Here is a 56,737-nt window from a genome sequence, read left to right on the forward strand (position 1 = left end):
ACTCGGGCGCTGCTGGAACAGGCCCAGCGAGTCGTGATCGTTGGCGTCGCCGAGGTGGCCCAGGTTCTCCAGCTTCGACTCCTGCAGGCTGGTGGCGATCGAGATCACCGCGGCCCGCTCCGGGAGACCAGCCTTCTTGGTGGCGGCGATGATCGCCTTCACGTTGCCGGTCTGCTCGTCGTTCAGGGTGATCTTCGACTGGGCGCCCTGCACACCGTGCGGGATCAGCTTGCCCATGTCCGGCTTGTCGGCCTGGACCGCGGCGACCGGCTTTCCGGCAGCGGCGGTCGGGGCGTCGGCGTGAGCGGCGATCGGACCGGCGAACACACCACCGGTGAAAGCCAGACCAGCAACACCAAGAACCGTCTTACGCAGCATCGTGTTCATGACGAAAGCTCCATTCGGGGGTCGGCGCACCCACAGCCCATGGGGGTGGGCAGGGCACGCAAGCACCGTCAGGCGCTCAAAGCAAAAGGGGGAAAGTCTCCGAACCGGCAAGCTCGCGGGGCGAGAAAGGGGGTCGCCTCTTCGCGGCGCCGGGACCATATCCAACGACCGACAGCCCATCAACATTCCGGGGGCCAGCCACCCCGGCTCACCCGGGGCGCCTCGATCGCGTGGTTCATGTGCAACGACCGGCGGCCCGCGGGCCGGCCACCTCGGCTCACCGGGGCGCCTCGATCGTGTGGCACATGTGCAACGACCGGCGGCCCACCATCATTCCGCGCCCGCGCCGGCACCTCAGATTCCGGGCGCCGACCCCGGCAACCCCCGCCTCACGGGGGCTTCCTCGGCCGTGCACCCGGGTTCAACGACCCCCGGCCGCCCGCCATTCCGGCCCTAGGATGCCGCCGGTCACACCCACAAACCGGACATCACCCACCACAACGCGCCGGCGGGCGACTAGCAGACCCGGGTGATCCACTCCAGGTCGCGGAAACGGCGATATCCGGCAGTCGCGGACACCGCCACATCCCGTACCTGGAGTCGATCAAGGGATCGGCTGGCACGCAAAGGGCGACATACTCCACGAACGAGGCCCCCGGCCCGCCGGAAGACCACACCTCCCCAAAGCGCCACCGAGCAGGCGCCCCACCAAGGCCGTGGGGCAAGTACCACCCCGTATACGACCGGCGAACCACGCAGGCCGGACATCCGGGCGGCGATCGCCCACGACGGGGTGTGGCCCGCCGTGACCGGCGCAGGGACCAAGCTTGACCCGCCTGGAGGCGGACATGGCGGGCCACACCCGAAAACATCGACCAGGCAGGGCGGCACCGGCGGTCAGGCGGTGAGGACCGCGGAGAAGCAGCTCCCATGCTCGTCGACGTGCCGCTCGGCGGGGGTCAGGCGGTGAGGAGGTCGTCGGCTGCGGCGGAGAGCAGCTCCCATGCCTCGTCGACGTGCCGCTCGGCGGTCAGCGGCGAGCCGACCGCCAGGCGCAGCGCGTACCGTCCCTCGATCCGGGTGTGCGTGAGGTGCACCCGCCCGGTGCCGTTGACCCGGCGCAGCAGCTCCGCGCTCGCCTCGTCGCCAGCCCGCAACCGGAAGCAGACCAGCGAGAACGGGTGCGGCGCGGCCAGCTCGAACCGGTCGTCGGCCGCCACCCGCGCGGCGAAGCGGTCGGCGAGTGCCACCCCGGCGCGGATGTGCGCCCGCAGCCCCTCGACGCCGTACCAGCGAAGCACGAACCAGAGCTTGAGCGCGCGGAACCGGCGGCCCAGCGGGACCTGCCAGTCCCGGTAGTCGATCACGGCACCGGACTCGGTCGCCGCGTTGCGCAGGAACTCCGGCATCACCGTCAGCGCCTCGATCAGCTCGCCCCGGTCGGCCACCCAGAAGGCGTCGCAGTCGAAGCCGGTGAGCAGCCACTTGTGCGGGTCGAAGCAGTACGAATCGGCGTGCTCGACCCCGGCGTGCGACCAGCGCAGCTCGGGGCAGACCGCCGCCGCCCCGGCGTACGCGGCGTCGACGTGCAGCCAGACGCTGTGCTCGGCGCAGATCGCGCCGATCTCCGGCAGCGGGTCGACCGCGGTGGTGGACGTGGTGCCGATGGTGGCCACCACGATCGCCGGCACCACCCCGGCGGCCAGGTCCGCCTCGATGGCCGTCCGCAGCGCCTCCGGGCGCATCGCCTGCGTGGCCGGGTCCACCTCGATCGTCCGTACGCCGTCGGCGCCCAGCCCGGCGATCCGGGCCGCCTTCTCGATCGAGGAGTGCCCCTGCGTGGAGGTGTACGCGCGGTAGCGGCGGTCGACACCGTCGATCCGCCAGCGGCCCTTGCTGGCCCGGTGCAGCGCGCCCAGCGTGGCGACCAGCGTCGCCGACGAGGCGGAGTCCTGGATCACGCCGCCGCCCCGGCCGGTCGAGCGGAACCCCTCCGGCAGGTCGAGCAGGTCGGCGAGCCAGTCCAGCAGCACCGTCTCCAGCTCGGTGCAGGCCGGGCTGGTCGCCCAGAGCATCCCCTGCACGCCGAGCCCGGAGCTGACCAGGTCACCGAGCACGCTGGGGCCGGAGGTGTTGGCCGGGAAGTAGCCGAAGAAGCCCGGGTGCTGCCAGTGGGTCAGCCGGGGCGTGACGATCCGGTCCAGGTCGGCCAGGACGGCCTCGAGCGGCTCGCCCCGCTCGGTCGGCCCGGCGGGCAGCGCGGCGGCCACCGCGCCCGGCGGGTCCTGTGAGGTCACCGGCCGCTGGCCGAGCGTCGTCCAGTAGTCGGCGATCCAGTCCACCACGGCGTGCCCGGCGCGGCGGAATTCCTCCGGGTCCATGTGCTCAGCCATGGTGTGGAGTCGATCAGGTGGGCCGGCCCGGGGGCAAGAGCCGGGCGGGCCGACGAAATGGCACCGGGTCGCCAGGCCGCGGAACCCGCAGCGCTGGCGACCCGGTGCACCACACCGCGGCACTCCCGACCCGTCCCGACCGGGAGTGCCGTACCACCACCGGTCATCAACCTACGGGTGCCGCGCGACGGAGGGGTGACGTGGCTATGAAGAGCGTGTTTCAGGCATCCCGACGCAGGCCGCCGGCCACCTGCTCGGCGATCAGCTCGAACGAACGGACCCGGTCCGCCACGTCGTACACCATCGTGGTCAGCATCAGCTCGTCCGCGCCGGTGCGCTCCAGCAGCGCGCCGAGCTGCCGGGCCACCGTCTCCGGCGAGCCGGTCGCCTGGCCCTCCCGGCGCTGGGCCACGAACTCCCGCTCCAGCTCGGTGTACGGGTAGGCCGCCGCCTCCTCCGGCGTCGCCAGGGGCTCCGGCCGTCCCGAGCGCAGCTTCAGAAAGGACAGCCCGGCCGGACCGGCCAGCCACTCCGCCCGCTCGTCGGTCTCCGCGCAGACCGCGTTCACCGCGACCATCACGTACGGCTGCTCAAGCCACTGCGACGGCCGGAAGCTCTGCCGATAGAGCTGCAGCGCGGGCAGCGTGTTCTGCGCGCTGAAGTGGTGCGCGAACGAGAACGGCAGCCCGAGCAGCCCGGCGAGCTGGGCGCTGAACCCGCTCGACCCGAGCAGCCAGATCGCCGGCGACTGGCCCCGGCCCGGGGTGGCGGTGATCGGCCCCGGCTCCGCGCCGCTGAAGTAGTTCATCAGGTCGGCCAGTTCCCGCGGGAAGTGCTCGGCCGACAACCCCTCCATGCTTCGGCGCAGCGCCAGCGCGGTCACCTGGTCGGTGCCCGGCGCCCGGCCGATGCCCAGGTCGATCCGGCCCGGGTGCAGCGCCTCCAGCGTGCCGAACTGCTCCGCCACCACCAGCGGCGCGTGGTTGGGCAGCATCACCCCGCCCGAGCCGAGCCGGATCGTCGACGTGTGCGCCGCCAGGTGGGCGAGCAGCACCGCCGGGGCCGAACTGGCGATCGAGGGCATGTTGTGGTGCTCGGCCACCCAGAACCGCCGGTAGCCCAGCTCCTCAGTACGCCGGGCCAACTCGGTGGTGTGCCGCAGCGCCTCCCCGGCGCTGCCGCGAGCGGCCACCGGAGCAAGATCAAGAACAGACAAGGGTACGTTGATCACGCCCTGGATCAACCGGCCGCGCACGGCACTTGTTCCGCAAGGTGCCCTAACCCATACCGCGCGCCTGCTCGAAGATCAGGCTGGTCTGGGTGTGCTGCACCGCCGGATCCACCGCCAGATGGTCCAGCACGAAGTCCCGCAGCGCGTCCCCGGACGCCGCCCGCACGTGCAGCACGTAGTCCTCCGCGCCGGCCACGTGGAACACCGACACCACCCCCGGCAGCCGCACCGACCGGGCCCGGAACGCGTCCACCGCCGCCCGCTCGTGCGCGGCCAGCCGCACCGACACCAGCGCCTGCAACGGCAACCCCACCGCCGCCGGGTCCACCTCCGCGTGGAAGCCGCGGATCGCTCCGCACTCGCGCAGCGCCCGGGTACGCGTCAGGCACGTCGACGGGGCCACCCCGACCCGCTCGGCGAGGGCGTTGTTCGGCAGCCGGCCGTCGGCGGCCAGCTCGGACAGGATCGCGCGGTCGACGTCGTCCAGCGCGGCGAACGGTCGTACATCATTCGGTGCGACGGGCATGCGGGCATCATCCACCGAATCGCCGGATGACGGAAGCGCAATTTGCAGAATCTTGTTCGATCCTATTGCCCGATCTCGGCCTCATGTTCGACGCTTCCGCCATGACCGCCGTGGACACCAGAGCCGTGCACGCCGGGCGCGACGACCTCGCCGGTCTCGGCGTCCACGTACCGCCCATCGACCTCTCCACCACCAACCCGCTGCCGTCGGTCGCCGACGGCGGCGACGCGTACGAGACCCTCGCCACCGGCGGCACCCTCCCGCCCGGCGGCAGCGCCGTCTACCAGCGGCTCTGGAACCCCACCGTGGCCCGCTTCGAGACCGCCCTCGCCGAACTCGAAGGCACCGCCGAAGCCGTCGCCTTCGCCAGCGGCATGGCCGCCCTCACCGCCACCCTGCTCGCCGCCACCCGCGACGGGCACCGCCACGTCGTCGCCGTCCGCCCCCTCTACGGCGGCACCGACCACGTGCTCGCCACCGGCCTGCTCGGCACCGAGGTCACCTGGGCGCAGCCCCACCAGGTCGCCGCCGCGATCCGCCCCGACACCGCCCTGGTCGTCGTCGAGACCCCGGCCAACCCCACCCTCGACCTCGTCGACATCGCCGCCCTCGCCACCGCCGCCGGCGACGTCCCACTGCTCGTCGACAACACCGTCGCCACCCCCGTGCTCCAGCAGCCCGCCCGGCACGGCGCCGCCCTCGTGCTGCACAGCGCCACCAAGAGCATCGGCGGCCACGGCGACGTCCTCGCCGGCGTCGTCGCCTGCGACCCCGACTGGGCCGCCCGGCTGCGCCAGGTCCGCGCCGTCACCGGCGCCATCCTGCACCCGCTCGGCGCCTACCTGCTGCACCGCGGCCTGCAGACCCTGCCGCTGCGGGTCCGCGCCCAGCAGGCCGGCGCCGAGAAGCTCGCCGGCTGGCTCGCCGGCCACCCCGCCGTCACGCGCGTGCACCACCCCGCACTCCACGACCCGGCCGGGCTGGTCGGCCGGCAGATGTCCGGCACCGGCAGCCTGCTCGCCTTCGAGGTACGCGGCGGCGCGCCCGCCGCGGCCACCGTCGCCGGCGCCTGCCGCCTGATCACCCACGCCGTGTCGCTCGGCGGCGTCGACACCCTCATCCAGCACCCCGCCTCGCTCACCCACCGGCCGGTCGAGGGCGACGCCAAGCCGTGCGGCGGGCTGCTGCGGCTCTCCGTCGGACTGGAGGACCCGGAGGACCTGCGGGCGGACCTGGAGCGGGCGCTGGCGGCGATCTGACATCTGGCCGTCGTCGCGTCCGTGGTGCTGCTTGGTCTCAGGACTTCGGGCCGACGTGGCGGTCCAGGGCGGCGACCGCGTCCCGCCGGGCGACGGAGAGCGACCACGGCAGGTTCATCCGCCAGGCGATGCCGAGCAGGTCGAGGGCCCACTGACAGAGTTCCATGATGTCGGGCGATCGGTTGGAGAACATGTAGCGCGGATAGACGTACTCCCTGCCGCGGACGGTGACCCGGTTGGCGAAACGGGTTCCGTCGGAGTGGAACAGACCGCGCAGGAAGTGGCCCGCGTGTGGCGTCAGGATGTCCCACTGCCAGGGGGTGAGGACGATGGGGCGTTCGTGCTTCTTGCCCGGCCCGTGTTGTGGAATGAGGCAGGGCCAGTGCCGGGCGGTGCTCTGCACGGCGACGCAGCCGCGTTTCTGGATCCGCTGGACCTTGTTGGCCAGCACGGCGCGCATGGCGGTGTCGCAGGCGTCAATCAGATTGGGCCAGGCGTCGGCGCAGTAGATGCGGAGCACCGGCACCCGGTCGGTCGTGACGAGATGCCCGTCTCCGAGATATAGGCCCAACAGGTAGGCGTAGGCCGCAGGATCGGGCGGATCTTCCTGATCGGGGCGGCAGCGGAAGCAGCGGACGGCGCTGCCGAGCATGGCCGGTTCCGGCCGGTCGACGCACCAGTGCCAGACGGTGGTGTAGGGCAGGGAGAGGGTGCGGGCCACCGAGCGGATGTTGTGGCCTCGAGCCCTCAGAGCCCGGGCACGTGCTCGCATTTCGGGAGGATGCACATCGGCATCATCGAACAGGTGTATGACAAAAGTGCCGGGAGCGGGACTTGAACCCGCACGCCCTTTCGGGCAGATGCTTTTGAGGCATCCGAGTCTGCCGATTCCTCCATCCCGGCGTCACCCCTGCGGAGGGTGTGGCTCACTGTACCCGACTAGGCTCATGCGGGAGCATGGGTGGTGACCGTGCCGAGATGGATGGTGGGAGAGGCTCGTGGCCGAGACGCAGACGGATGGGGAGCGCAGGCGGGTACTGATCGCCGAGGACGAGGCGCTCATCCGGCTGGACCTGGCCGAGATGCTGGTCGAAGAGGGCTACGAGGTGGTCGGCGAGGCCGGTGACGGCGAGACCGCCGTGAAGCTCGCCGAGGAGTTGAAGCCGGATCTGGTCATCCTCGACATCAAGATGCCGATCATGGACGGGCTGGCCGCCGCCGAGCGGATCGCCGGCGCCCGGATCGCCCCGGTGATCATCCTCACCGCGTTCAGCCAGCGCGACCTGGTGGAGCGGGCCCGGGCCGCCGGCGCGATGGCGTACCTGGTCAAGCCGTTCCAGAAGAGCGATCTGGTGCCGGCGGTGGAGATCGCGCTGTCCCGCTACTCGGAGATCGCCGCGCTGGAGGCGGAGGTGGCCGGCCTCACCGACCGGCTGGAGATCCGCAAGACCGTGGAGCGGGCCAAGGGCGCGCTCATGACCACGTACGGGATGACCGAGCCGCAGGCGTTCAAGTGGATCCAGCGCACGGCGATGGACCACCGGATGACCATGAAGGAGGTCGCCGAGCGGATCCTCGCCGAGACCGCCGGCGGTGAGGTGGCCCAGCCGGCCTCCTGACGGCGCCGGTCGGGCGGTGCGCGGCAGCGGCGGCGATCGATAGAATCCGGCCGTGGCGACGCGGCGGCTGGTGGCGGTGCTCGGCGTCGTCGCCGTGCTGCTCGCCGGCTGCGTGCGGGCGAGGGCGCACGTCGAGCCCGGACCGCTCGACCCGCGGTGGCAGCCGCTGACGCTGCCGGTGCCGCGGGGCACGCCGGGCCGGTTGGTGCTGCGCGACGTGGTGGCCTGCGCCGGGCGCTGGTTCGTAGTGGGCGGGGTGGCCGACCCGGCGGGGGAGACCCGTCCGGCGGCGTGGGCGAGCGCGGACGGTCTCTCCTGGTCGTCGGTGCCGATCGCGTCGGCGAGCTTCTACGGCGCGCGGCACGTGCTTTACGCGGCGGCCTGTCGGCAGGGTCGGTTGGGGGCGCTGGGCGCGCGGAACGGGGGCGTGCACGGCAATCCGCGCACCGGTACCTGGGTCCAGGATCCCGATGGCGCGCTGCGGGAGGTGGTGGCCCCGTTCGAGTTGTACGGGGGGCCGCGGGCGGTGAGTGTCTCCCGGCTGGTGGCGGGGTCGGGCGGGTGGCTGGTGGTCGGGTCCCGGGCCGACGGGGCGGCGGTGTGGACGTCGCCGGACGGGGAGCGGTTCACGCTGCGCGAGGGTGTCCCGGAGTTGGCCGGCGACGGTCGGGGCCGGACGGTCGGGTTGGACGCGGTGGCCGTACCGGCGGGCTGGCTGGTGGTGGGTGCGGTGCTGCCGCCGCATGCGACCACGGCGTCGCCGCTCGCTTGGACGTCGGTGGACGGTCGGGTCTGGCGGCGGGTGGGGCTGCCGGCGTCGGACGGGCGGAGCCAGGCGCAGCGGGTCGCTCTGGTGCGCGGTGCGGTGGTGGCGGTCGGTCCGGTGCGGGACGGGTTCGGGGTGTGGCGGGCGGCGTCACCCGACGCCGCGGCGTGGCGGAGGGTCGGTGGTTTCGGTGCGGCGGGCCCGGGCGTGTCGGCGGTGCGCGGGTTGGTGTCCGCGCCGGGCGGGGGGCTGCTGGCGGTGACCGGCGACGGGAGTGGTCACGGTCTGTGGTTCTCGGTCGATTCGGGTGGTTCATGGCGGCCGATGGCGTTGCCGGTCGTGGTGCCCGACGGCGGGGACAGTGCGGTGGCGGCGGCGTTCGGTGAAGATCGACTGATGTTGGTCGCCGATGACGGTGTGAGGTCTCGTGCCTGGTGGGCGTCGGTGCCGGTCGCCGACCGGTAGCGGGTGGGACGGCATTGGCCGCTTACCGACGAAACAAAGGCGAGGAACTCTCGTGACCGACGGTTCTTACAGCGATCGCTTCCGATCCGCCACGGCGTGTAACGGTTCGGTCAACCCGCTCTCCTGGGACTTACGCCACAGCGCCACGTGGGATAACGTCCCGGCCCAGACCGGCGACGACGGTCTGGTTCGTTCGCCCCCCGCAAGGGCCAATTGGCAGCGGGTGGTTGGGGCCATGCGACGGAGGAGGGTTCGGGCCTTGAGGCAGAAGCTCGCGCGCGTGATCGGTGGAGCCGCCATGCTGGCGCTCGTCGCCGGCGGCGCCGCCTGCAGCAGCAGCGGCGGTGACGACAGTGCGTCCGGTGGTGACAAGTGTGGCAACAAGATCGCGTTCTTCGGTGCGCTGACGGGTAGCTCGGCGGCGCTCGGCATCAACGAGAACAACGGCGTCAAGCTGGCCGTCGACAAGTACAACAAGGAGAACGCCGACTGCAAGGTCGAGCTCGTCCCGCTCGACTCGCAGGGCAGCCCCGACCAGGCCCCGAGCCTGGCGCAGAAGGCCATCGACGACCCGAAGATCCTCGGCCTCGTCGGCCCGGCCTACTCCGGTGAGTCGGAGGCCGCCGACCCGCTGTTCGCCGAGGCGGGCCTGGTGCACATCACCGCGTCCGCGACCCGGCCCAGCCTGGCGCAGCAGGGCTGGAAGACCTTCTTCCGCGCGGTGGGTAACGACCTCAGCCAGGGCCCCGCGGCCGGTCAGTACATCAAGGACGTGATGAAGGCCGACCGGGTCTACGTGATCGACGACCAGTCGGCGTACGGCGCGGGCTTGGCCGACGAGGTCAAGAAGGTGCTCGGCGCGGCCGTGATCGGCTCGGACAAGGTCCAGGGCGAGGGCAAGCAGACCGAGTTCTCCGGTGTGGTCACCAAGGTCAAGACCGCCAACGTCAAGGCGATCTTCTACGGTGGCTACTACCAGGAGGCCGGCCTGATCCGCAAGCAGCTCACCGCTGCCGGGGTCACCGCTCCGCTGGTCGCCGGCGACGGCGTCAACGACCCGGCCTACATCGCCTCCGCGGGCGCGGCGGCGGCCGAGGGCACCATCCTCACCTGCCCGTGCCAGCCCGCCAGCGAGGCGCGCGGCACCTTCAAGGAGGAGTACAAGGCGCTCAACGGCACCGACCCGGGCACCTACAGCGACACCGCGTACGACGCGGCGAACATCCTGCTGGCCGGCATCAAGGCGGGCAAGACCACCCGCGCGGACCTGCTGGACTTCGTGAAGAACTACAGCGGCGAGGGCGTGGCGGCCAACTACAAGTTCGTCGAGGGTGGCGAGCTGGACCCGGCGCAGGTGAAGGTCTGGGCCTTCAAGGTCCAGGGTGGTCAGGTCGTCCCCGACCAGGAGATCAAGAAGTCCTGACGACGGTCGCTGCTAGAGCGATTGAGTCGTGATCGCGGGTGCGGCCGGGAGCTCGCTCCCGGCCGCACCCCGCTTTTTTCGCCACACCTGATGGAGCGTCCCTCCCTTGAACTTCGACGGACTGTTCTCCAACTTCGGAGAACTCACCACGACCGGCCTGACGCAGGGCGCCATCTACGCCCTGGTCGCGCTCGGCTACACGCTGGTCTACGGCGTGCTGAGACTCATCAACTTCGCCCACTCCGAGGTCTTCATCGCCGGTGCGTTCGCCGCGATCTGGACGTGGAACGGCTTCGGCCTCGACCAGAACTCCCAGGTCAGCGGAGTCGGCTCGATCATGTTCTACCTGCTCGCGGCGGTGATTGTCGCGGCCATCGCCTCGGCGGGCACGGCGACCGTGATCGAGCGGGTGGCGTACCGGCCGCTGCGTAAGCGGAACGCCCCGCCGCTGGCCTTCCTCATCACGGCCATCGGCGCCTCGATCGCGATCTCGGAGGCGTTCGGCGTCTACACCCGTCGGCTTCCGGAGGGCGCGCCCAACCTGGTCAGCACCAAGCCGCTGTTCGAGATCGCCGGTGTGCCGATCGACTCGGTGCAGCTGCTCACCGTCGGCGCCGCGCTGGTGATGATGATCGCGCTGGACCTGTTCATCAACCGCAGCCGGCTCGGCCGCGGCGTCCGGGCGGTGGCCCAGGACGCCAACACCGCCGCGCTGATGGGCGTGAACAAGGACCGCATCATCATGCTGGTCTTCATCGCCGGCGGCACGATGGCCGGCGTGGCCGGTCTGCTCTACGACGTGAAGATCGGCACGCTGACCTACAGCGTCGGCTTCCTGCTGGGCCTCAAGGCGTTCACCGCCGCGGTGCTCGGTGGCATCGGCAACCTGCGCGGCGCGCTGCTCGGCGGCCTGCTGCTGGGTGTGGTGGAGAACTACGCCTCGGGGCTGTTCGGCTCCCAGTGGAAGGACTTCGCGGCGTTCGCCGTGCTGGTGGTGCTGCTGATGTTCCGGCCGACCGGTCTGCTGGGCGAATCGCTGGGGAGGGCACGGGCATGACAACGACCGTTAACCCGCCGAACCCGGAGCAACGGGAAGCGGCGATGGACCGGCTGCGCCACGGCCGCGAGGCGATCGCGGAGCGGTGGCGTAACGCCCCACGCTGGGTGCGCTGGGTGCTGCTCGCCGCGGTCATCGTGTTCTTCTACGCGCTGCCGAACAAGGAGTTCTACCAGTACCTCGGGCCGATCCCGACCCCGGGCGCGAACTTCACCCAGGTGATGTTCACCGTCTCGATCTACGTGCTGATGGCCGTCGGGCTGAACATCGTGGTCGGCTTCGCCGGCCTGCTGGACCTCGGCTACTTCGGCTTCTTCGCCGTCGGCGCGTACACCGTGGCGGTGCTGACCTCGCCGAGCAGCGACATCAAGACGCTCTGGCCGTGGCTGCTGGTGGTGCCGGTGGCGATCGCGCTGACCATGGTTTCGGGCGTCATGCTCGGCACGCCGACGTTGCGGCTGCGCGGTGACTACCTGGCGCTGGTGACCCTCGGCTTCGCCGAGATGATCCGGATCTCGGCGGTCAGCCTTCCGTTCCTCAAGGGACAGCGGGGCTTCAACCAGATCCCGCACCCGCCGGGCAAGTACGCCGACGGCAAGCCGATCTTCGGCATCCTCGACGCCCGGCCGTACTACTGGCTGGTGCTCACGCTGATCATCCTGGTGGTGATCGGGGTGCGGAACCTCACCCACAGCCGGGTGGGGCGGGCGTGGATCTCCATCCGGGAGGACGAGGACGCGGCCCAGCTGATGGGCGTGCCGACGTTCAAGTTCAAGCTCTGGGCGTTCGCCTCGGGCGCGGCGATCGCCGGCCTGGCCGGCGCGCTCTTCGCGGGCAAGCAGAACTTCGTCAACTCGCAGAACTTCGAGCTGCTGAACTCGATCATCATCCTGGCCGCGGTCATCTTCGGCGGCTCCGGCAACATCGTCGGCGCCATCGTCGGTGGCGGCCTGGTGGCGTACATGATCGAGCGGTTCCGCGGCATCGAGCTGTTCGGCCTGGAGCTCTACGAGTACCGGTTCCTGTTCTTCGGGCTGGTGCTCGTGGTGATGATGATCTTCCGGCCGCAGGGGCTCATCCCGAACCGACGACGGGCGGCGGAGTTCAAGGACCGCCGCAAGGAGGTGATCGTCGGTGAGTGACGTCGAGCAGACGCCGGCCGTCCCGGCGCAGGCCACCGCGCCCGCGGTGGAGGCGGTGCCCGCGCGGGAACCGCTGCTGGAGGTCGACAACGTCACGCTGCGCTTCGGCGGTGTGGTCGCGCTGAACCAGGTGGACTTCACCCTCTACAAGGGCGAGATTCTCGGTCTGATCGGCCCGAACGGCGCCGGCAAGACCACCTGCTTCAACGCGATGACCGGCATCTACCAGCCCACCGAGGGCGAGATCCGGTTCCGCGGCGAGAAGATCAGCGGCAAGAAGCGGCACCGGATCACCAAGATGGGCATGGCGCGGACGTTCCAGAACATCCGCCTCTTCCCCGAGATGACCGCGCTGGAGAACGTCCAGGTCGGTGCCGACGCGCATCACAAGACCAGCGTGGTCTCCGCGCTGCTCCGGCTGCCCCGGCACTGGCGGGAGGAGCGGGAGGGCCGCGAGAAGGCCGAGCGCCTGCTGGAGTTCGTCGGCATCCGCAAGCGGATGCACGAGTTCGCCCGCAACCTCTCCTACGGCGAGCAGCGGCGGCTGGAGATCGCCCGCGCGCTGGCCACCGATCCGGTGCTGCTCTGCCTGGACGAGCCGGCCGCCGGCTTCAACCCGGCGGAGAAGGAGGAACTGCTCCAGCTCATCCGGCAGATCCGCGACACCGGCGTGACCGTGCTGCTGATCGAGCACGACATGCGCCTGGTGATGGGGGTCACCGACCGGATCGTGGTGCTGGAGTTCGGAAAGAAGATCGCCGAGGGCCTGCCCGCCGAGGTGCGGGACGACCCGAAGGTGATCGCGGCGTACCTGGGGGTGCCGGACGATGCTGCTTGAGATCGACGATGTGAGCCTGCTGTACGGGCGGATCCAGGCGCTGCACGGCATCAGCCTCACCGTGGACGAGGGCGAGATCGTGGCCCTGATCGGCGCCAACGGGGCCGGTAAGTCGACCACGATGCGGGCGATCTCCGGGATCCGGCCGGTGGCCTCCGGGCGGATCCGGTTCAACGGGGAGGACGTCACCAAGCTCCGGGCGGACCTGCGGGTGCGGCGCGGGCTGTGCCAGGCCCCGGAGGGGCGTGGCATCTTCCCGGGCATGACCGTGCTGGAGAACCTGGACATGGGGGCGTACACCCGGCGGGACCGGGCGGGCGTCGCGCAGGACCTGAACCGGGTGATGGAGCTCTTCCCTCGGCTGGCGGAGCGGCGCAAGCAGGCCGGGGGTACCCTTTCCGGCGGCGAGCAGCAGATGCTGGCGGTGGGCCGGGCCCTGATGAGCCGGCCGAAGCTGCTGCTGCTCGACGAGCCCTCGATGGGTCTCGCGCCGATGTTGATCCAGCAGATCTTCAACATCATCACCGAGATCAACGAGCAGGGCACGACGATCCTGCTGGTGGAGCAGAACGCGCAGCAGGCGTTGGCCCGGGCGCACCGCGCGTACGTGTTGGAGACCGGACGGATCGTCAAGAGCGGCACCGGCGCCGAGCTGCTGCACGACCCGTCGGTCAAAGAGGCATACCTCGGCGTGGCCTGACCGGCCGTCACCCCTATCGCAAGGAGCAGGACATGTTCAACATCAGTGGTGGCCGCCGGGCGGTCGTCGGGGCCACCGGCGCCGCGCTGCTGGCCCTGTCGGTCGCCGGGTGCGGCGAGAAGGAAGCCACCGACCAGCCCGGTGGCGGCCCGTCCGTGACCGCCGCGGCGGACTCGGCGCTGGCCGCGAAGGTGCCGGACGCGATCAAGGCGGACGGCAAGATCGTGGTCGGCAGCGACACGTCCTACGCCCCGGCCGAGTTCCTCGACACCGACGGCAAGACGGCCATCGGGTTCGACATCGAGCTGTTCACCGCGGTCGCCGCGAAGCTGGGGCTGAAGGCGGAGTTCGTCTCCGCTGACTTCGGCGCCATCATCACCGGCGTGTCCTCGGGCAAGTACGAGGTCGGCGTCTCGTCGTTCACCATCAACGACGAGCGCAAGGCCCAGGCCAACATGGTCAGCTACTACCAGGTCGGCACCCAGTGGGTGACCAAGAAGGGCAACCCGGCCGGCGTCTCGATCGACAACGCCTGCGGCAAGAAGATCGCCGTGCAGAAGGACACCGTCCAGGTCGAGGACATCCAGAAGCGGTCGAAGGCGTGCACCGACGCCGGCAAGCCGGCGATCACCGTCGAGCAGTTCCCGGGCCAGGACGCGGCGACCGCCGCCGTGGCGTCCGGCAAGGACGACGCGATGCTCGCCGACTACCCGGTCGGGGTGTACGCGGTGACCCAGTCGGAGGGCGCGCTGGACCTGCTCGACAAGATGTACGAGGCGGCGCCCTACGGCTACGTGGTGGCCAAGGACCAGACGGCGTTCGCCGAGGCCGTCCGGGACGCGACGAAGGCGCTGATCGCGGACGGGACGTACAAGAGCATCCTGGACAAGTGGAAGGTCGGGGACGGCGCGATCACGGACCCCGCGATCAACCCGTAACGCGATGACAACCGACGAAACGACGACCGCACGGGCGCGGCCTGAGCCGATCAAGGCCGTGCCCGTACGGCACCCCGGCCGCTGGGCCGCCATCGCAGTGCTGGCGGTCCTGGCGGCGATGTTCGTGCATCTGCTGGTCACGAACGACAAGTTCAAGTGGTCGTTCATGGTCGACAACATGTTCCGGCCACCGATCATCGAGGGACTGCTGCGCGGCACGGTGGTGATGACCATCTGTGCGATGCTGCTCGGGGTGTCCCTAGGTGTCGTGGTGGCGATCATGCGGCTCTCGACCAACCCGATCCTGCGGGTGGTCGCCTGGCTCTACACCTGGGTGTTCCGGGCGGTGCCCCGGCTGGTGCTGCTGGCCGTCTTCGGCAACCTCGGCATCCTGTGGAGCCGGATCGAGTTCGGCGTGCCCTTCGACACCCAGATCGGCCAACTCTTCGGGATCGACAACCTGCAGCTGCGGGTCTTCGGGTTCACCTCCCGGGACGTGCTGACCGGCTTCGTGGCCGGCCTGCTCGGGCTGGCGCTCTCCGAGGCGGGCTACATGGCGGAGATCGTGCGAGCGGGCATCCAGTCGGTGGACGAGGGGCAGAGCGAGGCGGCCTCGGCGCTGGGCATGAGCCGCGGCCAGATCCTGCGCCGGATCGTGCTGCCGCAGGCGATGCGCGTGATCATCCCGCCGACCGGCAACGAGACCATCGCGATGCTGAAGGACACCTCGCTGCTGCTGGCCGTGCCTTACAGCGTCGAGCTGTTCTTCCAACTCGACGCGGTGGGCAAGCGGACCTTCCAGATCTTCCCGATGTACGTCGCGGCCGTTTTCTGGTACCTCTTCCTGACCAGCATCCTGCTGGTCGGCCAGTACTTCCTGGAGCGGCACTTCGCCAAGGGATACGGCCGGACCGAGCGGGCGCGGATCCGGCTCCGCACGATCGCCGCCGAAACCGGTGGCGGCGGTGGCGCAGGAGGTGGACAATGACCGGACAGCTCGTTCCCGCTCAGGCGGGCGCGCCCGCCGCGGAGTCGGGCCTGATGGTCCGGGCCGAGCAGGTGCACAAGTCGTTCGGGCCCCTCGAAGTGCTCAAGGGCATCGACCTGGAGGTCCGCGCAGGGGAGGTGTGCTGCCTGCTCGGGCCCTCCGGCTCCGGCAAGTCGACCTTCCTGCGCTGCATCAACCACCTGGAGAAGATCAACGCCGGCCGGATCTGGGTGGACGGCGACCTGATCGGCTACCGGGAGCGCGGCGGGAAGCTGCACGAGCTGCGGGACAAGGAGGTGGCCGCGCAGCGCCAGGCCGTCGGCATGGTGTTCCAGCGGTTCAACCTGTTCCCGCACATGACCGTGCTGCAGAACGTCGTCGAGGCGCCGGTGCTGCTGCGCCGGGCGAAAAAGGCCGAGGCCCGGGACCGGGCCGCGCAGCTGCTGGACCGGGTCGGGCTGGGGGACAAGCTCGGGGCGTACCCGGGTCAGCTCTCCGGTGGCCAGCAGCAGCGGGTGGCGATCGCCCGGGCGCTGGCCATGCAGCCGAAGCTGATGCTCTTCGACGAGCCGACCAGCGCGCTGGACCCGGAGCTGGTCGGCGAGGTCCTGGACGTGATGAAGAACCTGGCCCGGGACGGCATGACCATGATCGTGGTGACCCACGAGATCGGCTTCGCCCGGGAGGTCGGCGACTCACTGGTCTTCATGGACGGTGGCGTGGTCGTCGAGCAGGGCAACCCGCGCGAGGTGATCGCCGCCCCGAAGCACGAGCGGACCAAGGCGTTCCTGGCCAAGGTCCTCTGACCGGTCGGGTCCGGTGCGGCACGTGTCGCACCGGACCCGACAGACCGGACACCACCGCCGATGTCCGGCGGATCGCGGCCGTTCCCGCCGCGCCGCGGGTCGGGCTTGTCGGCGGTACGGACTAGAGTCGCTGCCGTGACAGCTACGACGCCGCGCCTGCTCCTCGTCGACGGACACTCCCTGGCATACCGGGCCTTCTTCGCCCTGCCGGTGGAGAACTTCTCCACCACCACGGGGCAGCCGACCAACGCCGTCTACGGCTTCACCTCGATGCTGATCAACGTGCTCCGCGACGAGCAGCCCACCCACATCGTGGTCGCCTTCGACGTCTCCCGCCGCTCCTTCCGCACCGAGAAATACGCCGAGTACAAGGCCGGCCGCAGCGAGACCCCGACCGACTTCAAGGGCCAGGTCAGCCTGGTCAAGGAGGTCCTGGCGGCGCTGCGCGTCCCGGTGGTGGAGAAGGAGGGCTACGAGGCGGATGACGTCATCGCCACCCTCGCCTGCCAGGCCCGCGACCAGGGCATGGAGGTGCTGATCACCACCGGTGACCGGGACGCGTTCCAGCTGGTCGGCGACCACATCACGGTGCTCTACCCGCGCAAGGGCGTCTCCGACCTGGCCCGGATGGACCCGGCCGCGGTCGAGGCGAAGTACGGCGTCGGCCCGGAGCGCTACCGCGACCTGGCCGCCCTGGTCGGCGAGACCAGCGACAACCTGCCCGGCATCCCCGGGGTCGGCCCGAAGACCGCGGCCAAGTGGATCAACACGTACGGCGGGGTCGAGGGCGTGGTGGCCCGGGCCGACGAGATCAAAGGCAAGGCCGGCGACAGCCTGCGCGAGCGGCTCGCCGACGTGATCCGCAACTACGAGATCAACTGCCTGGTCTCCGACCTGGAGCTGCCGGTGCGCCCGGAGGACGCCCGCTGGCAGGGCTGGGACCGGGAGGCCGTGCACCAGGTCTTCGACACCCTCCAGTTCCGCATCCTGCGCGACCGGCTGTATCAGTACCTGGAGGCCGTCGAGCCGGAGGCCGAGGCGGGCTTCGAGCTCGCCGGGCAGGTGCTCACCAAGCCGGGCGGCCTCGCCGGCTGGCTGGAGACGCACGCCCCGGCCGGCACGCCGGTGGGCGTGGCGGTCAAGCTCGACACCGGCCCCAACCGGCGGCACACCGCCTCGGTGACCGGGATGGCCCTGGCCACCGCCGGCGGCGCCGCGGCCTGGTTCGACCCGGCCACCGTCGACCCGGCCGACGAGGCGGCCCTCGCGGGGTGGCTGGCCGACGGCACCCGCCCCAAGGTGCTGCACGACAGCAAGCCGGCGGTGCTGGCCTTCGCCGCGCACGGCTGGGACCTGCAGGGCATCTCCCGGGACACCCAGATCGCCGCCTACCTGGCCCGCCCCGACCAGCGGTCCTACGACCTGACCGACCTGGCGCTGCGCTACCTGCACCGCGAGCTGCGGGTCGACGCGCCGGAGACCGGCCAGCTCACCCTGGAGGGGCTGGGCAACGACGGCGAGGCCGAGCAGAACCTCATGCTCCAGGCCCGGGCCACCCTCGACCTGGCCGACGCGATCGACGCCGAGCTGTCCCGCGACGGCGAGCAGTCGGCCCGACTGATGGCCGGCGTGGAGCTGCCGCTGATGCGGGTGCTCGCCACCATGGAGCGCACCGGCATCGCCGCCGACACCGAATACCTGTCCGAACTGGAGGCGCACTTCGCCGCCGAGGTGAAGGCCGCGGCGCAGGGCGCGTACGCGGAGATCGGGCGGGAGTTCAACCTGGGCTCGCCGAAGCAGCTCCAGGAGATCCTCTTCGGTGAGCTGGGCCTGCCCAAGACCAAGAAGATCAAGACCGGCTACACCACCGACGCCGACGCCCTGCAGTGGCTCTACGCCCAGCAGCCGCACCCGGTGCTGGCGCACCTGCTGCGCCACCGGGACGTGGCCAAGCTCAAGTCGACCGTCGACGGGCTGCTCAAGTCGGTGTCCGACGACGGCCGGATCCACACCACGTTCAACCAGACCGTGGCGGCCACCGGCCGGCTCTCCTCGACCGAGCCCAACCTGCAGAACATCCCGATCCGCACCGAGGAGGGGAGGCGGATCCGCCGGGCCTTCGTCGTCGGCGCCGGCTACGACTGCCTGCTCACCGCCGACTACAGCCAGATCGAGATGCGGATCATGGCGCACCTGTCGTCGGACGACGCACTGATCGAGGCATTCAACTCCGGGCACGACTTCCACGCGGCCACCGCGTCCTCGGTCTTCGGCGTCCCGGTGGATCAGGTGACCGCCGACCAGCGGCGCAAGATCAAGGCGATGAACTACGGCCTGGCGTACGGGCTGAGCGCGTTCGGCCTCTCCCAGCAGCTCGGGATCACCGCCGAGGAGGCGCGCGGGCTGATGGAGAACTACTTCGCCGGCTTCGGCGGGGTGCGCGACTACCTGCACGAGGTGGTGGCCCGGGCCCGGCAGGACGGCTACACCTCCACCATCCTGGGCCGCCGCCGCTACCTGCCCGACCTGGTCAGCGACAACCGGCAGCGCCGGGAGATGGCCGAGCGGATGGCGCTCAACGCCCCGATCCAGGGCTCGGCGGCCGACATCATCAAGGTCGCCATGCTGCACGTCGACACCGCGCTGCGCGAGGCCGGGCTGCGCTCCCGGATGCTGCTGCAGGTGCACGACGAGCTGGTCTTCGAGGTCGCCCCCGGCGAACGGGAGACCCTGGAGGCCCTGGTCCGCAAGGAGATGGGGGAGGCGTACCCGCTGTCGGTGCCGCTGGAGGTCTCGGTCGGCGAGGGCCGCGACTGGAACAGCGCCGACCACTGACCCGCTGCCGGACGGCCCCGGGCTGCCCGGACGCGCCGTGATCGACTCCGCCTCGCCGATGCGGCGGCATTGGCCAGGCCCGGACACCGCGACTTCGCCGATCCGGCGGCGCGCGGCTCGGGGGCGGGCGGTCAGCGTCCCGGGCCCCGGCGCGCCTTCGGCGGGGCGCCGTGGCGCTGCAGGGCCTTCCGGGACGGGCCGCCCGGCGGCGGAAGCGGGGCCTTGACCGGGTCGTGCCCCCAGTTCATCAGGGAATAGCGCCACCGGGTCGCACGGACGTCCCCGCTCGGTCGCTGCGCCATGTGCCGCCGGACGTACCCGACGACCTTGCGCATGTGCCTGTAGTCGGCCTCGGAGAGTTCGGCGCGCCTGCGGCGCAACAGCTCGATGATCTTCCGGCCGGACTCGTGGCCGACCGACTCGCCGCCGGGGCTGCCCTTCTTCCGCCAGCCGACGTGCTTCGACTCGTCCGTCTCCAGCCACTTCTGGAGCTCACCGGGCTTCATGTTCACCGCCTCGGTGAACTCCCGGTAGGTGTCCCGGCCCCCGTCACTTCGGCTCATGGCGCAGCGCCTCTGGTCGGTGCGCGACGTCCCGCCCCGAGTGGTCGTTGCGGATCCGGTACTGCGGGTCCTCCGGCGAGGCGTTCACGGTGTGCCCCCGGACGTGCGTCCGGTCGATCAGCTTCTCCTTGACCACGCCGTACGCCCGGCCGCTGTGGCTGGCCCAGGAGACGTGGTCGCCTTCGCGGAACTCCTTCTCGGCCATGCCCTTCGGGTACCCGGGGCCGCCCGGCGGAAACGACGGCTACCCGCCGGCCGGCTTCTCCGCGACGAAGATCGCGGTGCCGGGGAAGAGTCGACCGCGCAGCGGACTCCACTGCCCCCAGATCCCCTCGTGCCCCTCCGGCCACTCCGGCTCCACCAGGTCCAGCAGGCGGAACCCGGCCCCCACCAGCTCCCGGATCCGGTCGCCGAGGGTGCGGTGCTGCTCGACGTACGTGGCCACCCCGTGCTCGTCCTGCTCGACGTACGGGGAGCGGTCGAAGTACGAGTGCACGGCGGCCAGCCCGCCCGGACCCGGGTCGTCGAGGAAGATCCACCGCATCGGGTGGGTGACCGAGAAGACCCACCGGCCGCCGGGGCGTAGCACCCGGGACACCTCCCGCATCACCGCCGCCGAGTCGGCCACGAACGGGATCGCGCCGAACGCCGTGCAGACCGTGTCGAAGGCGGCGTCGGCGAACGGCAGGGCGAGCGCGTCGGCCTGCACCAGCGGTACGCGTACCCCGGTGCGGGCGGCGGCCTGCGCGGCGTGCCGCAACATGCCCGCGGACAGGTCCAGGGCGACCGGCCGGGCCCCCTGGGTCGCCAGCCAGCGCGCGGCGGCCGCGGCCCCGCAGCCGAGTTCCAGGATCCGCCGGCCGGCCACCTCGCCGAGCAGTCGGGCGTCGGCCTCGCGCAGCCCCTCGGGGCACCAGACGAAGTCCACGTCGCCCAGGAACGCGCCGTGCTCGGCCTGGTAGTCGTCGGCGTCGGCGTCCCACCAGCCCCGGTTGGCCCGGCGCGTTTCGGCGGCGCCCACCCGGCGCCGGGTCACCCTGTCCTCGTCCACCCGCTCACGCTAGCCTCCACCCGACGGGCCGCCGGCCGCGGTGGGTCGGGTGGGGCCGATGTGACGGACGAGACAGGCACGGCACCTTACCGCGCGAAATCTCCGCTTTCGCAGCTGACGAGGTCGTGAGGACCCGGGAGGGCTTGCACGCTGTGGTAATGCAGCGGGTAGGCTAGAGGATGCGCTCGCGGATCGTGTGCCTCGGCAGGGAGCAGGTGCGCGGTCACCGGAGCCACTAATGATCTTCTGACGGCGATCGTTCGGTGTGCCCGGCGACGGATCCGCTGGCGCGGACTGAGTCACCGCGACGCCACGCCTGCTGTGACACCCATCCGACCGGAGCAACCGCCCACATGACGAGCAGCATCGAGGCCACCTCGAGCGCCAACAAGGTCACCGTCGACGACCTCGGTTCCGAGGAGGCTTTCCTCGCCGCGATCGACGAGACCATCAAGTACTTCAACGACGGCGACATTGTCGAAGGCACCGTCGTCAAGGTCGATCGGGACGAGGTCCTGCTCGACATCGGCTACAAGACCGAGGGCGTGATCCCCTCTCGGGAGCTGTCGATCAAGCACGACGTGGACCCGGCCGAGGTGGTTTCGGTCGGTGACCACATCGAGGCCCTCGTCCTCCAGAAGGAGGACAAGGAGGGTCGCCTGATCCTCTCCAAGAAGCGGGCGCAGTACGAGCGGGCCTGGGGCACGATCGAGAAGATCAAGGACGAGGACGGCGTCGTCCGCGGCTCGGTCATCGAGGTCGTCAAGGGTGGTCTCATCCTCGACATCGGCCTGCGCGGCTTCCTGCCCGCCTCGCTCGTCGAGATGCGGCGGGTGCGTGACCTGCAGCCGTACGTCGGTCGCGAGCTCGAGGCCAAGATCATCGAGCTGGACAAGAACCGCAACAACGTGGTCCTGTCCCGCCGGGCCTGGCTGGAGCAGACGCAGTCCGAGGTGCGCACCGAGTTCCTCAACAAGCTGCAGAAGGGCCAGGTCCGCAAGGGCGTCGTCTCCTCGATCGTCAACTTCGGCGCGTTCGTCGACCTGGGCGGCGTGGACGGCCTGGTGCACGTCTCCGAGCTCTCCTGGAAGCACATCGACCACCCGTCCGAGGTCGTCGAGGTGGGCCAGGAGGTCGAGGTCGAGGTCCTGGACGTCGACCTGGACCGCGAGCGGGTCTCGCTGTCGCTGAAGGCGACCCAGGAGGACCCGTGGCGTCAGTTCGCCCGTACCCACGCGATCCAGCAGATCGTGCCGGGTAAGGTCACCAAGCTGGTGCCGTTCGGCGCGTTCGTCCGGGTGGACGACGGCATCGAGGGCCTGGTCCACATCTCCGAGCTGGCCGAGCGCCACGTGGAGATCCCGGAGCAGGTCGTCCAGGTCGGCTCCGAGGTCATGGTCAAGGTCATCGACATCGACCTGGAGCGTCGCCGGATCTCGCTGTCGCTCAAGCAGGCCAACGAGGGCTTCGTCGAGGGCGAGGAGCACTTCGACCCGACCCTCTACGGCATGGCCGCGACCTACGACGAGCAGGGCAACTACATCTACCCGGAGGGCTTCGACCCGGAGACGGGCGAGTGGCTCGAGGGCTACGAGAAGCAGCGCGAGGCGTGGGAGCAGCAGTACGCCGAGGCGCGCCAGCGCTGGGAGGCCCACACCAAGCAGGTGCAGACCTCCCGGGCCGCCGACGCCGAGGCCGCCGCTCACCCGGCGCCGGCCGCGGGTGCCACCACCACGACCACGGCCCCGAGCCGGCAGGCCGAGGAGCCGTCCGGCACCCTGGCCACCGACGAGGCGCTCGCCGCGCTGCGGGAGAAGCTCGCCGGCGGCAAGTGATCCTGCGACGACTCCAGCTCGGCGCGTCTGAACGCCGCGCTTGAGCCGTCACTGACGACGACGGGCCCCGTCCCCGCGATCCGGTCTCACCGGGCCGCCGGGGGCGGGGCCCTCGCGTGTCTTCGCCCGACCCCGTGGTGGGCCGGTCCGCCGGGGCGGCGCCTCGCGTGTCTCCGCCCGACTCCGTCGTAGGCCCGGGCCGCCGGGGCGGGGCCCTCGCTCGTCTTCACCCGACCCCGTCGTAGGCCGGTCCGCAGGGAGCGCTCGGTCGACTCGGTGTGCGGCAGGTGGCGTTGTTGCGGCCACCGGACACCCCGATCTGCGCCGACCGGCTCCGGCGGGGGGCGGGCGGACGGGCGTCGCGGCGTTCCGCGTCGATCGCGCGGCCCGAGTGGTTTGGCGTCGGCCGGATGATCGGGTTGACTGGGCGGGTGCTGATGGTGGGGTTGACCGGCGGTATCGGGTCCGGCAAGAGTGCGGTGGCCAGCCGGCTCGCCGCATTCGGCGCAGTGATCATCGACTCGGACCGCGTCGCCCGCGAGGTGGTCGCCCCGGGCAGCGAGGGGCTGGCCGAGATCGTGGCCGCCTTCTCCGACCGGGTGCTCGACGCGCGCGGCGCGCTCGACCGGGCGGCGCTGGGCGCCGTCGTCTTCGCCGACGAGGCGGCCCGTCGCCGGCTGGAGGCGATCATCCACCCCCGGGTCCGGGCGCGTACCGCCGAGCTGGCCGCCGCCGCGGCCCCGGACGCGATCGTGGTCAACGACGTACCGCTGCTGGTGGAGGTGGGGCTCGCGCCGACGTACCACCTGGTGGTCGTGGTGCAGACGGCGGTGGCCACCCGGCTGGCGCGGCTGGCGCGCGACCGGGGCATGGACCGCGCCGAGGCCGAGCGGCGGATCGCCGCGCAGGCCGACGACGCCCGCCGGCAGGAGGCGGCCGACGTGCTGCTGACCAACGACGGCCCGCTGGACGAGCTGCACGCGGCGGTGGACGCGCTCTGGCGCGACCGCCTGGTGCCCTACGAGCGCAACGTCCGCGAGCGCCGCGCGGTCCGCCCGGAGCAGGTGGTGCTCGCCGACCCCGACCCGTCCTGGCCCCAGCAGTACGCCCGGTTGGCCGCGCGGATCCGGCACGCGGTCGGGGCCGACGTGCGGGTGGACCACATCGGCTCTACGGCGGTGCCCGGGCTGGCCGCGAAGAACGTCATCGACATCCAGCTCACCGTCTCGTCGCTGGCGGAGGCGGACGGGCCGCTGGCCGAGCGGCTCGCCGACGCCGGATTCCCCCGGCTGCCCGGCGACTGGTGGGACAACCCCCGCCCACCGGGCAGCGCCCACTGGGAGAAGCGGCTGCACGGCAGCGCCGACCCGGGCCGCCCGGTCTACCTGCACCTGCGGGTGGACGGCTCGCCCGGCTGGCGGTACGCGCTGCTGATGCGGGACCACCTGCGCGCCGACCCGGGCCAGCGGGCCGCGTACCTGCAGCTGAAGCGGGAGCTGGCCGCCTCCGCCCCGGACAGCGCCACCTACGGGACGCTGAAGGACCCCTGGTTCGACGAGGAGCACCTGCGGGCCGAGGAGTGGGCCGCGCAGACCGGCTGGCGGCCCTGACCGGGCTCAGCGTGTGGTCGGTGGGGATGTGGCCGTGGGCAGCGCCGGCACCGGGCCCGGGGTGAGGTCGAGCTGGGCCCAGACGCCGCGCCCGGTCCGCAGCTCCAACCGGCGCGGCAGCCCGCTCCGGTCGATCCACCAGCGCAGCGCCGTGGCGCCGGAGCGTACCTCGATGACGTCCACCGCGTGGTCGGCCAGCCGGTCGTCGCGCACCCGGATCGTCGTCCCGGCCGGCCCGGGGTCGCCGGCCCGCAGCGCCGCGTCCAGCAGCCGGTCCAGGTCGTCGCCCGGCGGCCGGTCGGTCGGCCAGGTCACCCCGGTCGGTGGCGGCAGCGGCGGCGCGGCCAGGGCCCCGGCCGACCTGCCGTCGCCGGGGACCTCCACCCGGGCCGCCCGCCCGGATCGCCACCGCAGCAGGGTCCGGCGCCCCGGGGCGCCGGCCTCGACCACCGCCAGGTACGCGGCGGACTGCGCCCAGCTCAGCCAGCCGGCGGCGCGCAGGTTGGCGGCCGGGCCGAGCGGTGCGGTCAGGGTCACCGTGGCGCCTCCGCTCGCCCGCAGCCGGGTGGGCAGTCGGGCCAGCCGGTCGGCCTCACCGTCGGCGAGCGCGCGGGGCAGGCCCGGGCGGCCGCCGAGCGCGTCCACCGGGCGGAGCGTGGGGCGGTCGCTGCGCACCAGCTCGACGGTGACCGGGGTGCCGTCCGGGAGCGGCCCCTCCAGCCGGTGCAACCGCGCGTCCCGGTCCAGCCAGAGGCGGGGCCGCCAGCTCGATCCGGCGCTGTCCGCCGGTCCGGTGCCCCCGGTCGGGGCGGTGGGGCCGGCGGTGCTCGGTCCGGTGCTGCTCGGGATGGTGGTGCTCGGGCTCGGGGCCGCCGGCAGGGGTGCCTGGATGATGTCGACGGGGATGCTCTCGGCGGTGTTTTGCCCCAGCCAGCGGGCCTCGGTGGGCGTGGGGTCGGTCCGGTTCGCGCTCAGCCCGAGGAGCAGGTCCCGGACGGCGGCCACGGCACGCGCGGCGGACGGCTCCCGCAGCCGCCAGCGGTCGGCCGGGGGCACCAGCGGGGGCGGGGTCGGGCTGGGTGCCGCGGCGGGGTCGGGCCGGACCAGCAGCGCCGACCGGGTGGCCTGGAGGAGTCCCCGTTCGGCGCCGGCGCCCGGGCCGCCGACCGCCAGGTAGACCAGCGGCCGGGCCCAGTCGACCCAGCCGACGAACTCGGTGCGCCCGTCGCCCGTCCCGACCGAACCCCGGACGCCGGCACGGACGTCACGCTGGTTGGTGACCCGCATCGCCGCCAGCAACTCGGCCTCCGGTGTGGTGAGCGGCCGGGTGGGATCGGCCGGCTCCGGCGACCAGCTCAGCAGCCCGGCGACCAGCGCCGCCGCCGAGGCCGCCGCAGTAACCCCGAGCGCGACCAGCAGGGCCCGGCGCCGGGTCGGCTGCTCCGGCGGGTCGCCGGTGCCGCCCGGGTCGGGGTCGGCCGGCGTTCCGGCCCCGGCGGCCGGCGGTGGAGTCGTGGCGGCTGCCGGGTCGGCCCGCCGACGACCCAGCAGGGCCAAGAGCCGGCCACCGGGGGCCGAGCGGGCGCGGCGGTGGCGGCGGCCCGGTTCGCGTGGCACGGCTGTCGGGGCCGAGCCCTCGTTTGGGCGGGGGCCGGACGGCTCGGCGCCGGTGTCGGGCGCGGGGGTGACGCGGCGTCCGGCGCGGCGTCGCGTCCGGCCGGCGCGGGGGGTCGGGAGGTCCCCGGGCGACGTCCCAGGACTGGGCCGCCTGGGCGGGTGTGGGGGTGGTGCGCCGGGTCCGGGCGGGTCGGCGGTGGGTGGAGTCGATGCGCCGGGTGCGGGCCGATCGGCGGTGCGGGCGGGCGGTGTGCGGGGATCGGGCCGGCCGACCCCGCGCGGCGCCGGTGTGCCGGGATCGGGCTGGTCGGCCGGGCGTGGACGTGCCGTGCCGGGGCCGGGTTGGTTGGTCGTGGGTGGGGCCGGTGTGCCGGCGTCAGCCTGGTCGGCCGCGCCTGGAGGTGGCGTGCCGGGACCGGGTCGGCCGGTCGTGCGCGGAGCCGGTGTGTCGGCCGCGCCCCGGGCCCGGGTGCCGGAAGTCGGCTCGCCGGCGCCGCCGGGGGCCCGCTCGTCGGGGCCGCCGGTGGGCGGGTGGTGGCGGGTGTCGTCGGCGGGGGACGGACGGACGTCGGGCGACGGAGCGGGCCGGGACGGGCGGCCGGGGGAGGTCTCCACGAGTGGAGAACGCGGCTGTCGGGATCCGGTGACGAGTAGGGGCGCTCGCGGCGGCCGGTCAGCGCCTCCAGCGCGACCACGCGGGCGCGCACGCCGGTCGTCCCGGGTGCTGCGATCCCCGGTGCCGGGGGCGGCCGCGCCCTGAGGGGCGGGTCGCCGGCCCGGTCGGCCGCCGCGAGCGGCCTACGGTACGAGGGTAGTCCGGTGAGATGGAGCACACAATGGGAATATCGAAGCCGATCAGGGACGGTCCGTGGTCGGCCCGAAGTGTCGGACCTCGGGCGTACCGTGGACGTCATGGCGCTCGACATTCCCCGGCTCGACGGCCGCTTCCAGGTCGTGAGCGAGTTCCAGCCGGCCGGCGACCAGCCGGCAGCCATCGACGAGCTTGAGCGTCGCGTACGGGGCGGCGACCGTAACACGGTGCTGCTCGGCGCGACCGGCACCGGCAAGAGCGCCACCACGGCGTGGCTGGTCGAGCGGCTGCAGCGGCCGACCCTGGTGCTCGCCCCCAACAAGACCCTCGCCGCCCAGCTCGCCAAGGAGTTCAGCGAGCTGCTCCCACACAACGCGGTGGAATACTTCGTCTCCTACTACGACTACTACCAGCCCGAGGCGTACATCCCGCAGACCGACACCTACATCGAGAAGGACTCCTCGATCAACGAGGAGGTCGAGCGGCTGCGGCACTCGGCGACCATGTCGCTGCTCACCCGCCGCGACGTCATCGTGGTGGCGACCGTGTCGGCGATCTACGGCCTGGGCACCCCGGAGGAATACCTGGACCGGGCGGTGCGGGTGGCCGTCGGCCAGGAGCTCGACCGGGACCAGCTGCTGCGCCGGCTGGTCGACATCCAGTACACCCGCAACGACATGGCGTTCCAGCGCGGCACCTTCCGGGTCCGCGGCGACACGCTGGAGATCATCCCGGCGTACGAGGAGCTGGCCGTCCGGATCGAGCTCTTCGGTGACGAGATCGAGAAGCTGTACTACCTCAACCCGCTCACCGGGGACGTGGTCCGCGAGGTCGACCAGCTGATGATCTTCCCGGCCACGCACTACGCGGCGGGGCCGGAGCGGATGGAGCGGGCGATCCGCGACATCGAGACCGAGCTGGGCGAGCGGCTGGCCGAGCTGGAGCGGCAGGGCAAGCTGCTGGAGGCGCAGCGGCTGCGGATGCGCACCACCTACGACATCGAGATGATGCGGCAGGTCGGCTTCTGCTCCGGCATCGAGAACTACTCCATGCACATCGACGGCCGGTTGCCCGGCAGCCCGCCGCACTGCCTGCTCGACTACTTCCCCGACGACTTTCTCACCGTGGTGGACGAGTCGCACGTGACCATCCCGCAGATCGGCGGCATGTACGAGGGCGACGCCTCCCGCAAGCGGATGCTGATCGACCACGGCTTCCGGCTGCCCAGCGCGGCCGACAACCGGCCGCTGCGCTTCGACGAGTTCCTGGAGCGGGTCGGCCAGATGGTCTTCCTCTCCGCCACCCCGGGCCCGTGGGAGCTGGAGCAGGCCCAGGGCGAGTTCGTCGAGCAGGTGATCCGCCCGACCGGCCTGATCGACCCGGAGGTCGTGGTGAAGCCCACCAAGGGGCAGATCGACGACCTGATGCACGAGATCAAGCTGCGGACCGAGCGGGACGAGCGGGTCCTGGTCACCACCCTGACCAAGAAGATGGCCGAGGACCTGTCGGACTACCTGTTGGAGAACGGCATCCGGGTGCGCTACCTGCACTCGGAGGTCGACACGCTGCGCCGGGTGGAGCTGCTGCGCGAGTTGCGCAAGGGCGAGTACGACGTGCTGGTCGGCATCAACCTGCTCCGGGAGGGTCTCGACCTGCCGGAGGTCTCCCTGGTGGCCATCCTGGACGCCGACAAGGAGGGTTTCCTGCGTAGCGGCCGGTCGCTCATCCAGACCATCGGTCGGGCGGCCCGTAACGTGTCCGGCCAGGTCCACATGTACGCCGACAAGATCACCCCGTCGATGGCGGACGCGATCGAGGAGACCAACCGGCGCCGGGCCAAGCAGATCGCGCACAACGAGGCGCACGGGATCAGCCCCGAGCCGTTGCGCAAGAAGATCCACGACATCCTCGACGACATCTACCGCGAGGCGGAGGACACCGAGAACACCCGGGTCGGCGGGGCGGTCCGGCAGCTGTCCCGCGGCAAGGCCCCGGTCAAGGAGACCCGCAGCCGTGGCCGGGGCGGTGCCGCCACCCCGTCCCGGGAGGGCATGGCCCGGGCCGACCTGGCCAACCTCATCCAGGAGCTCAACGACCAGATGCTCGCCGCCGCGCGGGAGCTGCAGTTCGAGCTCGCGGCCCGGATCCGGGACGAGGTGGCCGACCTGAAGAAGGAACTCCGCGGGATGGACGCGGCCGGGGTGAAGTGAGCGGCCGGGGTCGGCGGTGGACGGTGTGCTGACCGAGGCGGTCGTCGGCCTGCCCGACCCCCGGCTGCGCCCGTACGTGGACCGGTACCTCGGCTACCGCGAGCAGGCGGCCCGGCCCCTGGTGCGCCGCGAGGTCGCCGGCGCCTTCGTCGTGCTGATCCTCGGCTGGGGCGCCCCGCTCGACGTCACCGATCCGCGGGCCGCCGAGGGGGGCGCGTACGGGGTGAACGCGTTCCTGGCGGGGCCGTTCGATGCGTACTGCACGACGCGCACGGTCGGGGAGGGCGCCGGGGTCCAGGTGCTGCTGACGCCGCCGGCCGCGCGCCGGGTGCTGGGGCTGCCGCTGGGCGAGGTGACCAACCGCGTGGTGCCCGCCGACCGGCTCGCCGGCTGGCTGGCCCGGCTCCGCGATGAGCTGGCCGACCTCCCCGACTGGGCGGCACGGTTCGCCCGGCTCGACGCGGCCCTCGCCGCGCGGCTGGCCGCGACCGGGCCGGTCGACCCGCGGCTGCTGCGGGCCTGGCGGCTGCTCGACGACAGCGGCGGCGGGGCCGCCGTGGGGGCGTTGGCCCGGGAGGTGGGCTGGAGCCGCCGGCACCTGGCGGTCCGGTTCCGGCGGGAGTTCGGGCTGCCGCCGAAGACCGTCGCCCGGCTGGTGCGCTTCCAGCGGGCCTATGCGACGCTGGGCCGCGGGCTGACCGGGCCGCCGGGGGACGGCGCGGCGCCGACCGCCGGCACCGTGCCGCCGCCGGGCGGGGTCGGCGGGCCGGGGTGGGCGGAGCTGGCGGCCCGCTTCGGCTACTTCGATCAGTCGCATCTGATCCGCGAGTTCCGGGAGTTCGCCGGGGACACGCCCGGGGCGTTGGCCGGCCCGAGGTCACATTCGTCCAATCCCGGCTGACCGGCCCGCCGGCAGACTCGGCGCATGCGAAGCATCTACCCGGTCCTCCGGTACGCCGACGCCCACGCCGCGATCGACTTCCTCCGGTCCGCCTTCGACTTCAGCGTGCACGAGGTGCACGAGGGGCCGGACGGGACGGTGCGGCACGCCCAGCTCGGCTACGGTGACGGACTCGTCATGCTGGCCAGCGGGTCGGCGCCGGCGTCCCGGCCGGCCGACGACGACTACCGCGTCTACGTAGCCGTGGCCGACGTCGACGCGCACCACGAGCGGGCCCGGGCGGCCGGCGCGGAGATCGTCCGGCCGCCCTTCGACACCGACTACGGCTCCCGCGACTACGTGGCCCGGGACCTGGCCGGGCTGGTCTGGTCGTTCGGCACGTACCGGCCCTGATCCGGCACCCGCTCCGCCCGGCGCCGGAGGGTCGATTGCGGTGCGCAATTGAGGTATTGCCCTGAGTGATGGCAGTGCGTACCCTCCCACGGTGGGAGGCCACATGCCGCTGTCAGCAAGTCCGGTCGTCCGGCGGGTGCGTCTCGGCGCGGAGCTGCGCCGGCTGCGCCGCCGGGAGTCGCTCACCCTGGAGCAGGTCTGCGTCCGGCTCGGCTGGGCGTCCACGTCGAAGCTGTCCCGCATCGAGCTGGGCCAGAGCCGGCCGGACCTGGCCGACGTGCTCGACCTGCTCGACGCCTACGAGGTGCCCGCCGAGCAGCGCAACGAGCTGATCGTCATCGCCCGGGACGCCGCCACCGGCCGGGGCCTGTCCAAGGCGTTGGGCGAGATGGGCGAGCGGCAGCGGGCGTACGCGGAGCTGGAGGCGGGCGCCGCCCGCATCGTGGAATACCAGCCCGCCCTCGTGCCAGGGCTGCTGCAGACCCCCGCCTACGCCCGCCTGCGGGTCAGCGCCGGGGTGCTGCTGGGCGACGAGGTGGACGTGGACGCCGACGTACGGGGCCGGACGGTGCGCCAGGAGGTGCTGCGTCGCCTGGATCCGCCGCGCTACACGGCGCTGATCGACGAGCGGGTCTGCGAGCCGGGCGGCATCCCGGCCGACGTCTGGCGGGACCAGTTGCGGCATCTCGTCGCCCTCGCCGAGCGGCCGCACATCACCATCCGGGTGGTGCCCCGTGACGCCGACCCGGGCGGGGGTGTCCATCCGCTGACCGGCTTCTCCTACTACGCGTACCCGGATCCGGCCGATCCCCGGACGGTGCTGGTGGAGACCCTCACCACCGACCTGCGGCTGGTGGCCGAGGCGGACATCGTCCGCTACGAGCGGCTGGTCGACCGGCTGCTGGCGGCGGCGCTGCCTGCCGAGGAGACGGTGGAGTTGCTGGCCCGCCGGCTCGGCCCGGCGCACGTGCCCCGGCCCCGCGAATCCCGCGACGCCCCGGTCCCCGAGGCGCTCTGACCCCACCCCCGACCGCACCGGGAACCTGCCGCGCCGCCACCGGGCCCGGCGCCCCCGATGCCCGTCGGGACCGGTGGCCGGCGCGTCGCCCGCAGGCTATGCGAGGGGTACGACAGGTCAGGCCGGCACGTCCACGAAGTGCTCGACCAGCGGTGGGTTGGCGAAGTGTGGGCCGATCAGGGCCCGCCACTGCGGGAACCGCTCGCTCTGCCGGAAGTTGACGTCGTGCGCCTCGACGGAGTCCCACTCCACCAGCAGCACGAACCGGGACGGCGACTCCACGCCCCGGGTCATCCGCACCGAACGGCAGCCCTCCGCGCCACGGAGGATGGGGTACGCCTGCGCGTAGGCGGCGGCGAAGGCGTCCTCGTGTCCGGGCGTCACGTCGATCAGGGCGACCTCAAGAACCATGCCCGAAGCCTCGCACGCCGCCCCTGGGCCGGTCCGCCCCGGGGTCCCTGGTCCACACCGGATCGCGGAGCCGGCGGAACTCACGGCCGATCCGCTACCGACCCATCCCGCGCACCTAGCCTCCTAGGACGACGTGCGTGGTGTGCGGCGGGCCCGGTCCGAAAAGTGATTCCCTTGGCAATCCGGGCCCCCGGAGATGCGCTGGGCCACCCTGATGGTGAACAATGGCGCCCGAGGAGGGGAGTATTCCCCCGCAACGGAGTCGTCAGCACGGAAGAGCGCCGGCCCCCCGGTGGCACGACCCGGCTCCGTTGGTCAGTGATCCGGCCTCCCGGATCGGTGGCGGAAGAGACCTCCGACAGTCACCAGAGTCAGCGTCGACGCACCCCAGCCCCGCACGGGGCGTACGGTGTGCCCGACGCTGTGTGTCTGCCGGAGGTTGGATCTTGAACGTGTCCGGATTGGCGTGGGCGGGGACCCTCATCGCGTTGACCGCGGTCCTGCTCGTCGACCTGTTCATCATCGGTCGGCGCCCGCACGAGCCCAGCGTCCGTGAGTCGAGCATCTGGGTCGGCTTCTACGTCGGGTTGGCCCTGCTCTTCGGCGCCGGGCTGTGGCTCGCCGCCGGGCCCGGCGTAGCCGGCCAGTTCTACACCGGTTGGCTCACCGAGTACAGCCTCTCGGTGGACAACCTCTTCGTCTTCGTGATCATCATGGGCCGCTTCGCGGTGCCCCGGAAGTACCAACAGAAGGTGCTGCTCGTCGGCATCCTGCTGGCGCTGGTCATGCGGGGCGGCTTCATCGCCGCCGGCGCCGCCCTGCTCGCCCAGTTCACCTGGGTCTTCTACATCTTCGGCGCGTTCCTGATCTACACGGCGATCAACCTGGCCCGGCAGGGCGAGCCGGACGAGGACGAGTTCAGCGAGAACGTGCTGATCCGGTGGAGCCGCAAGGCGCTGCCGCTGTCCCGGGACTTCGACGGCGCGAAGCTGACCACCCACGAGAACGGGCGGCGGCTGTTCACCCCGATGCTGATCGTGATGATCGCGATCGGCACCACCGACCTGATCTTCGCGCTCGACTCGATCCCGGCGATCTTCGGCATCACCCAGGAGCCGTACCTGGTCTTCACCGCGAACGTCTTCGCGCTGATGGGGCTCCGGCAGCTCTACTTCCTGCTCGGCGGGCTGCTGGACCGGCTGATCTACCTCAGCTACGGCCTGGCCGTGGTGCTCGGCTTCATCGGCGTCAAGCTGGTCCTGGAGGCCCTCGCCGACAACAACCTGCCGTTCATCAACAACGGCGAGCACGTGGCCTGGGCCCCGCACATCCCGATCTGGCTCTCGCTGGCCGTCATCCTGGGCACCCTGGGTGTCGCCACCGCGGCCAGTCTGGTCAAGTCGTCCCGGGACCGGCGCCGCGAGCTGGCCGAGGCGCGAGGCTGACGGAACCCGCACGCGACGAAGGGGTGCTCCCGCGCTCGGGAGCACCCCTTCACGGGTACGCGGGTCAGCCGACGCGGTGGGCGGCGACCAGGGTGGCCTCCCGCTCGGCGGGGAGCCGCTCCTCCAGCACCCGGCGCTGGATGTAGCAGGCGTGCAGCATCCGCCGGACCTCTCCGTGCGGCTCGCTGCTGACGATGCCGATGTGGTGGATCCGGCGGCCGGGCCGGGCGAAGAAGTAGAGGTCGCCGGGGCGCTCCTCGCCGAGGGCCAGGGGCGTGGTGGCCTTGGCCTGGTCGTCGGCGTCGCGGGGCAGCGTCACCCCGTGCCGCCGCCACGCCAGGCGCACCAGGCCGGAGCAGTCGATCCCGTGGCTGGAGACCCCGCCCCAGACGTAGACCAGGTCGTGCAGCCGCTCCGCCACGGCGAGCACCTCCTTGGCCTCCGGCCGCTCGGTGGGCAGCGGGACCACGTCGGCCTCGGGCGCCCAGAGCGGGTCCGCCCGGCCGGGTACGTGCACCGGCCGCCACCCGTCCACCGGCCGGCCGGCCGGTGCGAGGCGGGTGCCGAGGACCACGCCGGGCAGGGCCAGCGGGCCGTCCGGGGCCGCGCGCAGCGCGGTGAGCGTGGCGTCCACCACCAGTGGACCGCCCGACGCGGCGGCCTCCGCCGGGGCGGCGAGCTGGGCGGCGGGCAGCCAGCCGGGGTAGCCGCGGGGGTCCAGCTTGGCGGCGGGCTGTTCGAGGGCGACGACGTGTGCCCAACCGTCGTCACGCAGCTCGGTGACCAGCACCCGCTCGCCGAGCAGCAGCTGGCTCAGCACGCACTCGCCGACCTGCTGGTCGCGGTCCATGCCGGCGACCCAGGCGGCGACGTCCGGCGCGTCGCCCAGCGCCGCGCGGTCGACCGGGCGGACCGCCTCGGGCGCGGACCAGAGGGTGGCTACCGGGACCCGGACGACGGCCTCGCGGCCCGGCTGCAGCTCCACGTGCACTCCCACCTCGCGTTCCTCTCTGGCGACCCTATGAAAAATTCCGCCAGCCCTCAACCGCGCGGCTGAACATTGACTTCACTCACGGCCGAGATGCCGAGGCCGGGCGCGTCGGGCAGCAGGACGGTCGCGTCGTCGTACCGGATTCCGCCCTGCACCGGCGACCAGGCCAGCCACCACGCGGCGTCGAGGTCGGAGACGGCGGTGGTGCCGTACGCGGCGACCAGGCTGGCCGCGGCGCCCACGCCCACCGCGCTCTCCATCATCGAGCCGACGATGGTGCCCATCCCGTGCGCTGCGGCCAGGTCGAGCAGCGTCCGCGCGGTGTGCAGGCCGCCGCACTTGGCCAGCTTGACGTTGACCCTGTCGGCCGCCCGCCGTCGGATCACCTCGACCAGGTCGCGGACGTCGAAGACCGACTCGTCGGCGAGGATCGGCAGGTCGACCCGGCCGCTGACCCAGGCCAGCCCGTCCAGGTCCCGCCGGTGGACCGGCTGCTCGACCAGTTCGACGTCGAGCCCGGCGTCCTCGATGCCCCGGATGACCCGGACCGCCTCGCGCGGCGTCCAGCCCTGGTTGGCGTCCAACCGGATGCGTACGTCTGGGCCGACCGCCGTCCGGACCGCGCGGACCCGGTCGAGGTCGCCCCGGGCGTCGGTGCCGACCTTCAGCTTGAGCACGGTGAACCCCTCGGCCCGGCGCTGCTTCGCGGCGGCGGCCAGGTCCACCGCGTCGCCGGCGGCCAGCGTGACGTCCGTCGGGACCCGCAGGCTGGTCCCGCCGAGCAGCCGCACCAGTGGTACGCCGAGCCGCCGCGCGGCCAGGTCGTGCAGGGCGACGTCGACGGCCGCCCTGGCGGACTCGTTGCCGACCACCGCCCGGCGCACCTCGGCGCAGCGGGCCTGCAGGTCGTCGGCGTTCCGTCCGGTCAGCGCGGGGCCGAGGAGGTCCCGGACGCAGGCCTCGGCGCCGGCGATGGACGCCCCGGTGACCTGCCAGACCTGCGGGGCCTCGCCGAACCCGGACCGTCCGTCGCTGTCGATCACCTCCACGACCAGCGTGTCCACCGTGGTCGTGCGGCGCAGCGCGGTGACGAACGGGGTGTGTAAGGGGGCGGAGAGCCGGTGGGTGCGTACCGCGGCGATCGTCATGTGGGGCACCCTATATGCAGGTTGCCGGGCACTGGGGAGGGCCGATGGCGGAACGGGACTGGGCACTGGTGGGCGCGCCGAACGCGCGTGACCTCGGCGGCCTGCCGACATCCGACGGGCGGCGGGTCCGCCGCGGCCGGCTGATCCGCACCGCCGCGCTGGGCCGGCTCGCCGACGAGGACCTTCCGGTGCTGGGCAGGCTGGCCCCCGCCTGCGTGGTGGACCTGCGGCACGTCAGCGAGCAGGAGGTCGCCCCGCCGGACCGTCTCGCGGGCGGGCCGCGGGTGGTGCACCTGCCGGTGTACGACGCGGCTCACCCGGTCTTCACGTACGTCTCGGCGGTGCTGCTCGGCCATGACCTGAGCGCGTACGAGGAGTTGGCCCGGGAGGGCGTGCCGGCGGCGATGGCGGCGATCTACCGGTGGTTCGTCACCGGGGAGTCGGCCCGGGCCGGGTTCGGGGCGGCCGTGCGGCTGGCCGCCGACGGGGCGAACCTGCCGCTGCTGTTCCACTGCTCGGCCGGCAAGGACCGGACCGGCTGGCTGTCGGTGGTGCTGCTCACCGCGCTCGGCGTGGACGAGGCGGCGATTCGGGCCGACTACCTGCGGCACAACGAGTTGACCGAGAGCCTGCGCGAGGTGCTGCTGGTGGCGATGACCCGGGGCCGGCCGGACCTGGACGCGGCGAGCGCGCGCCCGCTGCTGGAGGTGCGGCCCGAGTACCTGGATGCGGCGTACGACGAGGTCCGGCGGGTGCACGGCTCGTTCGGGGCGTACCTGCGGGACGGGTTGGGGGTGACCGACGAGACGGTCGCCGCGCTGCGGGCGCACCTGCTGGAGTGAGTCCCGGCCGCCGGCCCGCCGAGGCGCGGGCCGGCGGGCTGGGGTGCGGTCAGTCGGCCAGGTCGTGCCGGGACTCCCAGACCTGTGCGGAGACGTGCGCGATCAGGCGGCAGGCGTCGTCCTCCTCCTCGCCGCTCGGGCCGCCGTCGGCCAGGTCGGTGGTGGTGCACACGACGATGACGTACGGCGGCGCGTCGGCCGGGAAGACCACGCCGGCGCCGTGCCGGATGCCGCGTACCCAGCCGTTCTTGTGCGCGATCCGGGTGCCGGTCGGCAGGCCGGCGGCGAGGTCCTCGCGGTGTTCCTGGGCGAACAGCACGTCCAGCATGGACGCGCAGCCGGCCGGGGAGGCGAGCGGGCCGGGTTCCCGGGCGCTGCGGGCCAGTCCGCCGAGCAGGGCGGCCAGGTCGGCCGCGGTGACCAGGTTGTCGATGCCCGCCTCCCGGGCGGCGGAGTCCTCGATGCCGCGGCCGGTGACGCTGTGCCGCGCCCCGCTCAGCGTCCATGCCTCGGCCACCGCCGGCAGTCCCACCGCGCCGATGATGATGTTGGTGGCCAGGTTGCTGGATCGGACGATCATGCGTTCGGCGAGCCAGCGCAGCGACGCGCTGGCGCCGACGCGCGCCCAGACCGCGTCGTCGTTGTCGTAGTCCCGGTCGTTGGCGAACCGGGGCGCGCCCGGCAGGGCGGAGTCGAAGCCGTTGTGCACCGGCACCGGCGCGTCCAGGTCCAGCCGGCCGGCCTCGGCGGCGCGGTGCAGCGCCACCAGCACGCCGACCTTCATGGTGCTGGCCGCGTAGTGGGTGGCGTCGGGCAGGCGGGTCCAGGTGGGCCGGGCGCCCAGCCGCCCCACGTACGCGGAGACGGTGCCCGGCACCTTGTCGAGGTGCGAGTCGAGATCCTCCCAGGTCATGCGGGTGACCGTAGCCGATCAGCGGCGGGGCTGCGGGCCGGCGGGTGGTCGGGCTAGCGTGCGCGGATGACGAGCGCCGCGTACGACGCCATCGCCGACTGGTACGAGCAGTATGCCTCCGACACCTCCGCCGACTACATGACGCGGGTCCGCCGCCGGCTCGCCGACCTGCTCGGGGAGGGGCCGGGTTCCTGTCTCGACCTGTGCTGCGGCACCGGGGTGCACGCCGCCGAGCTGCGCCGGCTGGGCTGGGCGCCGGTCGGGGTCGACCTGTCCGGCGGGCAGTTGCGGTATGCGCGTGACCGGCTGCCGGTGGCCCGGGGCGATGCGGCCCGGCTCCCGGTGGCCGACGGGAGCGTGCCGGCTGTCACCTGCGTACTCGGGCACACCGACCTGCCCGACTACCCGGCGGTGATCGCGGAGGCCGCCCGGGTGCTCGCCCCCGGTGGGCGCTTCGTCCACATCGGCGTGCACCCGTGTTTCTGTGGTGCGTTCGCCGACCGCTCCGACCCGGCGCGCATCGTCATCGACGGTGGGTACGCCGAGCGGGACCGCAGCTTCCGGTCGTGGAACTCGAGCGGGGTGCGGGCCCGGGTGGGCGCCTGGCACCTGCCCCTGGCCGACCTGCTCAACGCGGTCACCGCCGCCGGCCTCACCGTGACCCGCGTCGAGGAGTCCGGCTCCACCGCTATACCCGACATGCTGGCCTTCCAGGCCACCAAACCCGCCTGATCCTCACCCCCGTCGGGCCGGCCTGCGTTGATCATGAGGCGGGCGGCGATTTCGATCTGCTGGTGGAGACGGCGGAGCCCGGGCCGCCGGGGGCGGTCCGGGCTCCGGGGTGGGCCGGGGGTCAGCCGGCGTGCTTGCGGCGGGCGGCCAGGCGGCCGCGCTGGGTCTGGTCGAGGATCACCTTGCGGATACGGACCGCGCTCGGGGTCACCTCGACGCACTCGTCCTCGCGGCAGAACTCGAGGGCCTGCTCCAGCGACAGCTTGCGCGGCGGGATCAGCTTCTCGGTCTCCTCGGAGGTCGAGGAGCGCATGTTGGTGAGCTTCTTCTCCTTGGTGATGTTGACGTCCATGTCGTCGGAGCGGGAGTTCTCCCCGACGATCATGCCCTCGTACACCTCGGTGCCGGGCTCCACGAAGAGTTGGCCGCGCTCCTGCAGGTTGGTCATGGCGAACGCGGTGACCGCGCCCGAGCGGTCGGCGACCAGCGAGCCGGTGGCCCGGGTCCGCAGTTCGCCGAACCACGGCTCGTACGACTCGAAGACGTGGTGCAGGATGCCGGTGCCGCGGGTCTCGGTGAGGAACTCGGTGCGGAAGCCGATCAGGCCCCGGGCCGGGACCAGCCACTCCATCCGGATCCAGCCGGTGCCGTGGTTGACCAGCTGCTCCATCCGGCCCTTGCGGGTGGCCAGCAGCTGGGTGATCGCGCCCAGGTACTCCTCGGGGGCGTCGATGGTCAGCCGCTCGACCGGCTCGCAGGTCTTCCCGTCGATCTCCCGGGTGACCACCTGCGGCTTGCCGACGGTCAGCTCGTACTGCTCGCGGCGCATCTGCTCGACCAGGATCGCCAGCGCCAGCTCGCCGCGGCCCTGCACCTCCCAGGCGTCGGGGCGCTCGGTGGGCAGCACCCGCAGCGAGACGTTGCCGATCAGCTCCTTGTCGAGGCGGTCCTTGACCATCCGGGCGGTGACCTTGGCGCCCTTGACCCGGCCGACCAGCGGCGAGGTGTTGGTGCCGATGGTCATCGAGATGGCCGGCTCGTCGACGGTGATCAGCGGCAGCGGGGTCGGGTTCTCCGCGTCGGCGAGGGTCTCGCCGATCATGATGTCCGGGATGCCGGCGACGGCGATGATGTCGCCGGGGCCGGCGGTCTCGGCCGGCTTGCGCTCCAGGCCCTCGGTCATCAGCAGTTCGGAGATGCGCACCCGCTGGGTGCTGCCGTCGGTGCGGCACCAGGCCACGGTCTGGCCCTTGCTGATGGTGCCCTGCCGGACCCGGCACAGCGCCAGTCGGCCGAGGAACGGCGAGGCGTCGAGGTTGGTGACGTGTGCCTGCAGCGGCGCGTCCTCCTCGTACGCGGGCGCCGGGATGGTGTCCAGCAGGGTGCGGAACAGCGGCTCCAGGTTGTGGCTGTCGTCGGGCACCGCGCCGTCGGCGGGCTGGGTCAGCGAGGCGATGCCGTCGCGGGCGCAGGCGTAGACGATCGGGAAGTCGATCTGCTCCTCGTCGGCGTCCAGGTCGAGGAAGAGCTCGTAGGTGTCGTCCACGACCTCCTTGATCCGGGCGTCGGGGCGGTCCACCTTGTTGATCACCAGGATGATCGGCAGCCGGGCCTTGAGGGCCTTGCGGAGCACGAACCGGGTCTGCGGCAGCGGGCCCTCGCTGGCGTCGACCAGCAGCACCACCCCGTCGACCATGGTCAGGCCGCGCTCGACCTCGCCACCGAAGTCGGCGTGGCCCGGGGTGTCGATGATGTTGATGGTGACCGGGTCGGAACCGTCCGCTGGCAGGTAGTGCACGCCGGTGTTCTTGGCCAGGATGGTGATGCCCTTTTCCCGTTCGAGGTCCATCGAGTCCATGACCCGTTCGGTGACCTCACCGCGGGCGCCGTAGGCGCCGGCCTGCCGCAACATGGCGTCGACCAGGGTCGTCTTGCCGTGGTCGACGTGGGCGATGATGGCGACGTTGCGGAGGTCGGTGCGAAGCTGCATACCCTCCATACTCCTGTCTGCGGTTGCCGGGCGCGTGTCGGGGTCACCCCGAGATCGCCCGGATCTCTGCCGAAACTGCTGTTCCGACCGTTCCAGCGACTGGCATGCTGGCCCTCGTGCGGGGGACCGGATGCCTGACCTGCTGACGTGGCTGCAGGGCCTGCCGGCCGTGCTGATCTACCTGGTCGCCGCGATGATCGTCGCGGGCGAGACCGCGGTGATCTTCGGGCTGCTGGTGCCGGGCGAGGCGACCCTGCTGCTGGTCGGCTTCTTAGCCTACGCGGGGACGCTGCGGATTATTCCGGCGCTGCTGGCCATGACGGCCGCCGCCGTGATCGGTGACACACTCGCCTTCCGGGCCGGCCGCCGGTACGGGCCGCGGCTGCGCGCCTCCGGCCTCGGCGCCCGGATCGGCGCCGACCGGTGGCAGCGGGCCGACTCGCTGCTCGACCGGCTCGGCGGTCGCGGCGTGCTGGCCGCCCGCTGGGTGGCCTTCGCCCGTACCCTGGCGCCCCGGCTGGCCGGCGCGGCGGGCCTGCCGTACCGGCGGTTCGCGCCGTGGAACCTGGCCGGGGTGGTGAGCTGGGTCGGCGCCTCCGTGCTGGCCGGGTACGCGGCCGGCGAGTCGTACGCCCGGGTGTCCCAACTCCTCGGCCGGGCCACCGGCGCGGTGCTGGTCCTGCTGCTCTGCCTGGCCGGGGTGGTGCTGGCCGGCCGCTGGCTCGGCCGTAATCCGGACCCGGCCCGGGCGCTGGCCGCCCGGGCGGCCGCCCTGCCCCCGCTGCGCTGGTTGCGCGCCCGGTACGGGGTGCTGTTCTTCCTGGTCACCATGCGGGTCGGGCCGGCCTGGACGCTGCTGCTCAACCTCGCCGCCGGTCTGGTGCTGCTCTTCACCGCGGGGCTGGCCGTCGCCGTGGTGCTGGAGGCGGTGGTCCGGCACAGCGGGCTCGGGGTGGTCGACGGCCTCATCGCCGACTGGTTCGCCGCCCGGCGTACCACCGGGGTGGCCGACGCGGCGGTGGCCGTGGTCTCGGTGCTGCGCGGGTCGTCCCTGATCGCCGCGGTGGCGGTCGTCGCGGCCGTGCTGGCCTGGCGCGGCCGCCCCTGGCGGGCGGACCTGCTCAGCGTGGTCGGCACGATGGGGGCGTTCGTGCCGCTGGTCGTGCTGGCCGTGGTCGCCGACCTGACCGGCCCGGGCGGCCCCGGCGACACGCCGGCGCTGCTGCCCACCCAGACCGCGGTGGTGACGGCGAGCTTCGGCACGCTGGCCTGGCTGCTGTCCCGCCCGGCGCGCTGGCCGGTCGCGGTGGCGGTGTGGACGGCCGCCGTGGCCGGGGTGCTCGCCGTCGGCGGCGCCCGGCTCTATCTGGGCTGGAGCACGGCCAGCGGCACCGCCACGTCCGTCCTGCTCGGGGCCGCCTGGACCACGGTGTTCATGGTCGCCTGGGCCACCCGGGACCGGGCCGTCGGCGTGGCCGACCCGCCGCCCACAGCGGAGCCCGGCGGGGCGGACGAGCCGCCCCGCCCGGGGCAGCTGCCCCTGCCGCGCCCGACCGGGGCGGCGCCGCACGCCCCCCGGGGACCCGCCGATCCTTGCTAGGGTGCCGCGGACGACCCCGGGGGAGGGACTGATGCGCCGAGAACTGGGCCGATGGGCCACGGCGGTGGCCGCCGGGCTGTTGCTGTCGGGTGCGGTGAGCGGGTGCGGCGGCGAGGAGCGCCCGGCCCGGGAGGTGGCGGTCGAGCTGCCCAGCGAGGCGCCTGTCGAGACACCCGCCGACGAGCCGAGCGAGGCCCCGCCGGCGGTGGAGGCGATGGGCGCGGCGCCGGGCGCCACGCCCAGCCCGAGCGCCACGCCGACGAGGAAACCGACGGCGAAGCCCACCCGGACCAGTTCCGGCCCGTTGGCCAAGCCGAAGCCGCCGACGGAGACGAAGGTCCCGCCGCCACCGCCGAAGCCCGCGCCGAGTGGTTGCCAGCCCAGCTACCGGGGCACCCAGGCGACCCGCAGCCAGGTGAAGAGCGCCCTGTCCGACGCGGCGGCGAAGACCTACTGGCCGACCTCCGCGCCGGACATCAGGATCCCGCTCAACCTGCTGAAGGCCACCGCCTGGCAGGAGAGCGGCTGGCAGTCCAACATCGTGGCCTGCGACGGCGGCATCGGGCTGATGCAGGTCATGCCAGCCACCGCGGACTGGATGAACCAGCGTTTCGGCGAGTCGTACGACATCAACGCCTACCGGGACAACGCGTACCTGGGGGCCAACTACCTCGCCTGGCTCACCAAGTACATCGGCGACATGTACTTCGAGTCGGACTACCGGCTGGACGCCTCGCTGTGCACCAGCGAGCTGAACTCCTGCCTGCTCAACGCCATCATCGCGGCCTACAACTACGGGCCGTACGCGGTGGCGCAGGAGGGCGAGCCGCTCACCATCCCCAACCCGCAGTACGTGCGCAACGTGCGGGCGTTGATGACCGAGTGCGTCTGCCTGAGCTACTGAGCTGACCGGCGGGGACCGGTTCTATGCTGCAACCCGGACCGGGCGGACAAGGGGGCATCAGCGAGCCGTGGCAGCGCAGCGCAGGTACCGGCGGCGGGACCACCGGCGCGCGGGCGTCGGCGCCGACCCGGCCGCCGCGGGACCCCCCCGTGAAGTGAGCGTGGACCGGCTGCTCGCCCGGCTCGCCACCGCCGCGCTGCGGCTGCCCGCCGCCCGGACCCGGCGGGTCGCGGTGACCCGGGACCTCCCGGTCCGGGTGCGCGACGGGGTCACGCTGCGCACCGACCACTACGCCCCCGACCTGCCGGGCGCGCCCACCGTGCTCATCCGCACCCCGTACGGGCGGGGCGGGCCGATCCGGCTGCTGGGCCGGCTCGTCGCCGAGCGCGGCTTCCACGTGGTGATCCAGTCCTGCCGGGGCACCTACGGCTCCGGCGGGGAGTTCGCCCCGCTGGTGCACGAGCGCGACGACGGCCTGGACACCCTGGACTGGCTGCGCCGGCAGCGCTGGTGGTCCGGGTCGTTCGGCACGTTCGGCGCCAGCTACCAGGGTTTCGTGCAGTGGGCGCTCGCCGCCGAGGCGGCCGACGAGCTGGCCGCGATGGTCGCGGTGGTGACCGCCTCGGCCACCCGGGACTCGACGTACGCGGGGGAGTCCTTCGCCCTGGACACCGTGCTCACCTGGGCGGAGCTGCTGCAGGCGCAGACGGTGCCGTGGCTGGCCCGGCAGTGGGAGCTGAAGCGGGGGCAGCCCCGGTTGACCCGGGCGCTGGCCCACCTGCCGCTGGCCGAGGCGGACCGGATCGCCACCGGGGTGACGGTGCCGTTCTTCCAGGAGTGGCTGCGCCACCACACCCCGGACGCCGACTACTGGCGGCTGCGGGTCTTCGGCGACCGGATCGCCGAGGTGCGCGCGCCGGTGTCGATGATCAGCGGCTGGCACGACATCTTCCTCCCCGCCCAGCTCGACGACTACGCCCGGCTCCGGTCGGCCGGGGCCCGGCCCCGGCTGACCGTCGGCCCGTGGACCCATGGCAGCCCCGGGCTGCTGGTGGCCGCCCTCCGGGAGGGACTGGACTGGCTCGACGAGCACCTGGCCGGGCGCCCGACCGGTCGGCGGGCCCCGGTCCGGGTGCACGTCGGGGGTGTGGGCGGCGGCTGGCGGGACCTGCCCGACTGGCCGCCGCCGGCCGTGCCGACCCGTTGGCACCTGCACGCCGGTCGGGCCCTCGGCCCCGCCCCGCCGTCGTCGTCCCCGCCCGACCGGATCTGGTACGACCCGGCCGACCCCACCCCGTCGCTCGGTGGTCCGCTCCTGGTCGCCCAGCGCGCCGGCGCCGTGGACAACCGGCCGGTGGAGGCCCGGCCCGACGTGCTGACGTACACCAGCGAGCCCCTGGACGGCCCGGTCGAGGTGGTCGGCCCGGTCCGCGCCGAGATCCACGTCCGCAGTGAACTCTCCTACCTGGACGTCTTCGTACGCCTCTGCGACGTGGACCGGCGCGGCCGGTCCTGGAACGTCTGCGACGGCCTGGTCCGGGTGGCGCCGGGGCGCTTTCCCACGGATCCCTCCGGTGCGGTCCGGGTGCCGGTCACCCTCTGGCCGACCGCGCACCGCTTCGCGCCCGGGCACCGGCTCCGCGTCCAGGTGTCCGGCGGTGCGCACCCGCGCTACGCGCGCAACCCCGGCACCGGGGAACCGCTGGGCACCGCGGTCACCCTCCGTGCTGGGTGGCGGGAGGTCCTGCACGACCCCGCGCACCCGTCCGCCCTGCTGCTCCCGCAGGCCGCGGCGCCGTCCGCAGCCCGGCCTTAGTTCCAGATAGTGCCTCTGAGCTGGGCAATTGTCTTCCGGCGTGGATATTCTCGGGGCAGTTGCCCGGCGCCGTGCACCATCCCGGCCGGACGCGTCCCCGGACCGTCCGCCTCACGCCCAGTGATTGTCGTGCCCGGCCGGCTGACGATCCACAAGGGGGGGGAATCCCATGACGCGGGCCCCGAACAACCTGTTGGCCGTCCGCAACCTGCTGCTCGCCCACCTCAACGTCGACAAGAACACCGTACGGCCGGCGGATCTCGAACCCGGCGAGGTCGGCATCGTCGGCGACGCCAACCACCGGGGCGGATACCACTGCGGCTCCGACCGGGTGGTGACGAACGACTACTCCGTGGTGGAGTCCACCCGGGACTCCTCCGGGCTGACCCTCGACGCGTCCGCCCTGGACGTCGGGATGTTCACCGTCCGCTCCGGCGGCGGCACCCACAACCTGCGTACCTTCTCCACCTGGTGCGTCGCGCAGTGCGTCGACGGCGCGGCCGACACCCGGGACATCAGAGAGATCATCTACTCGCCGGACGGCAAGGTGGTGAAGCGGTGGGACCGGCTGCGGAAGCGCACCACCGGCGACTCCAGCCACCTGACCCACACCCACTTCAGCTTCTTCCGCGACTCCACCAGGGCGGGCCGGGACCAGACCCCGCTGTTCCGCCGCTACCTGACCGGCATCGGACTCCTGGAGGACGACATGGCCCAGTTCACCGACGCGCACGCCGCTGTGCTCAACCAGCTCGCCGCGGTGCTGCCCACACTGGTCAGCCAGTCCGGGTACACCGACGGGCGGATGGAAGCCATCGCCAACGGCCGCACCAAGGTGCGCAGCGACCTCAAGGGCGGCGGCCAGCCGGTGTGGCTGGTGGACCAGGTGAACGGCGTCCGCGCCGACCTGGCCACGCTCGCCGGCCGGCAGCCGGTCGACGTGCAGGCGCTGGCCGGCGCACTCGCGCCGCTGCTGCTGGCGCAGCTCACTCCGGAGGCGATCGCCGCGGCGCTGTCGCCGGAGATCGCCCCGAAGGTCGCCGAGGAGCTGTCCCGGCGGCTGGCCGCCTGACCCGGGACGGCGGCGCGGTATGTGCTTCGGCGGCGGTCGGGTTCCCCGACCGCCGCCGCCGGCACGGAACTACATCGGGTGGACGTTGTCCGCCTGCGGGCCCTTCTGGCCCTGGGTCACCTCGAACTCGACCTTCTGCCCCTCCTGCAGCTCGCGGTAGCCGCTGGTCTGGATGGCCGAGTAGTGGACGAACACGTCCGGACCCCCACCGTCCTGCTCGATGAAGCCGAAGCCCTTTTCCGAGTTGAACCACTTGACCGTGCCGGTTGCCATGCGTCTCTCCCTGTTCAAAGCGGGTGAGCACCGGCCGCGGCCGATGATCGCCCTGTACCTTCCCGACAGTAACCGGCCGAACCGGGATCTGCTGGCGGAAGTGGCGGCGTGCCTCGCGAATACGCGCCGAGCGGGAAAATCCCTCCGGATGGCGGCCCCGCCCGGCATGCTTGCCCGAGTGAGGGCACAGACCGCGTTGGCCGACCTGGAGCGGGAGATCGCCGTGCCCGGCGGCGGGCCGGACCGGCTCCGGCTGGTCGCCACGCCGTTCGTGCCCGAGGTACGGCTGCACGTCGCCGAGGACGCGATCCTGTGGTGGGCCCGGATGGAGGCGGCCGCCCGACGGCCGCTGCCGCCGCCGTACTGGGCCTCGGTCTGGGCCGGTGGTCAGGCGCTGGCTCGCCACCTGCTCGACCACCCCGAGCTGGCCGCCGGCCGGCGGGTGTTCGACCTGGCCGCCGGCTCCGGGCTGGTGGCCATCGCCGCCGCGCTGGCCGGCGCCGAGCGGGTGGTCGCCAACGACGTCGACCCGTACGCGGTCGCCGCCGTCACGGTCAACGCCCGGGCCAACCGGGTGGCCGTGGCCGCCACCGCCGGCGACCTGCTGGACGGCACCGTCCGCGCCGACCTGCTGCTGGCCGGGGACGTGCTCTACGACGCCGCGCTGGCCGACCGGATGCTGCCGTTCCTACAGCGGGCCGCCGATCGGGGCGTCGAGGTGCTGGTCGGCGACCCCGACCGGGGACACCTGCCACCGGACCGGCTGGAGGTGGTGGCGAGCTACCCGGTGCCGACCACCGAGCCCTCCGTCGACTCCCCGGTACGCCGGGTGCAGGTGCTGCGTCCCCGGTGACCCGTCCGGCCGCTCGGGGGCGACCCCGAGGCGGAATCAGGGGACGCTGGGGGATCCAGCCGGATGTGCCCCCGCACGGGAGGCCATAGCGTACGCGGCATGACGGATCTGCTGGCCCAGGTCGGGGAGCTGCCCACCACCCTGCTGATGGGGTTGCTGGGTATGGTCATGCTCGCCGACGCCGTACCCCTGGTCGGGGTGCTGGTGCCCGGCGACGCCGCGGTCCTCGCCGCGGTTGGCGCGGGCCGGCCGGCGACCGGGCTGGCCACCGTGGCGGCGGTGGTGGCCGGCTGCCTCGCCGGCTGGTCGCTGAGCTTCCTGGCCGGGCGGCGCTGGGGCGAGCGGCTGCGGCGCAGCCGGCTGGGCGACTGGATCGGCGAGTCGCGCTGGGTGGCCGCCGAGGCGCTGCTGCACCGTGGCGGCGGCCGAATGGTGCTGGTGGCGCCGTTCCTGCCGGTGTTCAACGCGTTGCTGCCGCTGGCCGCCGGCGGCCTGCAGATGTCCTACCGGAGGTTCGCCACCTGCGCGGCGCTCGGCGCGACGCTGTGGGCCGGCCTCTACGTGGCGCTCGGCGTCACCGCGCGGGCGCTGACCGGGCTGCTGCCCGGGGCGCCGAACCCGACCGTGTTCACCATGGCGGTCGGCCTGCTGCTCGCCGGTCCGGTGCTGCTCGGCACCCGGCACCGGCTCCGGGCGGTGACCGCCGCGGGCGCCGCCTCCTGAGCGGACCGGCCGGACCGCTGACCGCCGCCGGCGCCAGACCGCTGACCGCAGGCCGGCGCCGGCGGATCGCTCACCAGCCGCGGGCGCGCCACTGCGGCAGGGCGGGGCGCTCGGCGCCCAGCGTGCTGTCCTTGCCGTGCCCCGGATAGAACCAGGTCTCGTCCGGCAGCCGGTCGAACAGCTTGTGCTCCACGTCGTCGATGAGCTGCCCGAACCGTTCCGGGTCCTGCTCGGTGTTGCCGACGCCGCCAGGGAAGAGGCTGTCGCCGGTGAACAGGTGCGGGATGCCGGACGGGTCGCGGTAGAGCAGCGCGACCGAGCCCGGGGTGTGGCCCTTGAGGTGGATCACCTCCAGGGCGCAGTCACCGACCGCGACCGTGTCGCCCTCGCGCAGCGGCTCGGCGGGGATCGGCAGCCCCTCGGCGTCGTCGACGTGCACCAGCGGGCGGGCGCCGGTCTTGGCGACCACCTCCTCCAGGGCGACCCAGTGGTCCATGTGCCGGTGCGTGGTGACCACCGCGGCGAGCCCGCCGTCGCCGACCAGGTCGAGCAGGCGCGGCGCCTCGTTCGCCGCGTCGATCAGCACCTGCTCGCCGGTGTCCCGGCAGCGCAGCAGGTAGGCGTTGTTGTCCATCGGACCCACCGACACCTTGGTGATGGTGAGCCGGTCGAGCTCGCGGACGGCCGGCTCGCCGCCGGGCGTGACGTCTCCGGTGTAGGTCATGGGACAGCTATATCCATTCCGGTGGGTTCGGCAGGGGACCGTCGGGGGTGACGGTGAGCACCTCGCCCGCGGCGCGGCCGATCAGCCAGGCGGCGAGGTCCGGCGCGGCGCCGGCGACCGTGGGCGCGCCGGCCCGGTCGCCGATGCCCAACTCATGGCAGCCGCTGCCCGAAAAGCGCAGCACCATCGCGGGTGCGGCGGCGCGGTCGCCCAGGTCGGCGGCGACCTCGTGCAGCAGCCGGTGGCTGAACGCCTCCGGCCAGTCCGCGGGCCGGTAGCCGGCGGCCAGGTCCACGTGGTGCACCTCCACCTCCCGCAGCCGGTCCCAGACCAGCAGGGCGGCCACCCGGGGGCCGCGCGGTGTCTGCACCGTCGCGGTCCACGCCTCGGCCGGCGTGGCGGCGACCGCCTCGGCGAACCGGTCCGCGGACCGGCGCAGGTCGTCGAAGAGGTCGTCCGGTGAACGGGCCGCGCCGGCCTCGATGTCCGCGGCCCGGGCCGCCGGGCTGGCGTACATCGGGACGGCCTCGCCGGTGCGGGCGGCGGTGAGCAGGTTGACGAAGCCGTCGGCGTTGCGGGCCAGGTGGGTCAGCACGTGCCCGAGGGTCCAGCGCGGCAGCAGCGAGGCGGCGGCGACGTCCGCGGCGTCGAAGGCGGCCACGGTACGCAGCAACCGGGCGGTGGCGTCGTCCACCTCGCCGGTCAGCAGCAGCGGATCGTTGCTCACGTCGCCACCCCGCTGTCGAGCCTGATGGTTCGCTCGCTGCGCTCGCTCACGAACCGACCCTAGCGGTCCGGCGCCGCCGCGTCGTCGGGGAAATCGCTTTCGGCGCGTCGACGCGCCCCTTACCGTCGCAGAACGCGGCACCGGGAGTCGGGACGGAGGTGGTGAGCATGCCGGTCGTAGCACGCGTGTTCCGCCATGAACCCCCTCGACACCGATGAGGACACCATGACACTCGATCTGACCGCCCTCGGCTGGGACGCCGACTGGGCGGCACACGTACGCCGGCGCGCCGACCGCCGCCCGGGCCGGGTGGCCCGGGTCGACCGGGGAGTCTGCACCGTGCTCCGACCCGAGGGCCCGGTCCGGGCCAGCCTGGGCGGCGGGGTGCTGGCCGCCGCCGCCCGCGACCTGACCGCCCTGCCGTGCGCCGGCGACTGGGTGCTGCTGGCCACCTGGCCGGACGGGCCGGTGACCGTGGAGGCGGTGCTGCCCCGCCGCACCGCGCTGATCCGGCGGACCGCCGGCAAGGACGCCAGCGGCCAGGTGCTCGCCGCCAACCTTGACGCCGCCGCGGTGGTGGAGCCGGTGCATCCCGAGCCGGACACCGCGCGGATCGAACGGCTGCTCTCCCTGGCCCACGAGTCCGGGGCCGAGCCGCTGCTCGTGCTCACCAAGGCGGACCTGGCCGCCGACCCGGTGGCGGTCGCCCGGCAACTGGCCGCCGCCGCCCCCGGGGTTCCGGTGCTGCCGGTCAGCGCCGAGCGGGGCAGCGGGCTGGACCCGCTGCGCCGCTACGTCGCGCCGGGGCGGACCCTCGGCCTGCTCGGGCCGTCCGGCGCGGGCAAGTCGAGCCTGGTCAACGCCCTCGCCGGGGCGGAGGTGATGCGGACCCAGGCGATCCGGCGGGTGGACGGCAAGGGTCGGCACACCACCACCTGGCGTGCGCTGGTGCCGATCCCCGGTGGGGGCGCGGTGCTGGACACTCCGGGCGTCCGGGCGGTCGGCCTGCTGGACGGCTCGGCCGGGCTGGACCGGGCCTTCGCGGACATCGCCGAGCTCGCCGCCGGCTGCCGGTACGCCGACTGCGCCCACGAGGCCGAGCCGGCCTGCGCGGTGCGGGAGGCGCTGGACAGCGGTGAGCTGTCCGTCCGGCGCTGGGAGAGCTGGCGCCGGCTCCAGCGCGAGGTGGCGTACGAGAGCCGACGTCGACAGGCCCGGGTGGCCGCCGAGCGGCGGGGGAGCTGGCGGGGCGAGCGGCGGCGCACGGCGCGTCCGGCGTCGCCGCCGTCGCCCGGCGGATACTGAGCCGAACACCGGTCGCGTCGGCCCGCCCGGGGCCGGCGCGACCGGGGTGAGCTGGGGGAATGTGCGCACGACGAAAGTTGTCGTACCTCAGGGCTAGAGTTGCTCGGGCGTTTTCCTGCGCCTCGACAACGTCGAAAAACCGCTCAGACCAGGCTCCGAGCGGACAGATCCGCCTCACATTCTTTCTCCGGGAGCACACGCACCGTGGCCGACCGACTGATCATCCGTGGCGCGCGCGAGCACAACCTGCGTGACGTCAGTCTCGACCTGCCCCGGGACGCCCTGATCGTCTTCACCGGGCTCTCCGGGTCGGGCAAGTCGAGCCTGGCGTTCGACACCATCTTCGCCGAGGGCCAGCGCCGCTACGTCGAGTCGCTGTCGTCGTACGCCCGGCAGTTCCTCGGCCAGATGGACAAGCCCGACGTCGACTTCATCGAGGGGCTCAGCCCCGCGGTCTCCATCGACCAGAAGTCCACCTCGCGCAACCCGCGCTCCACCGTCGGCACCATCACCGAGGTCTACGACTACCTCCGGCTGCTGTTCGCCCGCATCGGCGAGCCGCACTGCCCGATCTGCGGTGAGCGGATCTCCCGGCAGACCCCGCAGCAGATCGTCGACCGGGTGCTCGGCATGGCCGAGGGCACCCGGTTCATGGTGCTCGCCCCGGTCGTCCGCGGTCGCAAGGGCGAGTACGTCGACCTGTTCGCCGAGCTGCAGGCCAAGGGTTACGCCCGGGCCCGGGTCGACGGCGTGGTGCACCCGCTGACCGAGCCGCCGAAGCTCAAGAAGCAGGAGAAGCACACCATCGAGGTGGTCATCGACCGGCTCAGCGTCAAGCCCAGCGCCAAGCAGCGGCTGACCGACTCGGTCGAGGCGGCGCTCGGCCTCTCCGGCGGGCTGGTGCTGCTCGACTTCGTCGACCTGCCCGAGGACGACCCGGCCCGGGAGCGCCGCTACTCCGAGCACCTGGCCTGCCCCAACGACCACCCGCTCGCGATCGAGGACCTGGAGCCCCGGGTCTTCTCCTTCAACGCCCCGTACGGCGCCTGCCCCGAGTGCACCGGCCTCGGCACCAAGAAGGAGGTCGACCCGGAGCTGGTGATCCCGGACCCGGAGCGCACCCTGCGCGGGGGCGCGATCCAGCCCTGGGCGACCGGGCACAACCTGGAATACTTCCTCCGCCTGCTGGAGGCCCTCGGCGAGGCCGAGCACTTCGACATCGACACGCCCTGGCGGGCGTTGCCGTCGCGGGCGCAGAAGACGATCCTGCACGGCTCCGACGACCAGGTGCACGTCCGCTACCGCAACAAGTACGGCCGCGAGCGCTCCTACTACACCGGCTTCGAGGGTGTGGTGCAGTGGATCGAGCGCCGGCACACGGACACCGAGTCGGAGTGGTCGCGGGAGAAGTACGAGGGCTACATGCGGGACGTGCCCTGCGCGGCCTGCGGGGGCACCCGGCTCAAGCCGGAGGTGCTCGCGGTCACCGTGGCCGGCAAGAGCATCGCCGAGGTCTGCAACCTCTCCGTCGGCGAGGCGGCTGACCTGCTGGCCGGCATCGAGCTCACCGACCGGCAGAAGATGATCGCCGAGCGGGTGCTCAAGGAGATCAACGCCCGGCTGAAGTTCCTGCTCGACGTCGGGCTGGACTACCTCTCCCTGGACCGTCCGGCGGGCACCCTCTCCGGCGGCGAGGCGCAGCGCATCCGGCTCGCCACCCAGATCGGCTCGGGCCTGGTCGGCGTGCTCTACGTGCTGGACGAGCCGTCCATCGGCCTGCACCAGCGGGACAACCACCGGCTGATCGAGACCCTGCTGCGGCTGCGCGGGCTGGGCAACACGCTGATCGTGGTCGAGCACGACGAGGACACCATCCGGGTCGCCGACTGGATCGTCGACATCGGCCCGGGCGCCGGCGAGCACGGCGGCCGGATCGTGCACAGCGGTTCCGTGCCGGCGCTGCTGGAGAACGCGGAGTCGGTCACCGGGGCGTACCTGTCCGGGCGGAAGGCGATCCCGACGCCGGGCCACCGCCGGCCGCAGACCCCCGGTCGCGAGCTGGTGGTGCACGGGGCGCGCGAGCACAACCTGCGCAACCTCACCGTGAGCTTCCCGCTCGGCCAACTCATCGCGGTCACCGGGGTCAGCGGCTCGGGCAAGTCCACGCTGGTCAATGACATCCTGTACGCGGTCCTGGCCAACCAGATCAACGGCGCCCGGCTGGTCCCCGGCCGGCACACCCGGGTCAGCGGCCTGGAGCACGTGGACAAGGTCGTCGGCGTCGACCAGTCGCCGATCGGGCGTACGCCACGGTCGAACCCGGCCACCTACACGGGGGTGTGGGACCACATCCGCAAGCTGTTCGCCGAGACCACCGAGGCGAAGGTCCGGGGGTACGGCCCGGGCCGGTTCTCGTTCAACGTCAAGGGGGGCCGCTGCGAGGCGTGCTCCGGCGACGGCACCATCAAGATCGAGATGAACTTCCTCCCGGACGTCTACGTCCCCTGCGAGGTGTGCAAGGGCGCCCGCTACAACCGGGAGACGCTCGAGGTGCACTACAAGGGCAAGACGGTCGCCGAGGTGCTGGACATGCCGATCGAGGAGGCGGCCGAGTTCTTCTCCGCCATCCCGGCCATCCACCGGCACCTCAAGACCCTCGTCGACGTGGGTCTCGGGTACGTCCGGCTGGGCCAGCCCGCCCCGACGCTCTCCGGCGGCGAGGCGCAGCGCGTCAAGCTCGCCTCGGAGCTGCAGAAGCGTTCCACCGGCCGGACCGTCTACGTGCTGGACGAGCCGACCACCGGCCTGCACTTCGAGGACATCCGCAAGCTGCTGATGGTGCTGGAGGGCCTGGTCGACAAGGGCAATACCGTGATCACCATCGAGCACAACCTCGACGTGATCAAGACGGCCGACTGGCTCATCGACATGGGCCCGGAGGGCGGCCACCGGGGCGGCACGGTGCTCGCCACCGGCACCCCGGAGGAGGTCGCCGAGGTGCCGGAGAGTCACACCGGCCAGTTCCTGCGTCCGATGCTCAAACTCGACGGCGAGGCCAAGGGTGCCGTGGCGGCCACCACTCGGGCGGCGCGGGCCAACGGCGGCGCCAAGTCGCGTACCCGTAAGGTGCCGGCCGGAGCCCGCTGAGCCGGCCGTGCGGCGGCCCGGCACGACCCGCCGGTCCGCCGCACGTCCTCGGCAGGATCCGGCGCGTTCGGGCTTCGGCACCCATTTCGTGACGCGCCTGTATGAACCGTGCGGCACAGTGATCCGTGTCCAGAAATGGACACGGATCACGATGGGCTGCGGCAGTCGAGAGGAAGGCCGGACATGAGTGACGATCAGGTGCAAACCGAGCCCGGTACGCGGACGCGGCGGGCCCTGCTCACGGGCGCTGGGGCGGTTGGCGCGGCGGTGGTGCTCGCGGCCTGCGGCAACGAGGGCGCGGGTTCGGGGACCTCGGCGCCGACCAGCGGCGGCCCGGGCGCGACCGGCGCCGGCGACGCCGAGGGCGGTAACCGGGACAGCATCGGCCCGCTGGCCCGGACCACCGACATCCCGGTCGGGGGCGGTGCCGTGTTCGCCAGCAAGGGCGTCGTGATCACTCAGCCGGAGCCGGGCCAGTTCAAGGGCTTCAGTCCGATCTGCACCCACCAGGGCTGCCCGGTGTCGAACGTCGACGGCGGCACCATCAACTGCACCTGCCACAACAGCAGGTTCTCGATCGTCGACGGAGCGGTGAAGCAGGGCCCCGCCACCCGGCCCCTGCCGCCGAAGAACATCAAGGTCACCGGCGACCAGATCACCCTCGCCTGAGCGCTTCGGCGTCCCCCGCTCGCGGGTCCGGGGTGGGGGACGCGTGGCGGCGGTGGGGTGTCGGGGGTGCGGACTAGGCTTGCTGCGTGGCTGACCCCTCGACCTATCGTCCCGCACCCGGCACCATCCCGGAGTCGCCAGGGGTCTACCGTTTCCGAGACGGCACCGGCCGGGTGATCTACGTCGGCAAGGCGCGGAACCTGCGCAGCCGGCTCAACTCCTACTTCGCCGACCCGGTCAACCTGCACCAGCGCACCCGGCAGATGGTCTTCACCGCCGAGTCGGTCGACTGGATCACCGTCGCCACCGAGGTCGAGGCGCTCCAGCAGGAATACACCTGGATCAAGCAGTACGACCCGCGGTTCAACGTCCGCTACCGGGACGACAAGTCCTACCCGTACCTGGCGGTCACCCTGGACGAGGAGTACCCGCGGCTGCAGGTGATGCGCGGGGCCAAGCGCAAGGGGGTGCGATACTTCGGGCCGTACTCGCACGCCTGGGCGATCCGCGAGACGCTGGACCTGCTGCTCCGGGTCTTCCCGGCACGGACGTGTTCCTCCGGCGTGTTCAAGCGGGCCGGCCAGGTCGGCCGCCCGTGCCTGCTGGGCTACATCGGCAAGTGCTCCGCGCCCTGCGTCGGCAGCGTCACCGCCGAGCGGCACCGGGAGATCGTCAACGGCTTCTGCGACTTCATGGCCGGCCGCACCGACACCATGGTCCGCCGGCTCGAACGGGAGATGCTGGAGGCCAGCGAGGAGCTCGAGTTCGAGCGGGCCGCCCGGCTGCGCGACGACCTGGCCGCGCTGCGCCGGGCCATGGAGAAGCAGACGGTGGTGCTCGGCGACGGCACCGACGCCGACGTGGTGGCCTTCGCCGACGACCCGCTCGAGGCCGCGGTCCAGGTCTTCCACGTCCGTGACGGCCGGGTGCGCGGCCAGCGCGGCTGGGTGGTGGAGAAGACCGAGGAGGTGAGCACCGGCGACCTGGTGCATCACTTCTGCACCCAGGTCTACGGCGGGGAGCAGGGCGAGGCGGACGTCCCCCGCGAGCTGCTCGTCCCGGAGCTGCCCGGCGACGTCGACGCGCTGTCTGACTGGCTCTCCGCCCGTCGCGGCAGCCGGGTGTCGCTGCGGGTCCCGCAGCGCGGCGACAAGCGGTCGCTGCTGGAGACCGTGGAACGCAACGCCAAGGACGCGCTCGCCCGGCACAAGCTCAAGCGGGCCGGCGACCTGACCACCCGCAGCAAGGCCCTCGACGAGATCGGCGAGGCGCTCGGCATGCGGACGTCGCCGCTGCGCATCGAGTGCTTCGACGTTTCGCAGATCCAGGGCACCGACGTCGTCGCCAGCATGGTCGTCTTCGAGGACGGGCTGCCCCGGAAGAGCGAGTACCGGCGGTTCATCATCCGGGGCGCCAGCGACGACCTCTCCGCCATGTCCGAGGTGCTCCGCCGGCGGTTCGCCCGCTACCTCGACGCCCGCGCCGAGACCGGGGAGATCGGCGAGGAGACCGCGGGCGACCCGGACCGGCCCGGCATCGACCCGACCACCGGGCGCCCGCGCCGGTTCGCGTACCCGCCGCAGCTGGTCGTGGTCGACGGCGGCGCACCCCAGGTGGCGGCGGCCGCGCAGGCGCTCGCCGAGCTGGGCATCGACGACGTGGCGCTCTGCGGGCTGGCCAAGCGGCTGGAGGAGGTCTGGCTGCCGGACGACGAGTTCCCGGTCATCCTCCCGCGCACCTCCGAGGCGCTCTACCTGTTGCAACGCGTCCGCGACGAGGCGCACCGCTTCGCCATCACCTTCCACCGGCAGCGGCGCTCGAAGCGGATGACCGAGTCGGCGCTCGACAACATCCCCGGCCTGGGTGAGGTACGCCGGAAGGCGCTCCTGCGCCACTTCGGCTCGCTCAAGCGCCTCTCCGCCGCGACCGTGGAGGAGATCACCGAGGTGCCCGGGGTGGGGAAGCGGACGGCCGAGGCGATTCTGGCCGCCCTCGACGAGGGCGCCAAACCGACCCCCACCCCCTGATCGGCCCGAACCCGCCGATGGCCCAGGTCCCCGTCGGGACGGCGTCGATGCGCCCGGTTTGGCCACTCGACGGTGTGCGGGCCGCCAATTGTGCGCCGCGTCAAGGTCGTCCCGCCTGCCGTTGAAGGTGGTTCTACAGAACGTGACGGCCGGCCGGTTCCGCCATCTGGCACGCACGGTAACCGAGCCGCACCCGTGATGAATGGGCGCGTCAGCCGCTGGAAGTGGTTGACCAGGTCTTTTCTCTGCCGGCTTCCCGCAGCGACACTGTCCCCGCCTCCGCTTTGCTCTGCACCCAGATACGCACCGGCCACGCTGCGTGAGTGCCGCGTATCTGGCTGCAGAGCAAAGGGAGCAGGTGGCTGGTGTGGTCTGTCGCAGAATGTGACCGTCAGTGACATCTCGGACGGCCCCGGCTGTCCGACGCCCTCACTGTCCGGCGCCCTTCGAATGCCGGGAGCCGGTGAGTCACTATCGGGTCGGTTGTCCATTGCCGCGTGACGCAGCGGCAGGCTGTCCGGTTTATGCCTTGGCGTCCCATGGGTCGGCCGCCCGAGGGCGGAATGATCCCCCGGACCGCGGCGTTGAACATGGCTGACCGCGCCGGATCTGCGGCCCCCGTCAACGGGCGGGCCACGGGCGCGGCGGAATGATCGGCCCCCGGCCGTGGTTACATCCCCCGGCCGCCCGAGCAGCAGCCCCCGGGCCGGTCCCCCGGGAGTCCGGTGGAATGATCCCCGGCCCCCGGTCGTTACATCCCCGGGTCACCCCGAGCAGGCCACGCCGCCGGGCACCCCGTCTTCAGACTTTCCCTTTCACACGGCACACCCGCGCACCCCCCATTCGCGCGTGCGCGTTCCCCCGATCGAAAGGTTTTCATCATCATGCGTACCGACATTCTGCGTAAGACCGCCCTGACCGTTGCTGGTGTCGCCGCCACCGCTGGTGGTATCGCCGGCCCCGCTATCGCCGCCCACGCCGCCCCGGCCAACAAGCCGGCCGCGCAGGCGCAGGCGCAGGCCAGCAAGAGTGGTGAGCGGGAG

48 protein-coding genes, 1 tRNA gene and 1 pseudogene are annotated in these 56,737 nt (G+C 72.7%); 32 read left to right on the forward strand and 18 right to left on the reverse strand.

Going from position 1 to position 56,737, the window contains the following annotated elements:
• From FXF52_RS24340 to FXF52_RS24355, 4 genes are all read right to left on the reverse strand, one after another.
• Positions 1-387, reverse strand: a 387-nt coding sequence (locus FXF52_RS24340) for a hypothetical protein (RefSeq protein ID WP_148800465.1), incomplete at its 3' end; no start/stop codon positions are given.
• Between the two features lie 959 nt (positions 388-1,346).
• Positions 1,347-2,780, reverse strand: a complete 1,434-nt coding sequence (locus FXF52_RS24345) for a pyridoxal-dependent decarboxylase (RefSeq protein WP_255472287.1) — start codon at positions 2,778-2,780, stop codon at positions 1,347-1,349.
• Positions 2,781-3,000: 220 nt separating this feature from the next.
• The gene (locus FXF52_RS24350; RefSeq protein ID WP_187413670.1) at positions 3,001-4,011 is read right to left on the reverse strand and encodes an LLM class flavin-dependent oxidoreductase; all 1,011 of its coding nucleotides are present in this window, start codon (positions 4,009-4,011) and stop codon (positions 3,001-3,003) included.
• Positions 4,012-4,057: 46 nt separating this feature from the next.
• Positions 4,058-4,537 carry an Lrp/AsnC family transcriptional regulator gene (locus FXF52_RS24355; protein ID WP_148800466.1) on the reverse strand — a complete coding sequence of 160 codons (480 nt, stop codon included), beginning with the start codon at positions 4,535-4,537 and terminating at the stop codon, positions 4,058-4,060.
• Positions 4,538-4,620: 83 nt separating this feature from the next.
• Between FXF52_RS24355 and FXF52_RS24360 the strand changes: the two genes are divergently transcribed.
• Entirely contained in the window at positions 4,621-5,796 is a 1,176-nt protein-coding gene (locus FXF52_RS24360; RefSeq protein ID WP_148800467.1) for a PLP-dependent aspartate aminotransferase family protein, read from the forward strand.
• A 37-nt stretch (positions 5,797-5,833) separates the two neighbouring features.
• On the opposite strand, the gene FXF52_RS24365 is transcribed toward FXF52_RS24360, so the two are convergent.
• Together FXF52_RS24365 and FXF52_RS24370 are read right to left on the reverse strand one after the other, a co-directional pair.
• Positions 5,834-6,517: a transcriptional regulator gene (locus FXF52_RS24365; protein WP_255472289.1), complete on the reverse strand. Its 684-nt coding sequence runs from the start codon at positions 6,515-6,517 to the stop codon at positions 5,834-5,836.
• Positions 6,518-6,615: 98 nt separating this feature from the next.
• Positions 6,616-6,699, reverse strand: a tRNA-Leu gene (locus FXF52_RS24370).
• Positions 6,700-6,794: 95 nt separating this feature from the next.
• Between FXF52_RS24370 and FXF52_RS24375 the strand changes: the two genes are divergently transcribed.
• The 11 genes from FXF52_RS24375 to polA all read left to right on the forward strand — a co-directional run bounded on the left by FXF52_RS24375 (position 6,795) and on the right by polA (position 19,373).
• A complete protein-coding gene (locus tag FXF52_RS24375) occupies positions 6,795-7,415 on the forward strand; it encodes an ANTAR domain-containing response regulator (protein ID WP_073833838.1) in 621 nt (206 codons plus the stop codon).
• A 52-nt stretch (positions 7,416-7,467) separates the two neighbouring features.
• Positions 7,468-8,646, forward strand: coding sequence for a hypothetical protein (locus FXF52_RS24380; protein WP_148800469.1), 1,179 nt, complete (start codon positions 7,468-7,470; stop codon positions 8,644-8,646).
• 259 nt (positions 8,647-8,905) lie between these two features.
• Entirely contained in the window at positions 8,906-10,069 is a 1,164-nt protein-coding gene (locus FXF52_RS24385) for a branched-chain amino acid ABC transporter substrate-binding protein (protein ID WP_148800470.1), read from the forward strand.
• Between the two features lie 106 nt (positions 10,070-10,175).
• Complete coding sequence (locus FXF52_RS24390) at positions 10,176-11,126, forward strand: branched-chain amino acid ABC transporter permease (RefSeq protein WP_148800471.1); 951 nt, start codon at positions 10,176-10,178, stop codon at positions 11,124-11,126.
• Positions 11,123-12,268: a branched-chain amino acid ABC transporter permease gene (locus tag FXF52_RS24395; RefSeq protein ID WP_148800473.1), complete on the forward strand. Its 1,146-nt coding sequence runs from the start codon at positions 11,123-11,125 to the stop codon at positions 12,266-12,268. Before FXF52_RS24390 ends, FXF52_RS24395 begins: the two co-directional genes overlap by 4 nt.
• Positions 12,261-13,106, forward strand: a complete 846-nt coding sequence (locus FXF52_RS24400; protein WP_148800475.1) for an ABC transporter ATP-binding protein — start codon at positions 12,261-12,263, stop codon at positions 13,104-13,106. Before FXF52_RS24395 ends, FXF52_RS24400 begins: the two co-directional genes overlap by 8 nt.
• Positions 13,096-13,806: an ABC transporter ATP-binding protein gene (locus FXF52_RS24405; protein WP_148800477.1), complete on the forward strand. Its 711-nt coding sequence runs from the start codon at positions 13,096-13,098 to the stop codon at positions 13,804-13,806. The genes FXF52_RS24400 and FXF52_RS24405 overlap by 11 nt, the downstream gene beginning before the upstream one ends.
• A gap of 32 nt (positions 13,807-13,838) precedes the next feature.
• On the forward strand, positions 13,839-14,744 hold the full coding sequence (locus FXF52_RS24410; protein WP_148800479.1) for an ABC transporter substrate-binding protein: 906 nt from the start codon (positions 13,839-13,841) through the stop codon (positions 14,742-14,744).
• A 4-nt stretch (positions 14,745-14,748) separates the two neighbouring features.
• Positions 14,749-15,732: an amino acid ABC transporter permease gene (locus FXF52_RS24415; RefSeq protein WP_148800481.1), complete on the forward strand. Its 984-nt coding sequence runs from the start codon at positions 14,749-14,751 to the stop codon at positions 15,730-15,732.
• 53 nt (positions 15,733-15,785) lie between these two features.
• Complete coding sequence (locus FXF52_RS24420) at positions 15,786-16,538, forward strand: amino acid ABC transporter ATP-binding protein (RefSeq protein WP_187413672.1); 753 nt, start codon at positions 15,786-15,788, stop codon at positions 16,536-16,538.
• Between the two features lie 135 nt (positions 16,539-16,673).
• A complete protein-coding gene (gene polA / locus FXF52_RS24425; RefSeq protein ID WP_148800485.1) occupies positions 16,674-19,373 on the forward strand; it encodes a DNA polymerase I in 2,700 nt (899 codons plus the stop codon).
• Positions 19,374-19,504: 131 nt separating this feature from the next.
• On the opposite strand, the gene FXF52_RS24430 is transcribed toward polA, so the two are convergent.
• From FXF52_RS24430 to FXF52_RS24440, 3 genes are read right to left on the reverse strand one after another with little or no spacing between them, the layout of a single operon-like run.
• Positions 19,505-19,936 (reverse strand): DUF3140 domain-containing protein, encoded by a 432-nt coding sequence (locus FXF52_RS24430; RefSeq protein WP_148800487.1) that lies wholly within the window; start codon positions 19,934-19,936, stop codon positions 19,505-19,507.
• On the reverse strand, positions 19,923-20,141 hold the full coding sequence (locus FXF52_RS24435) for a DUF2945 domain-containing protein (RefSeq protein ID WP_148800489.1): 219 nt from the start codon (positions 20,139-20,141) through the stop codon (positions 19,923-19,925). The genes FXF52_RS24430 and FXF52_RS24435 overlap by 14 nt, the downstream gene beginning before the upstream one ends.
• Before the next feature lie 39 nt (positions 20,142-20,180).
• Complete coding sequence (locus FXF52_RS24440) at positions 20,181-20,987, reverse strand: class I SAM-dependent methyltransferase (RefSeq protein ID WP_148800491.1); 807 nt, start codon at positions 20,985-20,987, stop codon at positions 20,181-20,183.
• 353 nt (positions 20,988-21,340) lie between these two features.
• On the opposite strand from FXF52_RS24440, the gene rpsA reads away from it, so the two are divergent.
• Together rpsA and coaE are read left to right on the forward strand one after the other, a co-directional pair.
• Complete coding sequence (gene rpsA / locus FXF52_RS24445) at positions 21,341-22,822, forward strand: 30S ribosomal protein S1 (protein ID WP_148800493.1); 1,482 nt, start codon at positions 21,341-21,343, stop codon at positions 22,820-22,822.
• Between the two features lie 431 nt (positions 22,823-23,253).
• Entirely contained in the window at positions 23,254-24,432 is a 1,179-nt protein-coding gene (gene coaE, locus FXF52_RS24450) for a dephospho-CoA kinase (protein ID WP_148800543.1), read from the forward strand.
• 6 nt (positions 24,433-24,438) lie between these two features.
• Here the strand turns inward: coaE and FXF52_RS24455 are convergent, their stop codons facing one another.
• Complete coding sequence (locus FXF52_RS24455; RefSeq protein WP_148800495.1) at positions 24,439-25,989, reverse strand: hypothetical protein; 1,551 nt, start codon at positions 25,987-25,989, stop codon at positions 24,439-24,441.
• A gap of 972 nt (positions 25,990-26,961) precedes the next feature.
• Between FXF52_RS24455 and uvrB the strand changes: the two genes are divergently transcribed.
• From uvrB to FXF52_RS24475, 4 genes are all read left to right on the forward strand, one after another.
• Entirely contained in the window at positions 26,962-29,070 is a 2,109-nt protein-coding gene (uvrB, locus tag FXF52_RS24460; protein ID WP_148800498.1) for an excinuclease ABC subunit UvrB, read from the forward strand.
• A gap of 16 nt (positions 29,071-29,086) precedes the next feature.
• The gene (locus tag FXF52_RS24465; RefSeq protein ID WP_255472293.1) at positions 29,087-29,971 is read left to right on the forward strand and encodes a helix-turn-helix domain-containing protein; all 885 of its coding nucleotides are present in this window, start codon (positions 29,087-29,089) and stop codon (positions 29,969-29,971) included.
• A gap of 24 nt (positions 29,972-29,995) precedes the next feature.
• Positions 29,996-30,364, forward strand: a complete 369-nt coding sequence (locus FXF52_RS24470; protein WP_148800499.1) for a VOC family protein — start codon at positions 29,996-29,998, stop codon at positions 30,362-30,364.
• A gap of 103 nt (positions 30,365-30,467) precedes the next feature.
• Complete coding sequence (locus FXF52_RS24475) at positions 30,468-31,382, forward strand: DUF5753 domain-containing protein (RefSeq protein WP_148800501.1); 915 nt, start codon at positions 30,468-30,470, stop codon at positions 31,380-31,382.
• A gap of 117 nt (positions 31,383-31,499) precedes the next feature.
• On the opposite strand, the gene FXF52_RS24480 is transcribed toward FXF52_RS24475, so the two are convergent.
• Entirely contained in the window at positions 31,500-31,793 is a 294-nt protein-coding gene (locus tag FXF52_RS24480; RefSeq protein WP_148800503.1) for an antibiotic biosynthesis monooxygenase, read from the reverse strand.
• Positions 31,794-32,239: 446 nt separating this feature from the next.
• On the opposite strand from FXF52_RS24480, the gene FXF52_RS24485 reads away from it, so the two are divergent.
• Positions 32,240-33,238 (forward strand): TerC family protein, encoded by a 999-nt coding sequence (locus tag FXF52_RS24485; RefSeq protein ID WP_148800505.1) that lies wholly within the window; start codon positions 32,240-32,242, stop codon positions 33,236-33,238.
• 64 nt (positions 33,239-33,302) lie between these two features.
• On the opposite strand, the gene FXF52_RS24490 is transcribed toward FXF52_RS24485, so the two are convergent.
• Together FXF52_RS24490 and FXF52_RS24495 are read right to left on the reverse strand one after the other, a co-directional pair.
• The gene (locus tag FXF52_RS24490) at positions 33,303-34,235 is read right to left on the reverse strand and encodes a C40 family peptidase (protein ID WP_255472294.1); all 933 of its coding nucleotides are present in this window, start codon (positions 34,233-34,235) and stop codon (positions 33,303-33,305) included.
• 44 nt (positions 34,236-34,279) lie between these two features.
• The gene (locus tag FXF52_RS24495; RefSeq protein ID WP_148800507.1) at positions 34,280-35,377 is read right to left on the reverse strand and encodes a mandelate racemase/muconate lactonizing enzyme family protein; all 1,098 of its coding nucleotides are present in this window, start codon (positions 35,375-35,377) and stop codon (positions 34,280-34,282) included.
• A 44-nt stretch (positions 35,378-35,421) separates the two neighbouring features.
• Here FXF52_RS24495 and FXF52_RS24500 point away from each other — a divergent pair, with 44 nt between their 5' ends.
• Positions 35,422-36,219, forward strand: a complete 798-nt coding sequence (locus FXF52_RS24500; protein ID WP_148800509.1) for a tyrosine-protein phosphatase — start codon at positions 35,422-35,424, stop codon at positions 36,217-36,219.
• Between the two features lie 49 nt (positions 36,220-36,268).
• Here FXF52_RS24500 and FXF52_RS24505 read toward each other — a convergent pair whose 3' ends face one another.
• Positions 36,269-37,132: a serine hydrolase gene (locus tag FXF52_RS24505; RefSeq protein WP_148800511.1), complete on the reverse strand. Its 864-nt coding sequence runs from the start codon at positions 37,130-37,132 to the stop codon at positions 36,269-36,271.
• Between the two features lie 66 nt (positions 37,133-37,198).
• Between FXF52_RS24505 and FXF52_RS24510 the strand changes: the two genes are divergently transcribed.
• Positions 37,199-37,864 (forward strand): class I SAM-dependent methyltransferase, encoded by a 666-nt coding sequence (locus FXF52_RS24510; RefSeq protein ID WP_148800513.1) that lies wholly within the window; start codon positions 37,199-37,201, stop codon positions 37,862-37,864.
• Positions 37,865-37,985: 121 nt separating this feature from the next.
• Here FXF52_RS24510 and typA read toward each other — a convergent pair whose 3' ends face one another.
• Positions 37,986-39,854: a translational GTPase TypA gene (gene typA, locus FXF52_RS24515; RefSeq protein ID WP_148800515.1), complete on the reverse strand. Its 1,869-nt coding sequence runs from the start codon at positions 39,852-39,854 to the stop codon at positions 37,986-37,988.
• Between the two features lie 130 nt (positions 39,855-39,984).
• On the opposite strand from typA, the gene FXF52_RS24520 reads away from it, so the two are divergent.
• The 4 genes from FXF52_RS24520 to FXF52_RS24535 all read left to right on the forward strand — a co-directional run bounded on the left by FXF52_RS24520 (position 39,985) and on the right by FXF52_RS24535 (position 45,246).
• Positions 39,985-41,454, forward strand: coding sequence for a DedA family protein (locus tag FXF52_RS24520; protein ID WP_148800517.1), 1,470 nt, complete (start codon positions 39,985-39,987; stop codon positions 41,452-41,454).
• A gap of 31 nt (positions 41,455-41,485) precedes the next feature.
• Positions 41,486-42,358, forward strand: a complete 873-nt coding sequence (locus tag FXF52_RS24525) for a transglycosylase SLT domain-containing protein (RefSeq protein WP_148800519.1) — start codon at positions 41,486-41,488, stop codon at positions 42,356-42,358.
• A gap of 160 nt (positions 42,359-42,518) precedes the next feature.
• On the forward strand, positions 42,519-44,174 hold the full coding sequence (locus FXF52_RS24530; protein ID WP_148800550.1) for a CocE/NonD family hydrolase: 1,656 nt from the start codon (positions 42,519-42,521) through the stop codon (positions 44,172-44,174).
• Positions 44,175-44,343: 169 nt separating this feature from the next.
• Positions 44,344-45,246: a hypothetical protein gene (locus FXF52_RS24535; protein WP_148800521.1), complete on the forward strand. Its 903-nt coding sequence runs from the start codon at positions 44,344-44,346 to the stop codon at positions 45,244-45,246.
• Between the two features lie 69 nt (positions 45,247-45,315).
• Here the strand turns inward: FXF52_RS24535 and FXF52_RS24540 are convergent, their stop codons facing one another.
• Positions 45,316-45,519, reverse strand: a complete 204-nt coding sequence (locus FXF52_RS24540; RefSeq protein ID WP_148800523.1) for a cold-shock protein — start codon at positions 45,517-45,519, stop codon at positions 45,316-45,318.
• A gap of 166 nt (positions 45,520-45,685) precedes the next feature.
• Between FXF52_RS24540 and FXF52_RS24545 the strand changes: the two genes are divergently transcribed.
• Positions 45,686-46,372, forward strand: coding sequence for a methyltransferase (locus FXF52_RS24545; protein ID WP_148800553.1), 687 nt, complete (start codon positions 45,686-45,688; stop codon positions 46,370-46,372).
• Positions 46,373-46,471: 99 nt separating this feature from the next.
• A complete protein-coding gene (locus FXF52_RS24550) occupies positions 46,472-47,095 on the forward strand; it encodes a DedA family protein (RefSeq protein ID WP_148800525.1) in 624 nt (207 codons plus the stop codon).
• A gap of 70 nt (positions 47,096-47,165) precedes the next feature.
• Here the strand turns inward: FXF52_RS24550 and FXF52_RS24555 are convergent, their stop codons facing one another.
• A complete protein-coding gene (locus tag FXF52_RS24555; protein ID WP_148800527.1) occupies positions 47,166-47,819 on the reverse strand; it encodes an MBL fold metallo-hydrolase in 654 nt (217 codons plus the stop codon).
• 7 nt (positions 47,820-47,826) lie between these two features.
• On the reverse strand, positions 47,827-48,546 hold the full coding sequence (locus FXF52_RS24560; protein ID WP_148800529.1) for a maleylpyruvate isomerase family mycothiol-dependent enzyme: 720 nt from the start codon (positions 48,544-48,546) through the stop codon (positions 47,827-47,829).
• A gap of 225 nt (positions 48,547-48,771) precedes the next feature.
• Between FXF52_RS24560 and rsgA the strand changes: the two genes are divergently transcribed.
• The 5 genes and pseudogenes from rsgA to FXF52_RS44160 all read left to right on the forward strand — a co-directional run.
• The gene (rsgA, locus tag FXF52_RS24565; protein WP_148800531.1) at positions 48,772-49,851 is read left to right on the forward strand and encodes a ribosome small subunit-dependent GTPase A; all 1,080 of its coding nucleotides are present in this window, start codon (positions 48,772-48,774) and stop codon (positions 49,849-49,851) included.
• A gap of 204 nt (positions 49,852-50,055) precedes the next feature.
• Positions 50,056-52,998, forward strand: coding sequence for an excinuclease ABC subunit UvrA (gene uvrA, locus FXF52_RS24570; protein ID WP_148800533.1), 2,943 nt, complete (start codon positions 50,056-50,058; stop codon positions 52,996-52,998).
• Positions 52,999-53,181: 183 nt separating this feature from the next.
• Positions 53,182-53,667, forward strand: coding sequence for a Rieske (2Fe-2S) protein (locus FXF52_RS24575; RefSeq protein ID WP_148800535.1), 486 nt, complete (start codon positions 53,182-53,184; stop codon positions 53,665-53,667).
• Between the two features lie 86 nt (positions 53,668-53,753).
• The gene (gene uvrC / locus FXF52_RS24580) at positions 53,754-55,694 is read left to right on the forward strand and encodes an excinuclease ABC subunit UvrC (protein WP_148800537.1); all 1,941 of its coding nucleotides are present in this window, start codon (positions 53,754-53,756) and stop codon (positions 55,692-55,694) included.
• Between the two features lie 884 nt (positions 55,695-56,578).
• Positions 56,579-56,737 (forward strand): annotated as a pseudogene (locus FXF52_RS44160) (phytochelatin synthase); the annotation flags it as partial.

It is taken from the genome of Micromonospora sp. MP36 (assembly GCF_008119785.1).
Lineage (GTDB): Bacteria > Actinomycetota > Actinomycetes > Mycobacteriales > Micromonosporaceae > Micromonospora.

Coding starts and splice junctions, on each gene's coding strand:
- FXF52_RS24550 (WP_148800525.1), top strand. CDS start 46,472: ATGACGGATCTGCTGGCCCAGGTCGGGGAGCTGCCCACCACCCTGCTG.
- FXF52_RS24420 (WP_187413672.1), top strand. CDS start 15,786: ATGGTCCGGGCCGAGCAGGTGCACAAGTCGTTCGGGCCCCTCGAAGTG.
- FXF52_RS24505 (WP_148800511.1), bottom strand. CDS start 37,132: ATGACCTGGGAGGATCTCGACTCGCACCTCGACAAGGTGCCGGGCACC.
- FXF52_RS24355 (WP_148800466.1), bottom strand. CDS start 4,537: ATGCCCGTCGCACCGAATGATGTACGACCGTTCGCCGCGCTGGACGAC.
- FXF52_RS24475 (WP_148800501.1), top strand. CDS start 30,468: ATGCCGCTGTCAGCAAGTCCGGTCGTCCGGCGGGTGCGTCTCGGCGCG.
- FXF52_RS24500 (WP_148800509.1), top strand. CDS start 35,422: ATGGCGGAACGGGACTGGGCACTGGTGGGCGCGCCGAACGCGCGTGAC.
- FXF52_RS24480 (WP_148800503.1), bottom strand. CDS start 31,793: ATGGTTCTTGAGGTCGCCCTGATCGACGTGACGCCCGGACACGAGGAC.
- FXF52_RS24360 (WP_148800467.1), top strand. CDS start 4,621: ATGTTCGACGCTTCCGCCATGACCGCCGTGGACACCAGAGCCGTGCAC.
- rpsA (WP_148800493.1), top strand. CDS start 21,341: ATGACGAGCAGCATCGAGGCCACCTCGAGCGCCAACAAGGTCACCGTC.
- FXF52_RS24555 (WP_148800527.1), bottom strand. CDS start 47,819: ATGACCTACACCGGAGACGTCACGCCCGGCGGCGAGCCGGCCGTCCGC.
- rsgA (WP_148800531.1), top strand. CDS start 48,772: ATGACACTCGATCTGACCGCCCTCGGCTGGGACGCCGACTGGGCGGCA.
- FXF52_RS24415 (WP_148800481.1), top strand. CDS start 14,749: ATGACAACCGACGAAACGACGACCGCACGGGCGCGGCCTGAGCCGATC.
- FXF52_RS24345 (WP_255472287.1), bottom strand. CDS start 2,780: ATGGCTGAGCACATGGACCCGGAGGAATTCCGCCGCGCCGGGCACGCC.
- FXF52_RS24405 (WP_148800477.1), top strand. CDS start 13,096: ATGCTGCTTGAGATCGACGATGTGAGCCTGCTGTACGGGCGGATCCAG.
- FXF52_RS24395 (WP_148800473.1), top strand. CDS start 11,123: ATGACAACGACCGTTAACCCGCCGAACCCGGAGCAACGGGAAGCGGCG.
- FXF52_RS24545 (WP_148800553.1), top strand. CDS start 45,686: ATGCTTGCCCGAGTGAGGGCACAGACCGCGTTGGCCGACCTGGAGCGG.
- FXF52_RS24510 (WP_148800513.1), top strand. CDS start 37,199: ATGACGAGCGCCGCGTACGACGCCATCGCCGACTGGTACGAGCAGTAT.
- typA (WP_148800515.1), bottom strand. CDS start 39,854: ATGCAGCTTCGCACCGACCTCCGCAACGTCGCCATCATCGCCCACGTC.
- FXF52_RS24470 (WP_148800499.1), top strand. CDS start 29,996: ATGCGAAGCATCTACCCGGTCCTCCGGTACGCCGACGCCCACGCCGCG.
- FXF52_RS24520 (WP_148800517.1), top strand. CDS start 39,985: ATGCCTGACCTGCTGACGTGGCTGCAGGGCCTGCCGGCCGTGCTGATC.
- FXF52_RS24495 (WP_148800507.1), bottom strand. CDS start 35,377: ATGACGATCGCCGCGGTACGCACCCACCGGCTCTCCGCCCCCTTACAC.
- FXF52_RS24430 (WP_148800487.1), bottom strand. CDS start 19,936: ATGAGCCGAAGTGACGGGGGCCGGGACACCTACCGGGAGTTCACCGAG.
- FXF52_RS24525 (WP_148800519.1), top strand. CDS start 41,486: ATGCGCCGAGAACTGGGCCGATGGGCCACGGCGGTGGCCGCCGGGCTG.
- uvrB (WP_148800498.1), top strand. CDS start 26,962: ATGGCGCTCGACATTCCCCGGCTCGACGGCCGCTTCCAGGTCGTGAGC.
- FXF52_RS24435 (WP_148800489.1), bottom strand. CDS start 20,141: ATGGCCGAGAAGGAGTTCCGCGAAGGCGACCACGTCTCCTGGGCCAGC.
- FXF52_RS24575 (WP_148800535.1), top strand. CDS start 53,182: ATGAGTGACGATCAGGTGCAAACCGAGCCCGGTACGCGGACGCGGCGG.
- FXF52_RS24540 (WP_148800523.1), bottom strand. CDS start 45,519: ATGGCAACCGGCACGGTCAAGTGGTTCAACTCGGAAAAGGGCTTCGGC.
- FXF52_RS24535 (WP_148800521.1), top strand. CDS start 44,344: ATGACGCGGGCCCCGAACAACCTGTTGGCCGTCCGCAACCTGCTGCTC.
- FXF52_RS24410 (WP_148800479.1), top strand. CDS start 13,839: ATGTTCAACATCAGTGGTGGCCGCCGGGCGGTCGTCGGGGCCACCGGC.